Source organism: Novosphingobium sp. (assembly GCF_030699305.1).
Taxonomy (GTDB): Bacteria; Pseudomonadota; Alphaproteobacteria; order Sphingomonadales; family Sphingomonadaceae; genus Novosphingobium.
This window is the reverse complement of sequence record NZ_JAUYNB010000012.1, coordinates 1-54,212: the sequence shown is the minus strand read 5'-3', so window position 1 is coordinate 54,212 and position 54,212 is coordinate 1. Positions and strand designations below refer to the sequence as shown.

63 protein-coding genes and 1 tRNA gene (1 of these 64 running past the window's edge) are annotated in these 54,212 nt (G+C 65.0%); 38 read left to right on the top strand and 26 right to left on the bottom strand.

Features of this window, described 5'->3' with window-relative positions:
• Nucleotides 1–118, bottom strand: the 5' portion of a protein-coding gene (gene nrtS / locus Q8Q53_RS05910) for a nitrate/nitrite transporter NrtS (protein WP_305700833.1). It extends 101 nt beyond the left edge of the window; only the first 118 of its 219 coding nucleotides appear in the window; the start codon lies at nt 116–118; its stop codon lies beyond the left edge, outside the window.
• A gap of 7 nt (nt 119–125) precedes the next feature.
• A complete protein-coding gene (locus tag Q8Q53_RS05905; RefSeq protein WP_305700832.1) occupies nt 126–1,247 on the bottom strand; it encodes an FAD-dependent oxidoreductase in 1,122 nt (373 codons plus the stop codon).
• Nucleotides 1,248–1,368: 121 nt separating this feature from the next.
• Between Q8Q53_RS05905 and Q8Q53_RS05900 the strand changes: the two genes are divergently transcribed.
• On the top strand, nt 1,369–1,518 hold the full coding sequence (locus Q8Q53_RS05900; RefSeq protein WP_305700831.1) for a DUF1499 domain-containing protein: 150 nt from the start codon (nt 1,369–1,371) through the stop codon (nt 1,516–1,518).
• A 19-nt stretch (nt 1,519–1,537) separates the two neighbouring features.
• Here Q8Q53_RS05900 and Q8Q53_RS05895 read toward each other — a convergent pair whose 3' ends face one another.
• Genes Q8Q53_RS05895 through Q8Q53_RS05870 form a run of 6 tightly spaced genes read right to left on the bottom strand, consistent with a single transcriptional unit; the run spans nt 1,538 to nt 5,201 of the window.
• Complete coding sequence (locus Q8Q53_RS05895; RefSeq protein WP_305700830.1) at nt 1,538–2,194, bottom strand: DUF1109 domain-containing protein; 657 nt, start codon at nt 2,192–2,194, stop codon at nt 1,538–1,540.
• 5 nt (nt 2,195–2,199) lie between these two features.
• Nucleotides 2,200–2,724, bottom strand: a complete 525-nt coding sequence (locus Q8Q53_RS05890; protein ID WP_305700829.1) for a sigma-70 family RNA polymerase sigma factor — start codon at nt 2,722–2,724, stop codon at nt 2,200–2,202.
• On the bottom strand, nt 2,721–3,179 hold the full coding sequence (locus Q8Q53_RS05885) for a DoxX family protein (RefSeq protein ID WP_305700828.1): 459 nt from the start codon (nt 3,177–3,179) through the stop codon (nt 2,721–2,723). Before Q8Q53_RS05885 ends, Q8Q53_RS05890 begins: the two co-directional genes overlap by 4 nt.
• Nucleotides 3,179–3,940 (bottom strand): putative DNA-binding domain-containing protein, encoded by a 762-nt coding sequence (locus Q8Q53_RS05880; RefSeq protein WP_305700827.1) that lies wholly within the window; start codon nt 3,938–3,940, stop codon nt 3,179–3,181. Before Q8Q53_RS05880 ends, Q8Q53_RS05885 begins: the two co-directional genes overlap by 1 nt.
• Complete coding sequence (locus Q8Q53_RS05875; protein ID WP_305700877.1) at nt 3,927–4,841, bottom strand: DUF692 domain-containing protein; 915 nt, start codon at nt 4,839–4,841, stop codon at nt 3,927–3,929. The genes Q8Q53_RS05880 and Q8Q53_RS05875 overlap by 14 nt, the downstream gene beginning before the upstream one ends.
• A 60-nt stretch (nt 4,842–4,901) precedes the next feature.
• Nucleotides 4,902–5,201, bottom strand: coding sequence for a DUF2282 domain-containing protein (locus tag Q8Q53_RS05870; protein WP_305700826.1), 300 nt, complete (start codon nt 5,199–5,201; stop codon nt 4,902–4,904).
• A 264-nt stretch (nt 5,202–5,465) separates the two neighbouring features.
• Here Q8Q53_RS05870 and Q8Q53_RS05865 point away from each other — a divergent pair, with 264 nt between their 5' ends.
• Genes Q8Q53_RS05865 through Q8Q53_RS05845 form a run of 5 tightly spaced genes read left to right on the top strand, consistent with a single transcriptional unit; the run spans nt 5,466 to nt 8,247 of the window.
• Nucleotides 5,466–6,242, top strand: coding sequence for a cysteine hydrolase (locus Q8Q53_RS05865; protein WP_305700825.1), 777 nt, complete (start codon nt 5,466–5,468; stop codon nt 6,240–6,242).
• A 56-nt stretch (nt 6,243–6,298) separates the two neighbouring features.
• The gene (locus tag Q8Q53_RS05860) at nt 6,299–6,763 is read left to right on the top strand and encodes a nuclear transport factor 2 family protein (RefSeq protein ID WP_305700824.1); all 465 of its coding nucleotides are present in this window, start codon (nt 6,299–6,301) and stop codon (nt 6,761–6,763) included.
• A gap of 32 nt (nt 6,764–6,795) precedes the next feature.
• A complete protein-coding gene (locus Q8Q53_RS05855; protein WP_305700823.1) occupies nt 6,796–7,506 on the top strand; it encodes a crotonase/enoyl-CoA hydratase family protein in 711 nt (236 codons plus the stop codon).
• Between the two features lie 40 nt (nt 7,507–7,546).
• Entirely contained in the window at nt 7,547–8,098 is a 552-nt protein-coding gene (locus tag Q8Q53_RS05850; RefSeq protein ID WP_305700822.1) for a MarR family transcriptional regulator, read from the top strand.
• Nucleotides 8,095–8,247: a hypothetical protein gene (locus Q8Q53_RS05845; RefSeq protein WP_305700821.1), complete on the top strand. Its 153-nt coding sequence runs from the start codon at nt 8,095–8,097 to the stop codon at nt 8,245–8,247. Before Q8Q53_RS05850 ends, Q8Q53_RS05845 begins: the two co-directional genes overlap by 4 nt.
• A 148-nt stretch (nt 8,248–8,395) precedes the next feature.
• Here the strand turns inward: Q8Q53_RS05845 and Q8Q53_RS05840 are convergent, their stop codons facing one another.
• From Q8Q53_RS05840 to Q8Q53_RS05830, 3 genes are all read right to left on the bottom strand, one after another.
• Entirely contained in the window at nt 8,396–9,169 is a 774-nt protein-coding gene (locus Q8Q53_RS05840) for a cupin domain-containing protein (RefSeq protein WP_305700820.1), read from the bottom strand.
• Nucleotides 9,170–9,446: 277 nt separating this feature from the next.
• Nucleotides 9,447–9,803 (bottom strand): hypothetical protein, encoded by a 357-nt coding sequence (locus Q8Q53_RS05835; RefSeq protein WP_305700819.1) that lies wholly within the window; start codon nt 9,801–9,803, stop codon nt 9,447–9,449.
• Nucleotides 9,804–9,983: 180 nt separating this feature from the next.
• Nucleotides 9,984–10,880, bottom strand: a complete 897-nt coding sequence (locus Q8Q53_RS05830; RefSeq protein WP_305700818.1) for a LysR family transcriptional regulator — start codon at nt 10,878–10,880, stop codon at nt 9,984–9,986.
• A gap of 184 nt (nt 10,881–11,064) precedes the next feature.
• Here Q8Q53_RS05830 and Q8Q53_RS05825 point away from each other — a divergent pair, with 184 nt between their 5' ends.
• The 4 genes from Q8Q53_RS05825 to Q8Q53_RS05810 are packed head-to-tail and all read left to right on the top strand — an operon-like array spanning nt 11,065 to nt 15,039.
• On the top strand, nt 11,065–11,676 hold the full coding sequence (locus Q8Q53_RS05825) for a glutathione S-transferase family protein (RefSeq protein ID WP_305700817.1): 612 nt from the start codon (nt 11,065–11,067) through the stop codon (nt 11,674–11,676).
• Between the two features lie 58 nt (nt 11,677–11,734).
• A complete protein-coding gene (locus Q8Q53_RS05820) occupies nt 11,735–13,795 on the top strand; it encodes a pyridoxamine 5'-phosphate oxidase family protein (protein WP_305700816.1) in 2,061 nt (686 codons plus the stop codon).
• Nucleotides 13,796–13,813: 18 nt separating this feature from the next.
• Nucleotides 13,814–14,446 carry a DJ-1/PfpI family protein gene (locus tag Q8Q53_RS05815; protein WP_305700815.1) on the top strand — a complete coding sequence of 211 codons (633 nt, stop codon included), beginning with the start codon at nt 13,814–13,816 and terminating at the stop codon, nt 14,444–14,446.
• On the top strand, nt 14,443–15,039 hold the full coding sequence (locus Q8Q53_RS05810) for a pyridoxamine 5'-phosphate oxidase family protein (RefSeq protein ID WP_305700814.1): 597 nt from the start codon (nt 14,443–14,445) through the stop codon (nt 15,037–15,039). Before Q8Q53_RS05815 ends, Q8Q53_RS05810 begins: the two co-directional genes overlap by 4 nt.
• Nucleotides 15,040–15,335: 296 nt before the next feature.
• On the opposite strand, the gene Q8Q53_RS05805 is transcribed toward Q8Q53_RS05810, so the two are convergent.
• A complete protein-coding gene (locus Q8Q53_RS05805) occupies nt 15,336–15,680 on the bottom strand; it encodes a hypothetical protein (protein ID WP_305700813.1) in 345 nt (114 codons plus the stop codon).
• Between the two features lie 599 nt (nt 15,681–16,279).
• Nucleotides 16,280–16,354: transfer RNA gene (locus Q8Q53_RS05800), tRNA-Gly, on the bottom strand.
• Nucleotides 16,355–16,546: 192 nt separating this feature from the next.
• On the opposite strand from Q8Q53_RS05800, the gene Q8Q53_RS05795 reads away from it, so the two are divergent.
• Together Q8Q53_RS05795 and Q8Q53_RS05790 are read left to right on the top strand one after the other, a co-directional pair.
• On the top strand, nt 16,547–17,449 hold the full coding sequence (locus tag Q8Q53_RS05795) for a tetratricopeptide repeat protein (protein ID WP_305700876.1): 903 nt from the start codon (nt 16,547–16,549) through the stop codon (nt 17,447–17,449).
• A 13-nt stretch (nt 17,450–17,462) separates the two neighbouring features.
• Nucleotides 17,463–18,068, top strand: a complete 606-nt coding sequence (locus Q8Q53_RS05790; protein WP_305700812.1) for an LON peptidase substrate-binding domain-containing protein — start codon at nt 17,463–17,465, stop codon at nt 18,066–18,068.
• Nucleotides 18,069–18,101: 33 nt separating this feature from the next.
• Here Q8Q53_RS05790 and Q8Q53_RS05785 read toward each other — a convergent pair whose 3' ends face one another.
• The 6 genes from Q8Q53_RS05785 to Q8Q53_RS05760 form a co-directional block, all read right to left on the bottom strand.
• Nucleotides 18,102–18,722 carry a MarC family protein gene (locus tag Q8Q53_RS05785; protein ID WP_305700811.1) on the bottom strand — a complete coding sequence of 207 codons (621 nt, stop codon included), beginning with the start codon at nt 18,720–18,722 and terminating at the stop codon, nt 18,102–18,104.
• Nucleotides 18,723–18,726: 4 nt separating this feature from the next.
• Nucleotides 18,727–19,395 (bottom strand): hypothetical protein, encoded by a 669-nt coding sequence (locus tag Q8Q53_RS05780; RefSeq protein ID WP_305700810.1) that lies wholly within the window; start codon nt 19,393–19,395, stop codon nt 18,727–18,729.
• A 10-nt stretch (nt 19,396–19,405) separates the two neighbouring features.
• Nucleotides 19,406–20,302, bottom strand: a complete 897-nt coding sequence (gene folD, locus Q8Q53_RS05775; RefSeq protein WP_305700809.1) for a bifunctional methylenetetrahydrofolate dehydrogenase/methenyltetrahydrofolate cyclohydrolase FolD — start codon at nt 20,300–20,302, stop codon at nt 19,406–19,408.
• Nucleotides 20,299–20,655 carry a YggT family protein gene (locus Q8Q53_RS05770; RefSeq protein ID WP_371136519.1) on the bottom strand — a complete coding sequence of 119 codons (357 nt, stop codon included), beginning with the start codon at nt 20,653–20,655 and terminating at the stop codon, nt 20,299–20,301. Before Q8Q53_RS05770 ends, folD begins: the two co-directional genes overlap by 4 nt.
• A gap of 221 nt (nt 20,656–20,876) precedes the next feature.
• A complete protein-coding gene (gene argB, locus Q8Q53_RS05765; RefSeq protein WP_305700808.1) occupies nt 20,877–21,785 on the bottom strand; it encodes an acetylglutamate kinase in 909 nt (302 codons plus the stop codon).
• 49 nt (nt 21,786–21,834) lie between these two features.
• Nucleotides 21,835–22,461 carry a queuosine precursor transporter gene (locus Q8Q53_RS05760; protein WP_305700807.1) on the bottom strand — a complete coding sequence of 209 codons (627 nt, stop codon included), beginning with the start codon at nt 22,459–22,461 and terminating at the stop codon, nt 21,835–21,837.
• Between the two features lie 109 nt (nt 22,462–22,570).
• Here Q8Q53_RS05760 and Q8Q53_RS05755 point away from each other — a divergent pair, with 109 nt between their 5' ends.
• The 4 genes from Q8Q53_RS05755 to Q8Q53_RS05740 all read left to right on the top strand — a co-directional run bounded on the left by Q8Q53_RS05755 (nt 22,571) and on the right by Q8Q53_RS05740 (nt 25,206).
• Complete coding sequence (locus Q8Q53_RS05755; protein ID WP_305700806.1) at nt 22,571–23,803, top strand: NupC/NupG family nucleoside CNT transporter; 1,233 nt, start codon at nt 22,571–22,573, stop codon at nt 23,801–23,803.
• 94 nt (nt 23,804–23,897) lie between these two features.
• Nucleotides 23,898–24,293: a thermonuclease family protein gene (locus Q8Q53_RS05750; RefSeq protein WP_305700805.1), complete on the top strand. Its 396-nt coding sequence runs from the start codon at nt 23,898–23,900 to the stop codon at nt 24,291–24,293.
• Between the two features lie 11 nt (nt 24,294–24,304).
• Nucleotides 24,305–24,871: a thermonuclease family protein gene (locus tag Q8Q53_RS05745; RefSeq protein ID WP_305700804.1), complete on the top strand. Its 567-nt coding sequence runs from the start codon at nt 24,305–24,307 to the stop codon at nt 24,869–24,871.
• A gap of 32 nt (nt 24,872–24,903) precedes the next feature.
• Nucleotides 24,904–25,206, top strand: coding sequence for a putative quinol monooxygenase (locus tag Q8Q53_RS05740; protein ID WP_305700803.1), 303 nt, complete (start codon nt 24,904–24,906; stop codon nt 25,204–25,206).
• 17 nt (nt 25,207–25,223) lie between these two features.
• Here Q8Q53_RS05740 and Q8Q53_RS05735 read toward each other — a convergent pair whose 3' ends face one another.
• A complete protein-coding gene (locus tag Q8Q53_RS05735) occupies nt 25,224–26,123 on the bottom strand; it encodes a LysR family transcriptional regulator (protein ID WP_305700802.1) in 900 nt (299 codons plus the stop codon).
• A 92-nt stretch (nt 26,124–26,215) separates the two neighbouring features.
• Here Q8Q53_RS05735 and Q8Q53_RS05730 point away from each other — a divergent pair, with 92 nt between their 5' ends.
• The 9 genes from Q8Q53_RS05730 to Q8Q53_RS05690 all read left to right on the top strand — a co-directional run bounded on the left by Q8Q53_RS05730 (nt 26,216) and on the right by Q8Q53_RS05690 (nt 37,517).
• A complete protein-coding gene (locus tag Q8Q53_RS05730) occupies nt 26,216–27,715 on the top strand; it encodes a CoA-acylating methylmalonate-semialdehyde dehydrogenase (protein WP_305700801.1) in 1,500 nt (499 codons plus the stop codon).
• 14 nt (nt 27,716–27,729) lie between these two features.
• A complete protein-coding gene (locus Q8Q53_RS05725) occupies nt 27,730–28,875 on the top strand; it encodes an acyl-CoA dehydrogenase family protein (protein ID WP_305700800.1) in 1,146 nt (381 codons plus the stop codon).
• On the top strand, nt 28,872–29,915 hold the full coding sequence (locus Q8Q53_RS05720) for an enoyl-CoA hydratase/isomerase family protein (RefSeq protein WP_305700799.1): 1,044 nt from the start codon (nt 28,872–28,874) through the stop codon (nt 29,913–29,915). The genes Q8Q53_RS05725 and Q8Q53_RS05720 overlap by 4 nt, the downstream gene beginning before the upstream one ends.
• A complete protein-coding gene (locus Q8Q53_RS05715) occupies nt 29,912–30,694 on the top strand; it encodes an enoyl-CoA hydratase-related protein (protein WP_305700798.1) in 783 nt (260 codons plus the stop codon). The genes Q8Q53_RS05720 and Q8Q53_RS05715 overlap by 4 nt, the downstream gene beginning before the upstream one ends.
• 92 nt (nt 30,695–30,786) lie before the next feature.
• Complete coding sequence (mmsB, locus tag Q8Q53_RS05710) at nt 30,787–31,659, top strand: 3-hydroxyisobutyrate dehydrogenase (RefSeq protein WP_305700797.1); 873 nt, start codon at nt 30,787–30,789, stop codon at nt 31,657–31,659.
• A 193-nt stretch (nt 31,660–31,852) separates the two neighbouring features.
• Nucleotides 31,853–32,761: a DMT family transporter gene (locus Q8Q53_RS05705; RefSeq protein WP_305700796.1), complete on the top strand. Its 909-nt coding sequence runs from the start codon at nt 31,853–31,855 to the stop codon at nt 32,759–32,761.
• A 130-nt stretch (nt 32,762–32,891) separates the two neighbouring features.
• Entirely contained in the window at nt 32,892–35,567 is a 2,676-nt protein-coding gene (acnA, locus tag Q8Q53_RS05700) for an aconitate hydratase AcnA (RefSeq protein ID WP_305700795.1), read from the top strand.
• Entirely contained in the window at nt 35,567–36,103 is a 537-nt protein-coding gene (locus Q8Q53_RS05695) for a hypothetical protein (RefSeq protein WP_305700794.1), read from the top strand. Before acnA ends, Q8Q53_RS05695 begins: the two co-directional genes overlap by 1 nt.
• 79 nt (nt 36,104–36,182) lie before the next feature.
• On the top strand, nt 36,183–37,517 hold the full coding sequence (locus Q8Q53_RS05690) for a hypothetical protein (RefSeq protein WP_305700793.1): 1,335 nt from the start codon (nt 36,183–36,185) through the stop codon (nt 37,515–37,517).
• A gap of 158 nt (nt 37,518–37,675) precedes the next feature.
• Here the strand turns inward: Q8Q53_RS05690 and ruvB are convergent, their stop codons facing one another.
• Nucleotides 37,676–38,728: a Holliday junction branch migration DNA helicase RuvB gene (gene ruvB / locus Q8Q53_RS05685; RefSeq protein ID WP_305700792.1), complete on the bottom strand. Its 1,053-nt coding sequence runs from the start codon at nt 38,726–38,728 to the stop codon at nt 37,676–37,678.
• A 277-nt stretch (nt 38,729–39,005) separates the two neighbouring features.
• Between ruvB and Q8Q53_RS05680 the strand changes: the two genes are divergently transcribed.
• Nucleotides 39,006–39,341: a GIY-YIG nuclease family protein gene (locus Q8Q53_RS05680; RefSeq protein WP_305700791.1), complete on the top strand. Its 336-nt coding sequence runs from the start codon at nt 39,006–39,008 to the stop codon at nt 39,339–39,341.
• Between the two features lie 38 nt (nt 39,342–39,379).
• Here the strand turns inward: Q8Q53_RS05680 and ruvA are convergent, their stop codons facing one another.
• Complete coding sequence (ruvA, locus tag Q8Q53_RS05675) at nt 39,380–39,982, bottom strand: Holliday junction branch migration protein RuvA (protein ID WP_305700790.1); 603 nt, start codon at nt 39,980–39,982, stop codon at nt 39,380–39,382.
• A 143-nt stretch (nt 39,983–40,125) separates the two neighbouring features.
• Between ruvA and Q8Q53_RS05670 the strand changes: the two genes are divergently transcribed.
• On the top strand, nt 40,126–41,559 hold the full coding sequence (locus Q8Q53_RS05670; RefSeq protein ID WP_305700789.1) for a hypothetical protein: 1,434 nt from the start codon (nt 40,126–40,128) through the stop codon (nt 41,557–41,559).
• 15 nt (nt 41,560–41,574) lie between these two features.
• On the opposite strand, the gene Q8Q53_RS05665 is transcribed toward Q8Q53_RS05670, so the two are convergent.
• A complete protein-coding gene (locus Q8Q53_RS05665; RefSeq protein WP_305700788.1) occupies nt 41,575–43,083 on the bottom strand; it encodes a YifB family Mg chelatase-like AAA ATPase in 1,509 nt (502 codons plus the stop codon).
• 155 nt (nt 43,084–43,238) lie between these two features.
• Here Q8Q53_RS05665 and Q8Q53_RS05660 point away from each other — a divergent pair, with 155 nt between their 5' ends.
• The 7 genes from Q8Q53_RS05660 to Q8Q53_RS16280 all read left to right on the top strand — a co-directional run bounded on the left by Q8Q53_RS05660 (nt 43,239) and on the right by Q8Q53_RS16280 (nt 47,940).
• Nucleotides 43,239–43,910: an alpha/beta hydrolase gene (locus Q8Q53_RS05660; protein WP_305700787.1), complete on the top strand. Its 672-nt coding sequence runs from the start codon at nt 43,239–43,241 to the stop codon at nt 43,908–43,910.
• 102 nt (nt 43,911–44,012) lie between these two features.
• Nucleotides 44,013–44,147 (top strand): 50S ribosomal protein L34, encoded by a 135-nt coding sequence (rpmH, locus tag Q8Q53_RS05655; RefSeq protein ID WP_305700786.1) that lies wholly within the window; start codon nt 44,013–44,015, stop codon nt 44,145–44,147.
• An 8-nt stretch (nt 44,148–44,155) separates the two neighbouring features.
• Nucleotides 44,156–44,530, top strand: coding sequence for a ribonuclease P protein component (gene rnpA, locus Q8Q53_RS05650; RefSeq protein ID WP_371136518.1), 375 nt, complete (start codon nt 44,156–44,158; stop codon nt 44,528–44,530).
• On the top strand, nt 44,527–44,739 hold the full coding sequence (yidD, locus tag Q8Q53_RS05645) for a membrane protein insertion efficiency factor YidD (protein WP_305700785.1): 213 nt from the start codon (nt 44,527–44,529) through the stop codon (nt 44,737–44,739). Before rnpA ends, yidD begins: the two co-directional genes overlap by 4 nt.
• Nucleotides 44,740–44,794: 55 nt before the next feature.
• Nucleotides 44,795–46,564 carry a membrane protein insertase YidC gene (yidC, locus tag Q8Q53_RS05640; RefSeq protein WP_305700784.1) on the top strand — a complete coding sequence of 590 codons (1,770 nt, stop codon included), beginning with the start codon at nt 44,795–44,797 and terminating at the stop codon, nt 46,562–46,564.
• Nucleotides 46,561–47,217 (top strand): ribosome biogenesis GTP-binding protein YihA/YsxC, encoded by a 657-nt coding sequence (gene yihA, locus Q8Q53_RS05635; protein ID WP_305700783.1) that lies wholly within the window; start codon nt 46,561–46,563, stop codon nt 47,215–47,217. Before yidC ends, yihA begins: the two co-directional genes overlap by 4 nt.
• A 78-nt stretch (nt 47,218–47,295) precedes the next feature.
• Nucleotides 47,296–47,940, top strand: a complete 645-nt coding sequence (locus tag Q8Q53_RS16280; protein ID WP_371136517.1) for a DUF1971 domain-containing protein — start codon at nt 47,296–47,298, stop codon at nt 47,938–47,940.
• Nucleotides 47,941–47,947: 7 nt separating this feature from the next.
• Here the strand turns inward: Q8Q53_RS16280 and Q8Q53_RS05620 are convergent, their stop codons facing one another.
• Nucleotides 47,948–48,370, bottom strand: coding sequence for a VOC family protein (locus Q8Q53_RS05620; protein WP_305700782.1), 423 nt, complete (start codon nt 48,368–48,370; stop codon nt 47,948–47,950).
• 75 nt (nt 48,371–48,445) lie between these two features.
• On the opposite strand from Q8Q53_RS05620, the gene Q8Q53_RS05615 reads away from it, so the two are divergent.
• The 4 genes from Q8Q53_RS05615 (at nt 48,446) to Q8Q53_RS05600 (ending at nt 52,585) form a co-directional block, all read left to right on the top strand.
• Nucleotides 48,446–49,114, top strand: a complete 669-nt coding sequence (locus Q8Q53_RS05615; protein WP_305700781.1) for a glutathione S-transferase family protein — start codon at nt 48,446–48,448, stop codon at nt 49,112–49,114.
• Nucleotides 49,111–49,983 carry a S1/P1 nuclease gene (locus Q8Q53_RS05610; protein ID WP_305700780.1) on the top strand — a complete coding sequence of 291 codons (873 nt, stop codon included), beginning with the start codon at nt 49,111–49,113 and terminating at the stop codon, nt 49,981–49,983. Before Q8Q53_RS05615 ends, Q8Q53_RS05610 begins: the two co-directional genes overlap by 4 nt.
• A 39-nt stretch (nt 49,984–50,022) precedes the next feature.
• Nucleotides 50,023–51,153, top strand: a complete 1,131-nt coding sequence (gene dapE / locus Q8Q53_RS05605) for a succinyl-diaminopimelate desuccinylase (RefSeq protein ID WP_305700779.1) — start codon at nt 50,023–50,025, stop codon at nt 51,151–51,153.
• 106 nt (nt 51,154–51,259) lie between these two features.
• Nucleotides 51,260–52,585: a dicarboxylate/amino acid:cation symporter gene (locus Q8Q53_RS05600; RefSeq protein WP_305700872.1), complete on the top strand. Its 1,326-nt coding sequence runs from the start codon at nt 51,260–51,262 to the stop codon at nt 52,583–52,585.
• A 3-nt stretch (nt 52,586–52,588) separates the two neighbouring features.
• Here Q8Q53_RS05600 and nth read toward each other — a convergent pair whose 3' ends face one another.
• Together nth and dapB are read right to left on the bottom strand one after the other, a co-directional pair.
• A complete protein-coding gene (gene nth, locus Q8Q53_RS05595) occupies nt 52,589–53,248 on the bottom strand; it encodes an endonuclease III (RefSeq protein ID WP_305700778.1) in 660 nt (219 codons plus the stop codon).
• Complete coding sequence (gene dapB / locus Q8Q53_RS05590) at nt 53,245–53,973, bottom strand: 4-hydroxy-tetrahydrodipicolinate reductase (RefSeq protein ID WP_305700871.1); 729 nt, start codon at nt 53,971–53,973, stop codon at nt 53,245–53,247. The genes nth and dapB overlap by 4 nt, the downstream gene beginning before the upstream one ends.
• Nucleotides 53,974–54,212: the final 239 nt, after the last annotated feature.

Genomic DNA, 54,212 nt, shown 5'->3' with positions numbered 1-54,212 from the left:
CGTGCCAGAGGGCCGAGCCCTGGTTGATCGCGTTGAGGCAGGTTCCGACAAACAGGGACACCTTGATTGCCCCCGTCATGACCGGCCGGGACAGAATGTGGCTCAGTAATCCTGCCATGGTCCCCTCATCGTCCCGCCTGGGCAGGCTGGGTGTAACGAGCGACAAAGCTGCGGTCGATCCAATCCTTGATGCGCCAGGCCCAATTGCCGATGGCAACAAACCGGCCCCACGAGACAATTGCACGCTTGTCGCCCAAAGCGAGGAGGTAGAGCGTGCGGTTTCGGGGCTGGTACCGCGCAGGGGCGGTACCGTCGATCGCGGCGCGCAGGTTGGCGGCCAGCACCGGCCCAGCTTTCACGGCATGAACCCCGGATCGCTCGAGGTTCCGGTCGACCCGATCGACGATGTCTCCGGCCGCGAAAATGGAGGGATGGGATATGCTGCGCATGTCTCCACTGACGGCGATAAAACCCGCTGCGCTGCAGGTGAGGCCCGATCGCGCCAGCCAGCGCGGCGCCCGGCTGCCGGTCGCCGCGATTGCGCAGTCCACGGAAAGGTGGAGGCCGTTGGACAGCAGAAAACCCTCTTCCGTCCCCGCGGCTTGCGCGAAGTGCACGTCGATCCTTCGCTTCGCCAGTTCCTCAAGCGCTCGTGTGAGAACTTGTGGCGCGTGGCCCACGAGGAATCCTTCACCCGGGGTTACAAGCGCCACACGGGCATTCCTGAACAAGCCGCGGATCGCGCTTTCCACCCCCATGGCCAGTTCCACGCCTGCCGCGCCGCCGCCAACGACCGCCACGTTGACCGTTGAGGCCAGCGCAGCCCGCTCAAGAAACGCGGACCACCTTTCCATGAACAGGCCAACCGGTCTTACCGGCAGAAGCCTGTCGCCCAGCGTCGCCAGGCTCGAGATGTCCGTCTCGCCACCCGTCGCCAGTGAAAGAAGATCGAACTCCAGTTCCTCACCCGACGACAGGGTGAGCATCTTGCGGGCTGTATTGAGCCCGATGACATCGGCCAGATGCAGCCTGGCACCGGCGCGTTCGGCCAGCGGCTTGAGGTCGATCAGCAGATCGTTGGCCCGGTAGTTGCCGGCCAGCCAGCCCGGCAGCATACCGGAATAGGCCGTATGCCGCGACGACGTGACGAGCCATCGCTCTGTATTTCGCAACGGTCGTTTGGCCCAGTCCCCAAGGACTGCCAGATGGGCATGGCCGCCGCCTGCCAGAATGATACGTCGCTTCATGCCATGCCGATCAATCGAAGTTTGCCCGCAATGGTCGCGCGAGCACCGCAAACCTTACAACGGTTTCTAACGGAATTTGCAGTGATTGACCTTCGCCCACATTCCTGCTGACTTCGCCCCCATGGCCGCGCCGGATACAAGGATTGCGCCCAGCGCTGATAGCCGTCAGTCGCGCATCGACATGCGTTCGGTCAGCCGGGTCGGTATTAGCGATTTTGGCGTGAACGCGCGTCGCATCCGCGATTTCCTGGAGGCGCTGGCCGCCACCTGAGCTATTTCGGCTGACCGGTCTACCAACGGATCATCGGCGGCACCGCAACCCTGCCGATGGCAGCACACACCACTACGACGGCACTGTGCCACAGGCCGATATGGACGATGTCGCTGTAGATGCAGTGGAACGAAAAGGCGAAGATACCGAAGCTGCCCGCAGCCACGCCGGTAAGGAGACCAGCGCGTTCGGTCGAGGTCGGCGCTCCTCTTCGAAGCCACCAGACAAGTACAGCAAACGTCATGAACGCAAGTCCGCTGCCGATCACCAGGCAATCGAGGCCATGCTCCACGGCGGTCGCCGAAATGGCGCTCGTACCTTTCCCCAAGCCGATGATGGCGGCGGCGACGGGCAATAGTCCCGTCATGGCAGCGGCCCACAACCATCCGCCATGATCGCTGCCCACGCGCGGCTGGCTCATGACGATGACCGTGACGGCGGATGCTAGCCCAAGCACTAGGAACAGACCCGTCGCCAGCAGGAACACGGGATCGAACCGCCCGGCGAGCACGTCCGGGCGGACGCCGAACATGAGGGCCACGGTGGCGAGGGTCACGCCAAGTCCGGCCAGCGCGAATCCCATCCCGCTTGATAAGCGCAGCGGCCGCACCGGCTCGAGGCCATCGACCAGCTGGGCAATCAGGGCGCCGGTGGAGTTTGGGGTATCACGGGACATCGGTTTCACGCCTTCTCGATCATCGCGGTGAGCTTTTTCAGCCCGCGGTGAATGTTGACCTTTATCAGGCTCTCGCTCTGTCCGCAGGCTCTGGACGCCTCGGACACCGAAAGGCCTTCGATCTTGACCAGTTCGATCGCCCTGACTTGCGGCTGCGGCAGCTGGGCGAACAATCGCTCGAGGCTGATCCGGGCAGCAATGGCGGGTTCTTCGTCCGCGCCCGCCAGTTCGTCGGCAAGCTCCGTTTCGTCGGCACGGTAGATCCGGCGCAAGTGATCGACCCAGCGGTAACGAGCGATCGCCGCCAGCCAGGGCAGGAACGCGCGCGTTGCATCCCAGGTGGCTAACTTGTGATGCAATGCCAGCAAGGTTTCCTGAACCAGATCATCCAGCTGCGAAGGCGCAATCCGTCGTCCGAAATAGAACCGCAGCCAGCGCTGGCATTCGCCCAGTAGGACCGCGTAGGCCTGCTTGTCGCCAGCCTGCGCTTGTCCCATCAGACGGGCGAGCGTTGGCTCGTCGGCCCTCATGCTGTCCGGCGACGTCCCAGCGGCGCGTCAAGGCTGATGCTGCCACCGCCGCGCACAATCAGCACCAGCGCCAATGCCGCCCACAGTGAATGCACCTGCCACCAGGCCTCAGGATAGACGAAGATCTGGATCACCAGCGTCATGCCCAGCAGGGCTCCCGCGGAAAGGCGTGTAAACAGGCCGAGCACCAGCAGGATCGGGAACAGGTGCTCCGAGACCGTCGCCAAGACCGCAGCGAGATCGCTCGGCAGGGGCATGCCTTTGTATTCCTCCTGGAAGAGGAAGTAGGTGTTGTCGCTGATCGAAAACCAGCTCCCTTCATCGACCTTGGTGCGGCCCGACCGCCAGAACACACCGGCGAGCGCGATGCGTGTAAAGAGCAAGGTCAAGTTTTGCAGTCTGCAATTGCTGACCAAAGCAACCATCCGGTCGTAGAATCTGAGTATCCGGTCCATCATTCCACCTGTCGTCTTTCCGCCCGGATCAGGGCGCCCGCTTCGAGCAGCGCGATCAGCGCCGCCATAAAGTCGTCGGACGACAGTCGATCCTTACAGTCAGGTTCGTCGAAGTGGCCCAGAAGGTTACCGATGACCTGAATATCTTTGAGCGTTGCGAAGATCGCCCGCATGGCCGCGCTTGCCGGCGAAACGAGAACATCGGCCTCGGGCCTGACGACCAGAATTGCCGGCGCTTCGACAAGACCGGCCACTTCCACGCCGATTGCCTCATGCACGCTGCGATCGAATGTCCCGATCGATGCGGAAGGATGCGCCGCGATGGCCAGGTCGAGAAGCGCCTGTTCACCTAGCCCGGCAAGATCGGCAAGGCGCAACGGAACGGCATCTCGGGCATGATAGGCTTCCAGCCAGAGCCACTCGAACCGCGCCAGATCAACTGCTGCGCCTGCTTCGTCAGACGTGGCCAACCAGCCCGGGAAAGCCTCCCCGATGCCTGCCAGGGTCTTTGCCGTCACTCCCGGTTGATGGATATACAACCGGGAGTGTTCATTGAAGCGCGCTTGGCCCAGCAGGGCGAGCACGCGCGGAAACGTGTCCTCCAGCGCGACAAGCCGGGCGTGACTGATCGTATTGGCATGAACTTTCATGCCCGCCAGCACGCGCGCATGGGCTCCTGCAAAAAGCCGATCCGGCAGAAACTCGGGGCCATGATCGAGCGCCTGCATCATGGCCGCCTGGACCTGATCAAGCGCAAGCATGAACCTGATCCAGCGGAAGTGCGTCCAGCGACGCGAAACGCGTCTGTCCCTGCATGATCGCCTCGGCCTTGGCCGCTTCTCCCAGCAGTACGGCGTAATCGGGGACATCGGTATCCCATTCGATCAGGACCGGCTTTCGGCCAGCGCGGGCGGCGAAGCGGGCGAAGAGCGCCCAGGTCACTTCGGAGATGGCCGAACCGTGGTCATCGATCAGAAGGACGCCATCCGGGTGCTCCTCCCGGGCATGGCCCGCCAGATGAACTTCGCCCACGAGGCTCGGATCGATCGAATCGATCATCGCTTGCGCGTCGAGGCCGAGATTGGTGGCGGAAACCTCGATGTTGTTGATGTCGAGGAGAATGCCGCAACCGGTTTGGTGGCAGAGCAAGTGAAGGAACTGCGCCTCGCTCATGTCGTCGCGGGCGAAGGCGAGATAGCGCGAGGGGTTTTCGATCAGAATGCGGCGCTTGAGCCGGTCCTGCACGCGGTCGATCTGCCGGGCGAAATGCCCGAGGGCTTCCTCGGTATAGGGCACCGGCAGGAGATCGGGATAGCGATTGTTGGCGCTTCCGCTCCAGCTGAGATGATCCGACACCGAAGCCGGCTCGTAGCGCTTGCACAGCGCCGCAAGCTGCTCGAGCTCGGCCACGTCAACTCCGCCTGCGCTGCCGAGCGACAGACCGACCGAGTGGAAGCTCAAGGGGAAGCGCTCCGCGATGGCAGTCAGCCAGCGATGTGGCGGACCGCCCGCGCCAGAGTAATTCTGCGGATGAACTTCAAACCAGGCCGGAACCGGCGCTGGCGGCAAAATGCTGGCTGACACGGGCTGAAGCACCGCAGAGTAGTGCTGCGGCTTCAATCCGATTCCCGGCAAGGGGGGCAGATCTGACGGGAGGTTCATGTCAGCCAGCATCCATGCGACCCGAGGGCTTCAGCCCTTCTGGGAGGCGGGTGGAGAGTTTCAGCCGCGCCGCGGCACCGGCTTGGCGCTGCCGGCGTGCGCTTCGAGCGTCCCGCCCTGTTGCAAGCAGGTTCCGGCGGGCACCAACTTCCAGGCGTTGCCCTGGTAGTCGACGGTCGAGGTTCCTGCGCAGGAGGTGCCGGGGCCGGCGGCGCAGTCATTCTTGGCCTTCAGTGCGACGCCGTAGCACTTTTCCTTGGCGCCAGCACCTTCGCCCGCAGCCGCAGCAGGCGATGCAGCCAGGAGGGCGGCAGCGGCGAGCGTCGCAGCGGCGGCGGCGATTCCAGTCGTATTCTTCATGAGCAAGCCTTTCGAATCTGACGTGGGGGTCGTTCCCCTCACACCCCCCAGTTCGGTCGATCTGCAGCAGAGGTTACAGCGAGCCCGCATTTTTTTGCTCACTCGGCTCGATCACCGCCTGACCTGGGGGCAATTCTGACCATTATTACGATCAGCGGAATTCTGACTTCAAGCTGATGCAACTTCTTCCGCTCAGCGATCTGACGCACACCGGAACTCCCGGGAATTTGTCGCCCCCGACCGAAAGCATTGAAAGGATTTTCCATGAAGTTTTCTGCCGCCGCCCGTGTTCGTCGGGCCCTGTTTGTTGGTGCCGCTGCTGTATTGGCCAGCCTTGCGCCCATCGCCACTGCCCAGGCCGATGGGCTGCCGGACCCCGGCTTCGAGATTGTCCAGGGCCAGACCGCGCTGCTCGTCACTGACCCGCAGAACGACTTCCTCAGCCCCAAGGGCGTCGCCTGGGGCGTGGTCGGCAAGAATGTCGAAGCCAACGGCACGATCGCTCACATCGACCAGCTGTTCGCGGCAGCCAAGACGGCAGGCATGCCGGTGTTCGTCTCGCCGCACTACTATTACCCGACCGATCATGGCTGGCGCTTCGAAGGCGCGCTTGAAGCCCTGATGCACCAGATCGGCATGTTCGACCGCAAGGGACCGCTGATGACCGAAGGCTTCGAAGGTTCGGGCGCAGACTGGCTCGCCCAGTACAAGCGTTACATCAATGATGGTCAGACCATCGTCACCAGCCCGCACAAGGTCTTCGGTCCGGAGACCAACGATCTCGTGCTCCAACTGCGCAAGCGTGGCATTTCCAAGGTCATCATCGCCGGCATGTCGGCCAATCTGTGCACCGAGGCGCACATGCGCGAACTGATCGAGCAGGGCTTCGAGGTCATGGTTGTTTCGGATGCGACGGCCGCCGCCCAGCTGCCCGGGATGGACGGCTACGCTGCCGCCATGGCCAATTTCCGGATGATCGCAAACCATGTCGCCGACACCGGAACCGTCGTGACCGCCATCCGCGCCAACCACCACAAGTAAGCACAACCCCGGGGTGCTGGTCGATGACCGGCACCCCTTTGCCGGGAGACTAGCGCATGACCGATACCCCCGAGTTCGCATTCACCGCCGAAACCGCACGCGCCAAGGTCCGGGCGGCCGAGGATGCCTGGAACACTCGGCAGCCTGGGCGCATCGCGCTGGCCTACTCACCTGAAAGCCAGTGGCGCAACCGCTCCGAATTCGTGAACGGACGCCCAGAGATCGAGGCCTTTCTGACCCGCAAATGGATCCGCGAACTCGATTATCGCCTGATCAAGGAAATCTGGGCGTTTGCTGGTAATCGCATTGCGGTCCGGTTCGCATACGAATGGCACGATGATTCCGGTAACTGGTTCCGCTCCTACGGGAACGAGAACTGGGAGTTTGATACCGAAGGCCTGATGCAGCGACGCTTTGCCTGCATCAATGATCTCCCGATCGCTGAATCCGAACGCAAGTTTCACTGGCCGCTCGGACCGAGGCCGCTGGACCATCCCGGCCTGAGTGAGCTCGGCTTGTAACCAGGCCGCGAGCCAGCGCGAAAGTAAGCGGGATGGACGAACTGGTCACATACGATATCGCCGAGGGGATCGCTCGGATCGTAATCGACGATGGCAAGCGCAACGCGATGAGCGCGGACCTACTCGCATTGCTCCACCGCGCTTTCGAGCGCGCGGAGGGAGAAGCACGAGCGGTTACTCTCATTGGGCGCCCCGGCGTCTTTTCGGCGGGCTTTGACCTCCAGGTTTTTGCGCGCCGCGATCCGTTGGAAATTCACGACATGGTCAGGCTGGGTGCCGAACTGGCGCTCCGCCTCTTTGCCTTTCCCTTGCCGGTTGTGGTGGGGTGCACGGGACACGCCTATCCGATGGGTGCCTTCCTCATGCTCGCGTCCGATTTCTGTATCGGAACGGAGGGACCCTACTTGATTGGCCTCAACGAGGTTGCGATCGGGCTGGCGATACCCCGCTTCGCCGTCGAGCTGTCGCGCGCCATGCTGACGCCGCCCTACTTCAACCGGATCGTCACAGCGCAGATGCTTGATCCGGGCGAAGCCCGGGATGCCGGATTCGTCGCGAGCCTGGTCGACGCTGACGCGCTCGATGGCGCGGTTCGCGCCAAGGCCCATGAACTTGCCGCGCTCGATCCCATTGCCTTTCGCATGACCAAGTCGCGCGTTCGCAGCGTGGCTGCGGCCGCGATCCGCCGGGCGATCGACGAGGAGATCACGCTCGATCACTACCGGCGAGCCGCAGTCAACTAGCTCAAGCCGAGCATTTTTTCGGGCGAAATGTGGGGGTAAAATGATGATCGGAAAGGTGCTTGGGCAGATTTCCCGTCTGCGCGCTGCGGCTATGCAAGTGTTGCGCATCTCGGTCGAACTCGAAGCCAGTGTCATGTCGAGTTCGGCGGGCGGTGACAGCTTGCGCGTGCGGCCGACACGGCAGGCCTGGCGCGAACTTGACGCAGCGATAATCCACGAAAAGGTCGTGGAGACCTACCGCGCACGTCGCCGCCGTGACCGCTTCCTGCCGACCGAACTGTTCGGCGAACCCGGTTGGGACCTGCTCCTCGATCTGTTTGCGGCGCGCTTGCATGGCCGGCTGATCTCGGTCACGAGCGCCTGCTATGCAGCAGGCGTTCCGCCCACTACGGCGCTGCGCTGGTTGCGTTTGCTCGAGGAGCAAGGGCTGGTCGAGCGCATCAAGGCCGAGACCGACAACCGGGTCAGCTGGATCAGGCTCAGCGATTCCGCCCTGCGGCAAATGTGCGCCTATTTCGAGGACCTCCTCGCGGGCGCGGAATTCGAAGGCTGGCGACACCTCGGCACGGGCCCCGAGGCCGGCGAGTCATGAGTTTTCCGAGGCGGCGAAACCCGTTCGGCCTGCTCGGCCGACTTGTTGCTGCGATCGGCCGGCTGTCTCCCGAGGGCTGGGCAATCGCCCTGATCTATCTTGCAGCAATCATCAATGGCCTGCGCATTGCCCTTGCACTCACCTGGTGAGCCAGGGGATCGGCAATAACTAGCAGGTTGTCTTGCCTCTGGTCCCATGGCGATGGGGTTGACGGCAGATCGCTGCGTTCCTTGTCGTCTGGCTTCACAACCGCACGGAAGATGTCATGTTTGTGTGCTGCCGCAGATCGCCGGAAACTCAAATCTGTTGCTTACGTCGCTGGTCGTCCTTCCCGATCAATTCGGAAAGATGTCCGGATTTGACCAGCATGCGCACACCGCTTTTCCCAGCACGCGAGACAAACGGTTCGGACGGCGGGAGACGCAACCAGGAATGCCGCGTGTAACTGTCTCCGGCTTCGATGAACTCGCCATCGAGTACGAGGATTTCGAGTCCACCGTGTCCCCAATGGTCGATAGCGACATCGGCTTGCCAGACCTCGATCCGGACACTTTCCTTCCCATGACAATGAAGGGCAAGACTTGCCACAGCCGGTGCGTCGTCTCCGAGTGAGGATCGAAACTGGCTCGTGTCCACCACCACAGCTGACCTGTCATCGGTGGCGAACTGGTTGAGCTTGACAAAGATCAGCGCTCCATCGGGTGCCGAGGGGCTGTGGCGTGACCACGGCGGGTTGCGCACATAGGTGCCCGCCTTGTGTGAGCCTTCCTCGTCGACAAAATCGCCTTCGAGCACGAAATACTCCTCGCCGCCGCCATGCACATGATCGGCAAAGGTGCTCCCCGGCGCAAAGCGCACAATCGTGGTGGCCCGTGCCACTTCGTCGCCGATCCGGTCCAGCATGCGCCGCTCCACACCCTTGCTGGGCGAAGCAGACCACGACGCGTCTTCGTCATGGCTCGACGCGCGCCGCGAAAAATCCGCGTTGATTCTCACCGAAAGTCCTTCTCGATCATGGCTGCATAAGCGCCAGTTGCTGGCTGGGTGGCCGGCCAGACCGATGAGGGTCAATCTGGCCGGCCGGCGCAGGCTCGCCGGGTCGTAGTGACGGGGCCTGCGCAAACGGGGTTACAGTGGAGATCTTTGTCTGCACCTCTTCGTTCGGGACCAGGATGCGGTTACAGGATCCGGGCCAGCGTCTCGGGATCAACAGCCGTGAGGCGATCCGAATGGAGGAGTGCTGCGAACCAGTCGTCCGACCCACCCCCGAAGGGTCGGAACGCCCTTGCCGCGGTGATCCTGCGAAACAATCGCCACCGGCCCGATCTGGACTTGTCAGGCGCAGACATCACGCGGCCCTGCTTGCCAGGATCGCCGTGACCTCAGCCTCGACAGTGGCGAGATCGGCATCCGAAGTGCCGACGCGAGCGGCGTGTTCTCGTGCAAGCGCGATCTGCGCCTGGTCGCCGCTCTTGATCGCGCAGGCAAAAACGAGCGCGGCGGCAGTCCGGGCTTCGAAACTCCGCCCAGCCAACGCTGCGTCTATTTCCGCACCAGTCAGGCCTGCCTGGCGGGCGCCGAGGTCAAGCGCAGCAAGTGTTCTTTCACAGCCGCAATCGGCCAGAACGGCAAGCCGCAGCTGCGCCAGAACACGGCGCGAGAATCGATCGGTTTTCACCGTTCGCCGCTCGTCAGGTTCCGCCAAGTCAGCCTGCCAGGTTCGGCCGAGGCCGGGTTTGGACGTGGTTTCCAGCGATTTGATTGGGACTCATGATCTTTGCTCCTGCCACGCCAGCATCGCTGGCAGCCAAGAGATAGATCACCACGGATCATGCGATAATCGGCCAACCGGGAAATGGATTGTTGCCGAGAATGAAACGTCGCGTCAGTTGATGAAACGGTTGGCCCGTAGCCTGCTGACGGCAAAATCGACAAAGGCCCTGACTTTGGCCGACGCATTACGCCCCTCTGGATGCACGATGTGAATGGGCAAGGCCTCTTCCTCGAAGTCTTCCAGGGTCGTCTGCAGCCGGCCATTGAGCAGGTCCGGCCCGATCTGATAAGACAAGACGCGCGTCAGGCCCCAGCCGGATCGGGCCGCGCTGATCGCCGCTTCGTTGGAGTTGCAGAACAGCGCCGGTTTGACATGCGTCGTGATCTTGCCACCAGCACCAAATCGCCAGTCCAGCGAAGTCCAGGCGCTGGTCGCGGCGATAATCCTGTGCCGTGCCAGGTCCGAGGGATGCTTCGGTATGGCGTGACGTTCGAAATAATCGGGCGCGCCGCAGATCACGCGGCGCACCGAACCGACCTTGATGGCGCTGTAACTGGAGTCGGGCAGCTGACCGATCCGGATTGCCACGTCTATGCCTTCGTCGACCAGGTTGGTAACCCGGTCAAGAAACAACAGTCGGCCCGAGACATCGGGGTAAGTGTCGAGGAACTCGGTGATGAGCGGCATCACATAGATCTGCCCGAACAGCACTGAAGCGGTTACCGTGAGAAGTCCGGTGGGCTTCGCAAATGACCCGGCGGCCGATGCTTCGGACTCTTCGATGTCTGCCAGGATGCGCCGGCAGTCCTCGACATAGCGCTGGCCAGCTTCGGTCAGCTTCACCGAGCGGGTCGTCCGCGTCAGCAACCTCGCTCCGATAAGGTCTTCGAGCGCCGCGACTGCCCGTGTTACCGCGGGCGGACTGAGGTGCAGTTGCCGGGCAGCCTCCGCAAAGCCGCCCGTGTCGGCAATGCGGACGAAAACGCGCATGGCATGAAAGCGATCCATCCTGCCCTCCGATCTTTGTCAAACTGTCGCAGGAATAGCCGCTTCGAAGACCAAAGGAACCTGCAAATTATTCCATCCTGCGGAATAATGACTTCAAGGCGATGCAGCTTCTTTCACCTCGCGGCCTGCTCCATTGCCTATGGGCCGGACGAGTGCCGGGCCCCATCCACGCAGGAGCAGACCAATGAAACTCTACTACCACCCGATTTCCGGGCACGCGCACCGCGCCCAGCTCTTCCTCTCGCTGATCGGCGCTGAAGTTGAACTCGTCGAGGTCAATCTCGCCAAGGGCGAGCACAAGTCTCCTGAATACCTCAAGCTCGATCGCTTCGGCCAGGTGCCGCTGCTCGACGACGAAGGCACGATCGTCGCCGATTCCAACGCGATCATGGTCTATGCCGCCAAGAAGTTCGGACGCACCGACTGGTTGCCCGAAGACGCGCTGGGCGCGGCTCGCGTTCAGCGCTGGCTCTCGGTGGCCGCCGGCCTGATTGCCTTCGGACCGGCCGCCGCCCGCCTGATCACGATCTTCAACGCCGGCTTCAACCCGGAAGAGGTGATCGCCCGTGCGCACACCGTACTCAAGCTGATCGAAGCCGAACTCGACGGCGGCGAATGGATCGTCGGTGATCACCCGACCGTCGCTGACGTCGCGCTCTACAGCTATATCGCGCGGGCGAACGAAGGGAACGTCGATCTCGCCGATTACGGCAACGTCAACGCCTGGCTCCGACGGGTCGAAGCGCTGCCGGGCTTTGTCGAATTCGGCAAGACTCCAGTCGGCCTCGCTGCCTGAACCCAAATGCGCGGGGCGTCGATCTGGCGCCCCGCGCCACCACTGACGGGACCAGGCCATGAACGAGCGCACGATGTCTGGCGGATCGCCGTTCCATCCGGGCGAGGTTCGAATCCAGCAATCGCTCGGCGTTGCCGAGCGGATGGAACAATTCGGGCGCCGCGTTATTCGCGATCACATGCCCGACCAGCACCGCGACTTCTTCGCGCAGTTGCCTTTCGTGGTTCTGGGGTCGGTCGATCCATCCGGCGATGCCTGGGTCACGCTGCTGACAGGCCGTCCGGGCTTTATGCAGAGCCCCGATCCGAAGACGCTCTCGTTCGCCCTGCCGCTCGATCCGGCAGATCCCGTTACCCCGCTGCTCGACAACGGAGCAGCCGTGGGACTGCTCGGCATCGAACTGCATAGCCGGCGACGCAACCGGATGAACGGAAGCGTCACGATGCGCCCCGGCAACCGCTTCGATGTGACGGTCGAGCACTCCTTCGGGAACTGCCCGCAGTACATTCAGTTGCGCGACTCCGAATTCGTCAGGGATCCGGGCTTCTTCGGCTCCGCGCTCGTTACCCGGTCCGAGGCCCTGCATTGGCAGGCACGGGCAATGATCAAGCGCGCAGATACCTTTTTTGTTACGTCCTATCTCGATGATGCCGACGGCCGCCACGTCGATGCCTCTCACCGCGGCGGCAAACCCGGCTTCGTCCGGATCAACCCCGATGGATCGCTGACGATACCGGACTTTGCCGGTAACCTGCACTTCAATACCCTCGGCAACTTCCTGCTCAACCCAAAGGCCGGACTGGTCTTCCCCGACTTCGAGACCGGCGACATGCTGCATCTCAGCGGTGATGCCGAAGTCGAGCTCGAGTCCGCCGAGGCCGCGGCATTTCAGGGAGCGGAGCGACTCTGGACTTTTCGTCCGCGCCAAGTGGTGCTTCGGCCTGCCGCGCTGCCGCTGCGCTGGAAATTTCGCAACGACGGCTGGTCTCCCAACAGCCTGATGACCGGCGACTGGGGCCAGGCCCGCGAGCGGCTCGATGCGGCGGCGCTCGCTTCGTCCTGGCGCCCCTTCAAGGTGGCACGGATCGTCGATGAGAGCAGTGTCATCCGCTCGTTCCATCTCGAGCCGGCGGACGGCAAGGGGATCATCGCGCACGAAGCCGGTCAGCATCTGCCGATCCGGGTACAGCCGGAGAATGCCGAAGCGCCGCTGGTTCGAACCTACACTTTGTCGATCGCGCCATCGGACGGTCACTACCGGATCAGCGTCAAGCGCGATGGCGTCGTCTCGAGTCACCTCCACGACCGGCTCAAGGTCGGCGACCTGATCGAGACCCGCTCGCCGGCCGGCCAGTTCACGATCGATCCTGCCGAGACCCGCCCGGCGGTGCTCATGGCGGCAGGCGTCGGGATCACGCCGCTCCTCGCTATGCTCCGGCATCTCGTTTACGAAGGCGAGCGCAAGCGTCGCCAGCGTCCCGCCTGGCTGTTCGTTGCCGCGCGGACCCTGCCTGAGCGGGCCTTCGACATGGAGATCGAGCAACTGGTCGAGCGGGCCCGCGGCGCGGTCCGCGTGGTGCGGGTGCTCGACGATACGACCGGGGCAGAAGAGGGCCGAGACTTCGAGGCGACCGGGCGGATCGACATGGCTCTGCTAAGTTCAGCGCTGCCCTTCGACAGCTACGATTTTTACATGTGCGGCCCGCCGCCATTCATGCAGGGCATCTATGACCAACTGCGCGGCATGGGAACACCCGACGAGCGCATCCACGCCGAAGCCTTCGGTCCGGCATCACTCAAGCGTACGCGAGACGACACCGCGCCCGACTTGCCGGCCATTGCCGACAGACCGGTTCCGGTGGCCTTCACCCGGTCGGGCAAGGAGGCACGCTGGGAGCCAGGCAGCGGTACCCTGCTTGAGCTCGCCGAAGCGCGCGGGCTGACACCGGAATTCGGGTGCCGCTCGGGGTCCTGCGGCAGCTGCGCAACGCGCATCATCGCGGGTGAGGTGAGCTATGCCACCCGCCCGCAGGCCAAGGTCGATGCCAACCAGGCGCTGCTTTGCTGCGCCATGCCGAGCACCGCCGGCGGCGCAGACCGCCTGATCCTCGATCTCTGACCCTGAAGAAAGATCGCAATGACCAAGAGAGTCCTCCTCCTGCTGGCTGACGGCTTCGAGCCACTCGAGGCCGCGGGCTTCACCGATGTCTTCGGCTGGGCCGCAATCGATGGCTCGGAGCCGGTCGAACTGGTCACGGCCGGCCTGCGCTCACCGCTGCGCGCGACCTTCGGTTTTTCCGTCATCCCGCAGGCGATCATCTCCAATCTCGATCTGTCGACCTTCGACGCGCTAGCCATTCCGGGTGGATTTGAGGGTGCGGGCTTCTACGGCGATGCTCTTTCCGAGCCCTTCCTGGACGTGGTGCGCAGCTTCGACAGCGCCGGAAAGCCGGTGGCATCGGTGTGCGTCGCCTCGCTTTCGCTCGGCGCAGCAGGGATCATGCGCGGGCGCAGGGCAACCACCTACCACCAGTTCGGCGGAAAGCGGAAGGCCGAGCTCGAGAGCCACGGAGTCCGGTTTGTCGATCAGCCGGTCGTCGAAGATGGCGGCGTGATCAGTTCGACCGGGCCGGGCACGGCTATCGAGGTCGCCTTGCGCCTTCTCGCAAACCTGACGTCCCCGGCCAACGCCGCTCACATCAGGCAGTTGATGCGCGTTCCCGAACCCGATCCAGCCTGGCTGGTGCGACCCCAGGTGGTGGTCGAATGAGCCAGCGTCCCGTCGACATTGCCTTCACCCGCGCAGTCCGGGCAGCACAGCAGCGCAAGGGATCCCGGCAGATTTACGCTTCCATGGAAATGGGCCGAGAGATCGACCCCCGGCTGGGTGCCTTCATTGCACAGGTTCGAAGCTTCTATCTCGCGACCTCCAGCAGCAATGGCCAGCCGTACATCCAGCACCGCGGCGGGCCACCCGGGTTTTTGCACGTCATCGGCCCGACCACGCTGGCTTTCGCCGACTTCAAGGGCAATCGCCAGTTCATCACCACCGGCAATCTCTCTGAAAATCCGAAGGCCTTCATCTTCCTGATGGACTACGCTGGCCGGCAGAGGGTCAAGATTTGGGGGGCGGCAACGGTCGTCGAAAACGATGTCGCGCTCGCCGCGAGGCTGATGCCCGGTAACTATCGCGCCGCGCTTGAGCAGGTCATCCTGTTCGAGGTTGAGGCATGGGACTCCAATTGCCCGCAGCACATCCCCCAACTCGTCTTCGCTGAAGACGTCACAAAGGTCCTGGCGGCGCGCGATGACCGGATCGCCCGACTCGAAGCAGAACTCGCTGCATTACGATCCGGGAAATAATCCATTCCCGATTTCGGTCATTCATCTTGGATGTCGGTCCAATTAAAAGGCATCCAGCACAAGGCGCCCACCGCCCTCCGGGGCCTTCTGCTGGCAATCACGCGTTCCGCGCGTCTGCCATCGACCGGGCGGAACGCCTCCACCCCCCGCTTGTTCCGCCCGGTCGTTCATTGGCAGGCGCTTGGATCCGCTCTTTCGTTCCGGCAATGCGCTTGCGGGCCGGACGAACTAAAGCACTTGCCCTGCTCGACTGGCTCTGGCTGGCTCCCCAAGCGATTTGAAGGGCTTCTGCTGTCTCAGCGAACTCCAAGCCAGGCGAGACTATCGATCACCTCAAAGCGCGAAAGGACCAACACCGCGCCTGTATAAGCCAATGGCAAGAATGTGCCCCAACCCAACGGCTTCAGCCACGTGGCCCTTTCGGCACCACTAAAGGCGAGCGCAAACGCCGTCGCACAGAACGCGATGGCGAGTGCGGCGAGCAGAGCGAGGATCAGCAAGGGCGCCTTGTCGTTGCCCGAGGCGTTGGCCGTGATGATCGAAATAGCAAGTCCAACAGATGGAGCCAGCCACAAAGTGAATCGATGCTGTGATCGTGTGTCCCGTTGAGCCATCACTGGCTGCCAAAAATGTTGACGCATCGGGACCTCTCTCGGGAACCGTATAAGGAAACTAACAAGCGTTCGCGCATAGGCGTCCCTTACCTGGTTTCACAGCAGTTCAATATAGTGGTCGCTGGTGATCGTCCGTTCGCTGGCGCTGGGAGCGACCAGCTATTCCGACCTGTTGCGGCAACCTGAGCGGATCACCACAAATATCCTCGCAGACAGGCTCACAGGAAAGGGAGCGCGGCTCCTGCCAACAATCCAGGCCTTGGCGCGATGCGGGGGAAGCTGAATTGCCCGACCGCCGGCAACCACCGGAGCGGTTCTACACGATTACTCCGGAGGAGCTGCTGGTTGTGCTGTAGCCGGTTGCCGCTGCATCTGCCGCCCTGCCATGAAACAAGAACCTGTGTTCCCCCAAGTCGAGATGGGCTCCAAGGGCATACCCGCAACATTTTCTCGGACGCAGAATACGCTCAACCGTTCGATCCCTGTCGATGGTCTGCCATTCGACGCAGCTCGGACACAGCGAAGAACCGCTTACTTTCTGCTTACATTCACCTCATTTTCGACAATGTAAGCAAAATTTGCTTACATTGTCGAGGTGCTAAATCGTTGGTTTTCCGAGAGAAAACTGGAGCGGGCGAAGGGATTCGAACCCTCGACCCCAACCTTGGCAAGGTTGTGCTCTACCCCTGAGCTACGCCCGCTCTGACGTTTGCGGCCCGTTGCTTTGCAGCGGTTGGGCCGGGGTGAGGCGCGCAGTTAGCAGTGGGGTCGCGGCTTGCCAAGCGGAAAAATGCCTTTGCATGGATTGCGCGGTTTATCCCTTCACAAATCGCCGCGAAGGCCCACATTGGCTGCCGAAGTTTCCCGTTACATGGAGCGTTCCCTTGGCAAGCATGGGCCTGAGCATCGACGAACAGAAGGCCGTGGACCGGTTCCGCAAGGACGTGGTCGAACCGTCGATGACCAATCTGGTGATCCTCGATTTCTGGGCCGAATGGTGCGGGCCGTGCAAGGCGCTGACGCCGGTGCTGGAAAAGGTCGCCGCCGACTACGCCGACAAGGGCGTGGTGCTGGCCAAGTGCAATGTCGATGAGGAACAGTTCATCGCCGCGCAGTTTCAGGTGCGCTCGATCCCCACGGTCTATGCGATGTTTCAGGGCCAGCCGGTGGCCGACCTGACCAATGCGCGCGGCGAATCGCAGCTCAAGGGCATGATCGACCAGTTGCTGGCCAAGCTGCCGATCCAGCCCGGCGGCGGTGCGCCCGCGCCGGACATCGCGCCGCTGCTGGCGATGGGGGAGGATGTGCTGGCGGGCGGCGATGCCGAGCGCGCGGCGAGCATCTTTGCCCAGATCCTGGAGATGGCGCCCGAAAACGCCCCGGCCCACGCCGGCCTGATCCGTGCCATGCTGGCCGTGGGCGAGGTCGAATCGGCGCAGCAGCTGCTGGATGCCCTGCCCCCGGAACTGGCGGGCGATGCGGAAATCGTCCGGGCCAAGGCCGCATTGGAACTCGCCAAGGACAAACCGGAAGACAGCGTACTGGCCGCGCTGCGGCTGGCGGCGGAGGCTGATCCGGCCGACATGGCGGCGCAGCTGGCTTATTCCGCGGCGGCGTTCGCAGCCGGCAACCGCGATGCCGCGGCGGAAACGCTGCTGGCGATGATCGCGGCGGACCGGGCATGGAACGAGGGCGCAGCGCGGGCCAAGCTGCTCCAGATCTTCGAAGCGGTCGGGCTGGAAGACCCGTGGGTGGCGGCAATGCGCCGACGCCTGTCGATCATCCTGTTCGGATAGGGGCAAACGGCGCGTGCGCATCTCGATCTTCCCGCTGACCGGCGCGATCCTGTTTCCCGGAATGCAGTTGCCGCTGCACATCTTTGAGCCGCGCTACCGGGCGATGGTGCAGGATGCACTGGCGCGCGACCGGCGGATCGGGATGATGCAGCCGCAGCGCGCAGAGGATGGCGCGCCGCTGTTCCAGATCGGCTGCCTGGGCAAGATTGCCGAGGTCGAGGCGCTGGACGATGGCCGCTTCAATCTGGTGCTGGAAGGCGAAGCGCGGTTCCGGGTGCTGCGGGAACTGGATGCGATCACCCCGTTCCGGCAGATCGAGGCGGAGCTGCTGGACGAAGAACTGCACCCCGCCCTGGCCGCGATCGAACGCGCCAGTTTTGAGCGCGAGGCGCGCCGCTTTGCCGATGCGCAGGGCTATGTCGTCGACTGGGACGCGGTGACCCGGCTGGACGATGTATCGCTGATCGACGGCGTATCGCAGATCGCCCCGTTCGATGCGGCCGCCAAGCAGGCGCTGCTCGAAGCCGATACCCTGGCCCAGCGGTGCGAGTTGCTGGTGCAGCTGATGCAGTTCTTTGGCCGCCGTGACAGCGACGACGGGCGGGTTACGTTGCAGTAGCCGCGCGGGCCGCGCCGCAGAACGACCGCCGCGTCAGGCCAGCACCGCCTTCAACCCGTCGATCACGTATTGTGCGGCCAGCGCGGCCAACAGCACGCCCAGCAGCCGGGTAATCACCGCTTCGACCCGGTCACCCAGCAGCGCCATCAGCGGACGCGCAGCGACGAGTGCGAACAGGGTCAGCAGCAACACCGCCGCCAGCGCGCCCAGGATCACCAGCGTCTGGTCCGTCCCTTGCGCGCGGGACATCAGCAGCATGATCGTGGCGATCGAGCCCGGCCCGGCGATCATCGGCATGGCCATCGGGAAGACGGAGACGTCCTCTACCTCCGGGGTTGCCTTGATCTTTTCGGCGCGCTCTTCCCGCCGCTGGGTGCGCTTTTCGAACACCATGTCGAGCGCGATCAGGAACAGCATGATCCCGCCCGCGATGCGAAAGCTGTTGAGTTCAATGTGCAGCGCGCCCAGCAGCGCTTCGCCAAACAGCGCGAAGATCAGCAGAATGATCGCGGCGATAAAGCTGGCGCGGACCGCCATGGCGGTCGCCTGTTTCTGGGTCGCCTTGCTGACCAGCCCGGCATAGATCGGCGCGCAGCCGGGCGGATCGATCACCACGAACAGCGTGATAAAGGCCGACAAAAACAGCTCCAACACTGCTTTAGCTCCCCGCTGTGACCGTTTCCTGAAGCACCACGTCATGCGCGGTGCCGTTCCACAGCCGCACGGTGATCGTGCGCGCGCCATCAGGCATGACGACTGATGACCAGACCAGCGTCTGATCGCGCGAGACGCCCTGCTTCATATCCACCCCGACATCGGGCGCGCTGATCGGCACGCCTGCCTTGCCGCTGCATTCGGCAACTTTGGATGCGATCATGTCCGGTTCGGGCAAGGCCACGCCCAGCCGGTCACCGTGATCGAGCACCCATTTCAGATCGCCGTTCTGGCCGCGCGCCCAGACGGTGGTGAAGTATCCGGTTGAATCCGGGCGCTGCCACGCGCCGTGGGTGACCGCGACCGAACCGTCGCAGCTGGACCACACCAGATGCGGCTGCCACTTCACCAGATGCTCCGGGTCAGGCTTGCCCCTGAGGTATTCGAGCGCCTTCACACGCTGCGGCACGAACATTTCCGCCTCTGCCGCCGCAGTGGTGCGAAACGCAGTCCACTGGCCCTTTTCCTGCGCCAGCTTGCTGAAGCCGATTTCCGCCGCGATCACCGCGCCGGGATTGGCCACCGGGCGCAGCGGCGGGCCGGATGGACCGCGCTGGCCACTGCACGCGGCAAGGACAAGACTGAGCGAGAGAACAGTGAGAGTGCGCTTCATGGGACGCAGTCTAGAGCGCCCCGTCAGCCAGCGCCACCCCTGCGTTGCGATGCGCCGCAACCAGCGCATTGCGCAGCAGCACCGCGATCGTCATCGGCCCGACGCCGCCGGGAACCGGGGTGACGGCACCCGCGACTTCCAGCGCCTGCGCATAATCGACATCGCCGACCAGCCGTCCCTTGGCCTTGCCTTCGGCGGGCGGCAGGCGGTTGATGCCCACATCGATCACGGTCGCGCCAGGCTTCAGCCAGCTGCCCTTGACCATTTCCGGACGGCCCACTGCCGCCACGACGATGTCGGCGCGGCGGACGACGTCCTCAAGGTTTTTCGTGCGGCTGTGCGCGATGGTGACGGTGCAGCTTTCGGCCAGCAGCAGCTGTGCCATCGGCTTGCCGACCAGGATCGAGCGGCCGATCACGACCGCATCAAGGCCGGAAAGATTGCCCAGCCGGTCCTTCAGCAGCATCAGGCTGCCAAGCGGGGTGCACGGCACCAGCCCCGGCAGGCCCAGCGCAAGGCGGCCCGTGCTGATGGGGGTCAGGCCATCGACGTCCTTGGCCGGGCTGATCCGTTCGACCACGGCCTGTTCGTCGAGATGCTTCGGCAGCGGCAGCTGAACCAGGATGCCATCGACCAGCGGATCGGCGTTCAGCCGGTCAACCATGGCAATCAGCGCCTCCTGCGTGGTATCGGCAGGCAGCTTGTGTTCAAAGCTGCTCATCCCGCATTCGACTGTGGCCTTGCCCTTGGACGCGACATAAACCTGGCTGGCCGGGTCTTCCCCCACCAGCACCACGGCCAGACCGGCCTTGCGGCCAGCGGCCTGTTCGAACGCTGCGGCATAGTCCGCCACTTTGCCGCGCAGCCCGGCTGCGAAGGCTTTCCCGTCGATAATCGATGCTGTCATTGCAAACTCGTCATGGCGAATCCGTAAAGGATCTTCTGAAGGATGGTCAGCCCGATGATCAGCACCATCGGCGAAAAGTCGATGGCCCCGGTGTTGGGCATGATCCGGCGCACAGGGGTCAGGATCGGGTCGAGCAGGGCATTTACCGACCGCCAGATCGCCGCCACGAAATCGTTTTGCGTGCTGATCACGTTGAACTGCAGCAGCAGCGACATGATGAACTGCACGATCACCAGCGTGACCACGATCGAGATGAGGTAACCGACGATGTCGATCAACGTATACAGCAGCACAAGCCTATCCTCGTTCCAGTTGGCGCAGCGCTGATAGCCCAAGGGCTTGGCATGCGGCAACCGGTACTCCCGGAGAGATTTAGTAAGCGTTACTTACTAAATTGGCAAGAGGAGTTTGCTTGCGTGTGGCCAGGCCCACTTCCCTTGATAGCCCTTACCCGGTGGGGAAGGGTTGGGATGGGGGTTCGATGGGGGGCGATGGGGTTCTACCCGCGTGAGGTAAGTAACCCCTCCCCGGCGGGGAGGGGCTATTTCTTCTGCCACTGGGCTGAGCCAGCCCCCTACTTGCGGATCAGCGTGCCCGCCCCGCGTGAGGTGAAGATTTCCAGCAGCATTGCGTGCGGCACCCGGCCATCCAGCACGACGGCGGCTTCGCACCCGGCTTCGACCGCGTGGACGCAGGTTTCGAGTTTGGGGATCATGCCGCCGCTGATCGTGCCGTCCTGTTGCAGCACCTCAATGTCGGCGGGGCGCAAGTCGGTCAGCAGGTTGCCCTGCTTGTCGAGCACGCCGGTCACGTCGGTCAACAGGAACAGCCGCGCCGCGCCAAGGGCTGCGGCGATGGCACCGGCCATCGTATCGGCGTTGATGTTATAGGTTTCGCCGTCCTCACCCACCGCGATCGGGGCGATCACCGGGATCATCCCCGCGTCGGAGATCGTCTTGAGCACGCTGGTATCGACCTTGCTGGGTTCACCCACGAACCCCAGGTCCACCACCTGTTCGATCTGGCTGCCCGGATCGCGAGTGGTGCGCGTCACCTTGCGCGCGGTGACGAGGCCGCCGTCCTTGCCGGAAATGCCGATCGCCTTGCCCCCGGCCCCGGCGATCCAGCGGACGATTTCCTTGTTGATGCCGCCCGACAGGACCATTTCGGCGACTTCGGCGGTCGCCTTGTCGGTCACGCGCAGGCCGTCGACGAAGCGCGATTCGACGCCCAGCTTCTTGAGCATGTTGCCAATCTGCGGCCCGCCGCCGTGGACCACGACCGGATTGATCCCGACCGCCTTGAGCAGCACGACGTCTTCGGCAAAGTCATGCGCCAGATCGGGATCGCCCATCGCATGGCCGCCGTATTTGACGACGAACGTGCGCCCGGCATAGCGCTGGAGATAAGGCAGCGCCTCGACCAGGGTTTCGGCCTTGGCCAGCATGGCGGACATCTGGGCGGAATCGTGGGAACCAGTCATACCCGCGCCTTTACGCCGGTTGATCCGGATTTGAAGTAAAAAGCGCCCATCAGGCGTCCAGCTTGCGCCCGATCCGCACCACCAGCGCGATAATCACCGGCACCATGATGGCCGACAGCACCACTTTGGCCAGCGCCTGTCCGATCATCAGGTCCATGATCGGCCGGACGCCATAGAACGAGAAGGTGATGAAAATCAGCGTATCGACAATCTGCGACAGCGCCGCCGCAATGAACCCGCGCAGGCCTGCATACTTGCCCACCGCGCCGCGCAGCCGGTCAAAAATCCAGATGTTGAGCGTCACCGAGACGCCGTACGCCACGATCCCCGCCGCCATCAGCCGCCAGCCCTGCCCCAGAATGATCGGGAAGGCTTCCTTTGCCGGTTCATACATCCCGTCGTCGGTCGGCAGTTGCAGCACCAGCACCGTCAGCACGATGGCCAGCAGCAGCGGGATGAACCCGAACCGCACCAGCCGGTTGGCCACATCCCGCCCATGCAGTTCGGCAATCCCGCTGGACAGCGCAACCAGGGTCAGAAACGGGAAAATCCCCGCTTCCACGGCCAGCGGGCCGATGCCCACCTGCTTGGCCCCCAGCACCCCGCCCAGCGGGACCATGCCGCCATACAGGACAGCGAAAACGAACAGCGAGCGGGGGATTGAATTGCCTTGCATGACAGCCGTGTAACGATGATTGCGCGATTGCGAAAGATCGTGATTTGACTGGTGCGCCCCGCCCGGCTTAGGTCACGCGCTTTGGCGTCACGGGGGACAAGGGCCGCACATGCAACATCTTTACAGCCTGCTGGGCATGGCGCTGATTCTTGCGGTCGCGTTTCTGCTGTCGTCCAACCGCAAGGCGATCCGCCTGCGCGTGGTCGGCGCGGCGTTTGCGCTGCAGGCCGGACTTGCCGCGCTGGTGCTGTATGTGCCGTGGGGCAATGCCGCGTTGCAAGGGGCCGCGCGCGGGGTTGAAGGCCTGCTGGGCTATGCCCGCGCCGGGGTGGTGTTCCTGTTCGGCCCGCTCGCCGATCCGGAAATCGGCGGCAACAGCTTTGCCATCGCTGCGCTGCCGGTAATCATCTTCTTCGCCGCGCTGATTTCGATCCTGTATTATGTCGGCATCATGCAGCTGGTGATCCGCTGGATCGGCGGCGGGTTGGAAAAGCTGACCGGGATCAGCCGGGTGGAAAGCCTGTCGGCGGCATCGAACATCTTTGTCGGCCAGTCGGAAAGCCCGCTGGTGATCCGGCCCTATCTGGCCGCGCTCACCCCGTCGCAGCTGTTCTGCCTGATGACCGTGGGCATGGCCGGGGTCGCGGGCACGATCCTGGCAGCTTATGCCAGCATGGGCATCCGGATCGACTTTCTGGTCGCCGCCGCGTTCATGTCGGCCCCCGGCGGGATCCTGATGGCGAAGATCATGATGCCCGATCCGCTGGGTGAAAAGCTGCCCGAACCCGATGACGTGCCGGTGCAGAGCCTGGACGAGGAACGCCCCGCCAACATCATCATGGCTGCCGCGCAAGGTGCGCAGACCGGCGTGAAACTGGCCGTTGCGGTGGGCGCGATGGTGCTGGCGTTCGTGGCGCTGGTCGCGCTGGCCAACGGCATCGTCGGCGGGATCGGCGGCTGGTTCGGCCAGCCGGACCTGTCGTTCCAGATGATCCTTGGCTATTTCTTCGCCCCGATCTTCCGCCTGCTGGGCGCGCCTGACTGGAACGAAGCGCTGATTGCGGGCAGCTTTTTCGGCACCAAAGTGGTGCTGAACGAATTCGTGGCCTTCATCGATCTGGGCGCGGCCAAGCAGTTGTCCGAACAGACCGTGGGCATCGTGACGTTCGCGCTGTGCGGGTTTGCCAACTTCAGCTCGATCGCGATCCAGATGGCGGTAACCGGCGGGCTGGCCCCCAACCAGCGCCCGGTGATCGCCAAGCTGGGGATCAAGGCGCTGGTCGCGGGCAGCCTGTCCAACCTGATGAGCGCAGCGCTGGCGGGCCTGTTTTTGAGCCTGTAAACGGCAGAAAACGGCGGGTTGTTCCTCCACTTCGGAGGGAACCCGCGTATTTGCCCGGATAGTGCGGCGCAGCCAAATGCCGTGTGGGGTGGGGATGGCCCTCCTCACCCTTACCGCCGCCGCCTTCGCGCTCTGTGCCCAAGGTCCCCGCACCACTTGCGTCGTCGATGGCGACACCTTCTGGCTGAACGGCGAGAAAGTGCGGATCGCCGATATCAACGCGCCTGAAACCAGCCGCGCCGCCTGCCCGGCGGAGGCCGCGCACGGCGAAGCGGCCAAGCGCCGACTGCTGATCCTGCTCAACGCCGGACCGTTCGACCTCACCGTGCAGGGCCGCGCGCAGGACCGCTATGGCCGGTTGCTGCGCACCGTCACGCGCGGCGGGCGCAGTCTGGGCGGCGTGCTGGTCGCAGAAGGGCTGGCCGAACCATGGCAGGGCAAGCGCGGCGATTGGTGCGCGATGCTTGCCGGGCCGCGCGCCAGCCGGTAGCGCGGCGGGCGATGCTGTGGTCCCGTCGCAAGCCCCATAACTATGGCCGCGTCCTGCCAACCCATCGCTGGCAGGGGCTGACGCTGCGCCAGCGGGTGTGGCGCGTGATGAAGCCGTGGCTGGCGCTGGCCGGGCTGCTCCTGCTCTGGCCGCTGCTCGACGCCGCGCTGGTGGAGCCGCCCGCCGTGCTGTCCGGCGCGCCGGAACGGGTGACCGCGCCGTTTACCCGCTGCGGCGCGGGCCGGGCGGAAAACTGCGTGGTCGATGGCGATACGCTGCGGATCGGCCAGCGGCGCATCCGCCTGATCGGGATCGACGCGCCGGAACTGCGCTCGCCCGCCTGCTCCGCCGAAGCCGCGCAGGCCGAAGCCGCGACCGAGGCGCTGCTGGCGCTGGTTAGCCAAGGCCCGTTCGATATGGCCGGGCCGCTGGGCGATCCGCGCGACAAGTATGGCCGCGAACTGCGCGTGCTGACGCGGGTGCAGCGCGACGGGACGGTGCAATCGCTCGGCGCGGACCTGCTGGCCAGCGGCACGGTGCGCCGCTACCTCGGCGGCCTGCGCGGCGGCTGGTGCTGATTCGCGCTGCAACAACACGGATGGAGAGAAATATGCTGCTCATTCAGGGCTGGCTGAAGCTGGCGACCGGCGAATTTGACAAGATTCTGGAGCAAGCCGCCGCAATGGTCGCCGCGACCAATGCCGAAGACGGCTGCATCCACTATGCCTTTGCGCGCGACATCAACGATCCGGACCTGATCCACATTTCCGAACGCTGGGCCAGCGAAGCGGCGCTGGGCGCTCATTCCGCCAGCGCGCACATGACCGCGTTCCAGCAGGCGATGGGCACGGTGAAAACCGAAGGTGCCGATCTGTGGCTCTATTCGGCGGAAGGGCTGAAGAAGCTGATGTAAGGGATTCCCGGCGCGGGTCAGGCGGGCGGCAACAGCCGTTCGCGCCCGTGCTGGGCCACTTCGGCCAGCCAGTCCTTGCCCGCGCGGACGCGCGCCAGGTTGTGCGTGTCCTTGTGGGTGACGATCCAGAAGCTGCGCAGGATGCGCCGGTCCGGCAGGACCGGGACCAGCGCTGGATCGGCATCGCCGATAAAGCACGGCAGCACCCCCATCCCCGCACCTGCCGCGACCAGCCGGTGCTGGGCGTTGATGCTGGATGACCGCAGCGTCGCGGCCAGACCGGGGTGCAATTCATCCAGATAGCGCAGTTCCGGGGCATAAAGCAGATCGGGGATATACCCGACCAGCCGGTGCCCCTGCCCCAGATCGGCCGCGCGCGCCGGAACCCCGGCATCCGCCAGATAGGCCGGGCTGGCATAGAGCCGCAGCGCATAGTCCGACAGCTTGCGCGCGATTACCGGCCCGGCCTTTGGGCGTGACAGGGTGACCGCAATATCCGCCTCGCGCTTCGACGGGCTGAGGAACCCGCTGCTGGCGACCAGATCGAGCGTCAGCGCGGGATGGGCGCGGACGAAACCGGGCAGCAGCGGCGGCAGGAACCACGTGCCGAACCCTTCGGACACGCTGATCCGCAAGGTGCCGGACAGCCCGCCGCTGGCCTGCGCCCCTTCGCCGATTCCGGTCGCGGCCTGCGCCATTGCTTCGACTTGCGAGAGCAGCGCCTCGCCCGTTTCGGTCAGCACCTGCCCCTCGCGGGTCTGCTCGAACAAGGTGGCCCCAAGCCGCGCTTCCAGCCGGCGCAGGCGGCGGCCCATCGTGGTCGCGTCCACGCCCATGACTTGCGCCGCGCGCGCCAGCTGGCCCGCGCGGGCAATCGCCAGAAAGGCCTGATAATCGCTCCAGTCCGTTACCTGCATAAATGCAGGCCATAGCCGCAAAAATGCCACTTGTCTGCATGGCAGTGCCGGTGCAGGGCTATGCGCAATCAAGGATTCGAGAGGAACCGCCCATGCGCTTTATCGACCATTTCATCGCCGGTGGCACCGGCGGCCTGACCGCCGCTCGCAAGGGCGACGTGTTCGATCCCAATAACGGCGGCGTGCAGGCGCAAGTCGCGCTGGGCGATGCCGCCGTGCTGGAACGCGCCGTGCAGGCCGCCGCCGCCGCGCAGCCCGCCTGGGCCATGACCAACCCGCAGCGCCGCGCCCGCGTGATGTTCAACTTCAAGGCGCTGGTCGAAGCCAACATGGACGAGCTGGCGCTGATGCTCTCCACCGAACACGGCAAAGTGATTGCCGATGCCAAGGGCGACATCCAGCGCGGGCTGGAAGTGATCGAATTCTGCTGCGGCATCCCGCACGTCCTGAAGGGCGAATACACGCAGGGCGCCGGTCCCGGCATTGACGTCTATTCGATGCGCCAGCCGATCGGCATCGGGGCGGGCATCACCCCGTTCAACTTCCCGGCGATGATCCCCCTGTGGATGAGCGGCGTGGCGATCGCCACCGGCAACGCCTTCATCATCAAGCCGAGCGAGCGTGATCCGTCCGTGCCGGTGCGACTGGCCGAACTGTTCCTTGAGGCCGGTCTGCCCGAAGGCATCTGCCAGGTCGTCCACGGCGACAAGGAAATGGTCGATGCGATCCTCGATCACCCGTTGATTGGCGCGGTCAGCTTCGTCGGCTCGTCCGACATCGCGCACTATGTCTACAATCGCGGCGTCGCGGCGGGCAAGCGCGTGCAGGCGATGGGCGGGGCCAAGAACCACGGCATCGTGATGCCGGACGCGGACCTTGATCAGGTGGTGAACGATCTGGCCGGGGCCGCTTTCGGCTCGGCGGGCGAACGCTGCATGGCGCTGCCGGTGGTCGTGCCGGTCGGCGCGGATACGGCTGAGCGCCTGCGCGCCAAGCTGATCCCCGCGATCGAGGCACTGAGAGTCGGCATCTCGACCGATGCCGATGCGCATTACGGCCCGGTCGTGACGCAGGCGCACAAGGAAAAGGTCGAAGCGTGGATCGCCAGGTGCGCTGATGAAGGCGCCGAACTGGTGATCGACGGGCGCGGGTTCACCCTGCAGGGCCACGAAAACGGCTTCTTCGTCGGCCCGACGCTGTTCGATCATGTCACGCCCGACATGGACAGCTATCACAACGAAATCTTCGGCCCGGTCCTCCAGATCGTCCGCGCCGCCGATTTTGAGGAAGCGCTCAGCCTCGCCAGCCGCCACCAGTATGGCAACGGCGTGGCGATCTTCACCCGCAACGGCCACGCCGCGCGCGAATTTGCCGCGCGCGTGAATGTCGGGATGGTCGGTATCAACGTGCCGATCCCGGTGCCGGTCGCCTATCACACGTTCGGCGGGTGGAAGCGCAGCGCGTTTGGCGACACCAACCAGCACGGCATGGAAGGGGTGAAGTTCTGGACCAAGGTCAAGACCGTCACCGCCCGTTGGCCCGACGGTTCGCCCGACGGCGGAAATGCATTTGTCATCCCGACAATGGGGTGAGATAGGCAAGACCCATGATGAACCAGTTTGCCCTGACCGAAGACCAGCTCGCCATTCAGGACATGGCGCGCAAGTTCACCGCTGACCGGATCACGCCCTTTGCTGCGCAGTGGGACGAGGATCACCATTACCCCGTCGACGTCTGGAAAGCGGCCGGGGAACTGGGGTTCGGCGCGATCTATGTGTCCGAGGAATCGGGCGGGATCGGCCTTGGGCGGCTGGAAGCGGCGCTGATCATGGAGGCCATGTCCTATGGCTGCCCGGCCACCAGCGCCTATATCTCGATCCACAACATGGCGGCGTGGATGATCGACACGTTTGGCGGCGATGACCTGAAAGAGCGTTACCTGCCGGACCTTGTGTCGATGGACAAAATCGCCAGCTATTGCCTGACCGAACCGGGCAGCGGGTCCGACGCGGCAGCACTGAAGACCACTGCGCGGCTCGACGGGGACCATTACGTCCTCAACGGCACCAAGCAGTTCATTTCGGGCAGCGGCGTGAACGACGTCTATGTCGTGATGGTCCGCACCGGCGATCACAAGTCCAAGGGCGTGTCCTGCGTCGTGGTGGACAAGGACACGCCGGGCCTGTCGTTCGGCGCGCCGGAAAAGAAACTGGGCTGGAATGCCTCGCCCACCGCGCAAGTGATCTTCGAGGATTGCCGCGTACCGGTGGCCAACCGCGTCGGCGCGGAAGGGGACGGGTTCCGCTTTGCCATGGCCGGGCTGGACGGCGGGCGGCTCAACATCGGGGCCTGCTCGCTCGGCGGAGCGCAGCGCTGTCTGGATGAGGCGATTGCCTATACCAAGGACCGCCAGCAGTTCGGGCAGCCGATTGCCGATTTCCAGAACACCCAGTTCATGCTGGCCGACATGGCGACCGACCTCGAAGCCGCCCGCGCGCTGCTTTACATGGCAGCCTGCAAGGTGTCCGCCAACGCGCCGGACAAGTCGCGCTTTTCGGCGATGGCCAAGCGGCTGGCGACCGACAACGGCAGTAGAATCGTCAACGATGCGCTGCAACTGTTCGGCGGCTATGGCTACCTCAAGGACTATCCGATCGAACGCTTCTGGCGTGACCTTCGGGTTCATTCGATCCTGGAGGGCACCAATCAGGTGATGCGGATGATCGTGGGCCGGGACTTGCTGCGGCCATGACAGATGAAGTGATCGTTCGCCGCGAAGGGGCCGCCGGGTTCCTCTCGCTCAATCGCCCCAAGGCGATCCATGCGCTGACCCTCCCGATGGTCCACGCGATGACCGCCGCGCTGCTGGAATGGCAGGGTGATCCCGAAGTGCGCGCCGTGATCATCGATCATGCCGAAGGGCGCGGCTTCTGCTCCGGCGGGGACATCGCGTTCCTGCGCAATTCGGCGCTGAATGACGGCGGCGTTTCAGGGCGGAAGTTCTTCCACGACGAATACCAGCTCAACCACCTGATCTTCACCTATGACAAGCCCGTGGTGGCCTTCATGGACGGGATCACCATGGGCGGCGGCGTGGGCATTTCGCAGCCCGCGCGGTTTCACGTGGCGACCGAGAACACCCGCTATGCCATGCCCGAAACCGGGATCGGCCTGTTCCCCGATGTCGGCGGCGGCTGGTATCTGTCGCGGCTGCCGGGGCGGATCGGGCAATTCCTGGCGCTGACCGGCGCGCGCTTTGACGGGGCGGAATGCAAGTGGGCGGGCCTTGCCACGCACTACCTGCCGCACGATGCGCTGGCCGAGGCGAAGGCCCGGATCGCGCAGGGGCATGAACCGGGGCAGGTGCTGGCCGCGCTGTCCGCCACCCCGCCCGAAGCGCGGATCGAAGATAACTCGGCACGCATTGCCAAGCATTTCGCGTCGGACCGGTATGAGGACATTCTGGCCAGTCTGGCCGCCGATGATAGCGAATGGGCCGCGAAGGAACTCGCCACCCTGCACACCAAGTCGCCCCAGACCTGCAAGGTCGCGCTGCGTCAATTGGCAGAAAGCCTGACTTGCACCGATTTCGCCGCGAACATGGCGATGGAATACCGCATCGCCAGCCGCGTGCTGACCCTGCCCGACTTTGCCGAAGGCGTCCGCGCGGTGATCGTCGACAAGGACAACGCGCCGCAATGGAACCCGGCCACGCCCGAAGGTGTGACCGATGACCTGATCGACAACATTTTCGCAGCCCTGCCCGCTGCCGAGGAGTGGAAAACCCTATGAGCTTCGAAAACATTCTGGTCGAACATCGCGGCGCGGTCACGCTGATCACGCTCAACCGCCCGCAGGCCTTGAACGCGCTGAACAGTCTGGTGCTGGAAGACCTGATCGCCGCTTTCGCCGCGTTCGAGGCTGATCCGGCGCAGCGCTGCGCGGTGCTGACCGGGGCGGGCGAAAAAGCCTTTGCCGCCGGGGCCGACATCAAGGAAATGGCCGACAAGCCCGCTGCGGACTTCTATAGCCAGGACTTCTTCAGCCGCTGGACCAGTCATTTGGTCAAGACCACGCGCAAGCCCTGGATCGCTGCCGTGAACGGTTTTGCGCTGGGCGGCGGGTGCGAACTGGCCATGATGGCGGACTTCATCATCGCGGCGGATACCGCCCGCTTTGGCCAGCCGGAAATCAAGCTGGGCGTCGCCCCCGGCATGGGCGGGAGTCAGCGCCTGACCCGCGCCGTGGGCAAGGCCAAGGCGATGGAAATGTGCCTGACCGGCCGGATGATGGGCGCCGAGGAAGCGGAACGCAGCGGCCTCGTCGCGCGCGTGGTGCCGCTCGCCAGCCTGCTGGACGAGGCGCTGAAAACCGCCACTGAAATCGCCGCGATGCCGCCGCTGGCCGCGATTGCGAACAAGGAAATGGTCAACGCCGCGTTCGAAACCACGCTGGAACAGGGCGTGCTGCTGGAACGCCGCATCTTCCAGGTCCTCACCGCGACCGAGGACAAGGCCGAAGGCATGGCCGCGTTCATCGAAAAGCGTCCGGGCGTCTGGCAGGGGCGCTAAACCCACCACACCGTTCGTGTCGAGCGAAGTCGAGACACGCGCGCATGGCATCTCGACTTCGCTTGATGCGAACGGGTCTGGAGTGAATTGAAATGAGCAAGATCGCCTTCATCGGCCTTGGCAACATGGGCGGCGGGATGGCCGCGAACCTGGTGAAGGCGGGGCATGATGTCCACGCTTTCGACCTGTCGGCAGACGCCCTCGCCCGCGCGGCCGAAAACGGCTGCACCACTTACACCACGGTGCAGGATGCCGTGCAGGGAGCCGATGTGGTCGTCTCGATGCTGCCCAACGGGGCGATCGTCGACAGCGTCTATTCCGCCGACGTGATCGGCCACGCCCCCGCAGGCGCGCTGCTGCTCGATTGCTCGACCATCGACGTCGATACGGCACGCAAGGTTGGCGCGGCGGCAGCGGATGCAGGCTATCCGATGGTCGATGCCCCCGTTTCCGGCGGGATCGCGGCGGCCAATGGCGGCACGCTGACCTTCATGGTCGGCGGCACGGCTGAGGCCTTTGCCCGCGCCGAGCCGATCCTGTCGGCGATGGGCAAGGCGGTGATCCACGCCGGTGACAGTGGCGCGGGGCAAGCGGCCAAGATCTGCAACAACATGATCCTGGGCGCGACGATGATCGCCACGTGCGAGGCGTTTGCGCTGGCGGAAAAGCTGGGGCTCGACCTCCAGACCTTTTATGACATTTCCAGCAAGGCATCGGGCCAGTCATGGTCGATGACCAGCTATTGCCCGGTCCCCGGCGTCGGCCCGGCCAGCCCGGCGGACAACGGTTACCAAGGCGGCTTCGCCGCCGCGCTGATGCTGAAGGATTTGAAGCTGGCGATGGAAGCCGCGCGCTCCGCCGGATCGCAAGTGCCGATGGGCAGCCGCGCCGAAGAACTCTACGCCGCGTTCAACGCCGCCGGGAACGGCGGGCAGGACTTTTCCGCAATCATCAGGACGCTTTAGTTCAGAGCCTTAACCACCCTCCAACCCCGTCCGTGCCGAGCTTGTCGAGGCATTGTTCTGCTTTTCCAGCGATGCGCTCGGCCGCCCGAAGTGAAGGGCAGTCCTTCGACAAGCTCAGGACGAGCGGGTTGGGGGGGATAGGGGCGGACGGAATGGGATTCCCATGGCGGGGCGGCTGGCCTAAGGGTGACCGGTGTCTGCCCCCCGCCCCGCCCGTCACCACGAACACCACGCCGCGCCGTTCATCGCGGTGACGGTCGGCATTGCGCTGTTCAGCGTGATGGACGGACTGATGAAGAACGCCTCGATCGCAGCGGGGGCGTATAACGCCATGCTGTTCCGCTCGTTGATCGGCACCGCGCTGATGTTCCCGTTGTGGAAGCTGCGCGGCGGGGTCTGGCCGGATTCCGCGGCAATGAAACTTCACGCGCTGCGCGGTGCGATCAGCGGGGCGATGGCGACCACGTTCTTCTGGGGGCTGGTGCGCGTGCCGATGGCCGAAGGGATCGCGCTGTCGTTCATCGCGCCGCTGATCGCGCTCTATCTGGCGGCCGTGCTGCTGGGCGAAACCATCGGCAAGCGCGCGATTCTGGCGTCGCTGCTGGGGTTGGCGGGCGTGCTGGTGATCGCCGCCGCCCGGCTGGGCGAACAGGCGATGAGCGCAGATGCGGCCTGGGGGATCGGTGCGATCCTGATTTCCGCCGTGCTCTATGCCTTCAACCTGATCCTTCAGCGCAAGCAGGCCCTGCTGGCGGGGCCAGCCGAAGTGGCGCTGTTCCAGACCGTGTTCGTCGCGCTGTTCCTGGGGCTGGCCGCGCCGTGGCTGGCCGCCGTGCCGGGCACCCGCGCGCTGCTCGACATTGGCGCGGGCGCGGTGCTGGCGATGATTTCGCTGATGATCATTTCATGGGGCTATGGCCGCGCCGAAACGCAGGTGCTGCTGCCGATCGAATATACCGCGTTCATCTGGGCCGCGATCATCGGCTGGTTCATGTTCGCCGAACCGGTGACCTTGCCGACGATCATCGGTGTGGTGCTGATCGTGATCGGCTGCTGGATTGCCGCCCCGCGCAAAGATCATATCGAGCAGACCGCACTTTAGTCTAATATCCCCACCGGCCCTTGACGCGCCGCCGATTCCCGCGCATCGGCAGCGCCGAAGAACCGACCTTGCTGCACATGCGAATGCAGGCGTAGCTGGCCCGGTGCCACATTCAAGGAGAACATGCGGGATGACCCAGGTCGGACAGGATTCACTCGGCACGCGCAGCACGCTGAACGTCGGTGGCAAGGACTTTGCCTATTACTCGCTGAAGAAAGCCGCTGCCAAGCTGGGCGACATCAGCCGCCTGCCGTTCAGCATGAAAGTGCTGCTCGAAAACCTGCTGCGCTTCGAAGACGGCGGCTTCACCGTTTCGACCGCCGATGCGCAGGCGCTGGTCGACTGGCAGAAGAACCCGACCGAATCCCAGAACGAAATCCAGTATCGCCCCGCCCGCGTGCTGCTGCAGGATTTCACCGGCGTGCCCTGCGTGGTCGATCTGGCCGCGATGCGCGATGCGATCGCGACGCTGGGCGGTGATACCAGCAAGATCAACCCGCTGGTCCCCGTGAACCTGGTGATCGACCACTCGGTCATGGTCGATGAATTCGGCCATCCCAAGGCGTTCGAACAGAACGTGGAAATCGAATACCACCGCAACATGGAACGCTATGACTTCCTGAAGTGGGGTTCCAAGTCGCTCAACAACTTCTACGCCGTGCCCCCCGGCACCGGCATCTGCCATCAGGTGAACCTGGAAAACATCGCCCAGACGGTGTGGACCAGCACCGACCAGAACGGCACCACCGTGGCCTATCCCGACACCTGCGTCGGCACTGACAGCCACACCACGATGATCAACGGACTGGGCGTGCTCGGCTGGGGCGTCGGCGGGATCGAGGCTGAGGCCGCGATGCTCGGCCAGCCCGTTTCGATGCTGATCCCCGAAGTCGTCGGCTTCAGGCTGACCGGCGCGCTGCGCGAAGGCGTGACCGCGACCGATCTGGTGCTGACCGCCACCAACATGCTGCGCAAGCACGGCGTGGTCGGCCGCTTCGTCGAATACTTTGGCCCCGGCCTCGCCTCGCTCAGCCTCGCTGACCGCGCGACGCTGGCCAACATGGCACCGGAATACGGCGCGACCTGCGGCTTCTTCGGGATCGACGACAAGACGCTCGATTACCTGCGCCTGACGGGCCGCGAAGAAAGCCAGATCGCGCTGGTCGAAGCTTATGCCAAGGAACAGGGCTTCTGGATCGACCCGGCCGCGCCGGACGCCGTGTTCTCCAGCACGCTGGAACTCGACATGGGCACCGTCGTGCCGTCGCTCGCCGGGCCGAAGCGCCCGCAGGACCGCGTCGACCTTGAAGACGTCGATGACGTGTTCAACAAGGACATGGTCGACACCTACAAGAAGGCACAGACCCGCGTTCCGGTCGAAGGCAAGGACTTCACCATCGGCGACGGTGATGTGATGATCGCGGCGATCACCAGCTGCACCAACACGTCGAACCCCGGCGTGCTGGTTGCTGCCGGCCTGGTCGCCAAGAAGGCTGACGAGCTGGGCCTGAAGCCCAAGCCGTGGGTCAAGACCAGCCTCGCCCCCGGCAGCCAGGTCGTAACCGACTATCTGGTGAAGGCTGGCCTCCAGTCGCACCTCGACAACATCGGCTTCAACCTGGTCGGCTATGGCTGCACCACCTGCATCGGCAACTCCGGCCCGCTGGCTGAACCGATCAGCAAGGCGATCAACGAAAACGGCCTCGTCGCCGCCGCCGTGATTTCTGGCAACCGCAACTTCGAAGGCCGCGTCTCGCCGGATGTGCGCGCCAACTTCCTCGCCTCGCCGCCGCTGGTGGTCGCTTATGCGCTGAAGGGCACCGTGATCGAAGACTTCGTCACCACCCCGATCGGCGTTGGCAGCAACGGGCAGGACGTGTTCCTCAAGGACATCTGGCCGACCAACCTTGAAGTCGCCGAAACGATGGCTTCGTGCGTCACGCGCGAGATGTTCCAGGCCCGCTATGCCGACGTCTACAAGGGCGATGAACACTGGCAGGCGATCAACGTCACCGGCAGCGAAACCTACCAGTGGCGCGCCGGTTCGACCTATGTCGCCAACCCGCCGTACTTTGAAGGCATGTCGATGACCCCGGCCCCGGTGCAGGACATCATCGATGCCAAGCCGCTGGCGATCCTGGGTGATTCGATCACCACCGATCACATCAGCCCGGCCGGCAACATCAAGGCTGACAGCCCGGCGGGCCAGTGGCTGATGGAGCATCAGGTCGCCAAGGCCGACTTCAACAGCTATGGCGCGCGCCGCGGCCACCACGAAGTGATGATGCGCGGCACCTTTGCCAACATCCGCATCAAGAACGAAATGGTCCCCGGCGTCGAAGGCGGCATGAGCCGGTACGGCGATGCGGTCCTGCCGATCTATGACGTGGCGATGAAGAACAAGGCCGATGGCACGCCGATGGTCGTGGTTGCGGGCAAGGAATACGGCACCGGCTCCAGCCGTGACTGGGCGGCCAAGGGCACCAACCTGCTGGGCGTGCGCGCGGTGATCGTCGAAAGCTTCGAACGCATCCACCGTTCCAACCTGGTCGGCATGGGCGTGCTGCCGTTGCAGTTCAAGGACGGCCAGACCCGCGAAACGCTGGGCCTGACCGGTGACGACACCTTCACCATTACCGGTGTCGCCAGCCTGCAACCGCGCCAGGACGTGGAAGTGACCGTCACCCGTCAGGATGGCACCAGCTTCAGCTTCACCGCGCTGTGCCGGATCGATACCGCCAACGAAATCGAATACTTCAACAACGGCGGCATCCTGCACTACGTCCTGCGCAAGCTGGCGGCCTGATGCTGGATACCCCGGTCCAGTGCGCGCTGGACGAGGTGCTTGCGCCTCGTCTGGTGGCGCTTGGCTGGAAGCGGCGCGGTTCGCGCGGCTTCCTCCAGCGCCACGGCTCCACGGCCTGGGTGATCCGCATCCAGCATGGCGACTATTACAAGAAGCATGGCGCGTGTCGGCTGACGGTGCGCGTCATGCGGATCAAGTTCCTGCCGTTTGCCTCGCGCAAGGGGATCGAACCCTGTCTGCGTTCCCCGCAACTGTGGCGTGACCGCAGCTGGGAAGACCCGATCCTGCTGCGCCTCGCCCGGCGCACGATGCGCCCGCTGGGTGAACTGACCGAAGTCCGGGAACTGTTCTGGTACAGCTATGACGCCGACAACCCGGCTGACTGTCTGCGCGTGGCCGGCGAAGTCACGGATGACATCGAAACCTATGCGATGCCGTGGTTCACCAGGTTGTTCTGGCGCGCGCCGCGCCGGGTAAAAGGCCGCAAGGCAAGCGAACAGGCCCGCTACGACACGCTGCGGGCCGAACGCGGCTGAACCCCGTCCCGCGCTGCCCGACGGGGCAACGCACCGACTGCACAAACAAACAGGGCGGCCCGCAAGGACCGCCCTGTTAATGTATCAGGCCTGTTTTATATCAGGCGCTGCGCCGGGAGTTCAGGCCGTGCGCCGGGCCAGCCGCCGCCGCCCGACCAGCGCCGCCGCAGCGGCCCCGAACAGCAGCATCATCGGCGGAGCGGGAACGTCTGTCCCGCTCGAGGTATTGCCGGATGAGGTATTGCCCGACGTGGTGTTGCCCGAACTGGTCGAGGTCGAAGTGGACGTCGACGAACCCGTGCTGGTCGAAGTCGAGGAACTGGTGCTGCTCGCGACATTGCCGGACGAGCTGGTGCTGGACGACGTGCTGGTGCTGACGTTGCCCGAAGTCGAGGAGCTGGTCGAAACGTTGCCCGACGAGGACGTCGAACTGGACGTCGAGACGTTGCCCGATGACGACGTGGTCGAATTGTTGCCCGACGACGTGCTGACGTTGCCCGAACTGGTCGAGCTGGAGCTGGAACCAGTGCTGGTCACGCCGCCGGTCGAGGTCGAAACGTTGCCTGAACTGGTCGAGGTTGAACTGCTGCTGGTGACACCGCCGGTCGAGGTCGAGACACCACCGGTGGAAGACGTCACGCCGCCGGTTGAGGTCGAAACACCCCCGGTCGAAGTCGAAACACCGCCGGTGGAGGACGTAACCCCGCCCGTCGAGGTCGAGACACCGCCGGTGGAGGTCGAGACACCGCCGGTCGAGGTGGTGCTGGAACTGGTGATCCCGCCGGTCGTGGTCGTGCTGGTCAGCCCGCCGGTCGAGGTCGAGGTTGATCCGCCGGTCGACGTGAGGCCGCCGGTCGAGGAGGAAGTCGATCCGCCCGAAGTGGAGCTGGAGGTCGAACCGCCCGACGTCGTGGTCGAAACCACCACGCTGCCGCCGCCGCCGCCGCTGCCGCCGAAGAACCCGCCGAAGAAGCCGCCGCCAAAGCCGAAGCCGCCCGATCCGCCGATCACCATCGCCCCGCCGTCACCGCCGCCCGAAGGCATCGGCATCTGCGGCAGCTGCGGCAGGACGGGCATGGCCATCGCCATCATTGGCGGATCGGCCGCAGGCGCACAGCTGACCGACCTGGTCACAACGCGGCGGATGCGCTTCATCTTGCGCGGGTCGGCGGCTGCCGTGCGCACGATCTTGCGCTTGGCGATGCGCGCGGGCGCCGCCTTGGCCTGCTTGACGTATTGCACCTGGGCGGCCGGAGCCTCTGCCACGTGCACTGCCCCACCACCGACGACTGCCCCGCCAGCCGCCAGGGCCGACAATTTCACAAGCGCCATCCGAACCGACATAAGCTCTGCTTTCTATTGCCCAACGGAGCCAAACAAACTCGCAGTCAATGCTGCCAGCACGCCCCCGTAGGTCCAAAAGCACAGAGGAAGGTTAAAGCCTCAACGCCGTTAACCGTGATTCCGCCGTCCCGCTGCGGGAATCCAATCATTTACCCGGCGGTGCAGGGCCAAGTGTCTCATTCTGATACCGAATTGCGGTAAAGTGCGACCGTCGCAGCGCGAACAGGGTTAAGCCTCACCCGCTTCTGTCGAATCGAACAGGCCGCCGATCTGCCCCCCATTGTCGCCACTGGGCGGGGCAATTCCCAGGTGCTGCCAGCCCCGGTCGTTGAGGCAGCGCCCGCGCGCGGTGCGGGCGATCAGGCCCAGCTGGATGAGGTAAGGCTCGACCACATCCTCGATCGTGTCGCGCGGTTCGGACAGCCCCGCCGCCAGCGTTTCCACGCCGACCGGCCCGCCTTTGTAGATGTCCGCGATCATGTGCAGATAGCGCCGGTCCTGCGCATCCAGCCCCAGCGAATCCACTTCCAGCCGGGTCAGCGCATCGTCCGCCACCGCGTGGGTCACCGTGCCGTTGCCCGCCACGTGCGCGAAATCGCGCACCCGCCGCAACAGCCGTCCGGCCACGCGCGGCGTGCCGCGCGCGCGCCGCGCGATTTCGCGCGCGCCGGCCGGGTCCATCCCGATCCCCAGCAGCCCTGCCCCGCGCGTCACCACCCGTTCCAGTTCGGGCACGGTGTAGAAATTGAGCCGCACCGGAATGCCGAAGCGGTCGCGCAGCGGCGTGGACAGCAGCCCCTGCCGCGTCGTCGCGCCGACCAGCGTGAACGGCGGCAGATCGATCCGCACCGAGCGCGCGGACGGCCCCTCCCCGATCATCAGGTCGAGCGCGCGGTCCTCCATCGCGGGGTACAGCACTTCCTCGACCACCGGGCTCATCCGGTGAATCTCATCGATGAACAGGACGTCGCCCGCTTCCAGATTGGTCAACAGCGCAGCCAGATCGCCCGACTTGGCAATCACCGGGCCGCTGGTGGCCCGGAACCCCACCCCCAGCTCGCGCGCGACGATCTGCGCCAGCGTGGTCTTGCCCAGCCCCGGCGGACCATAGAACAGCACATGATCCATCGCCTCACCACGCGATTTCGCGCTTTCGATGAACACGCTGAGGTTATCCTTCGCCGCCGCCTGCCCGACGAACTCGGCCAGCGTCTTGGGCCGCAGCGCCGCATCGGCGTCCTCGATCTGGCGATGCGCGGAAAGGAGGGGGTTATCGGTCATTGGAATTCGCAATCCTGCCGGTCATAGTTCCAGCGCCCGCCGCGGTCGAGGCAGGTGTCAACGTCCAGCCAGTCATCCAGCCACAGACCTGCGACTACGCCACCTGCGAATGAGACAACGCAAAGCCCAAGGCACCACTGGCGCTTCATTGCCCCCGCCGCTCCGGCTGCACGATGGATGCTGAAACAAGTTCAGCATGACGGGGGATGGGAGAGCTTATCAAATATCCGTCACCCTGAACTTGTTTCAGGGTCCAATTATCCGCAAGCTCAGGTGCATGCGGCCAGAGCGCGTCCCTTGCGTCTATATCCTTGCCAGCGATCGCCACGGCACGCTGTATATCGGCGTCACATCCGACCTGATCCAGCGCCTGGCCCAGCATCGCAGCCCCGCCTTGCCCGGCTTTACCACGCGGCATGGCATCTATCGGCTGGTGCGATTTGAAATCTTCGGGGACATGACCGCCGCGATCACCCGTGAAAAGCAGCTCAAGCGGTGGCATCGGCAATGGAAAATCAACCTCATCGAGAGCGAAAATCTGGATTGGCATGATCTTGCACCGGGGTTGGGCCTGCCCCCGCTGGCGCCGCGCGAACCGCGCGATGGACCCTGAAACAAGTTCAGGGTGACGAGTGGGGTGAGGTATCACGCTCATCCCGCCACCCGCTTCAGCGCCGCGCGGACCAGATCGTTCAACCCCGCCCCGTCACCCAGTTCGTCGAGCGCCCGCGCCACGGCGTCCGTTGCCACGTTGGGCTTGAAACCGAGGTTCTGAAGCGCCGACGCCGCGTCCGCGCTGACCGATCCTGCAGGCGCGGCGGCAATACCCGGTGCGCCGGGGACGGACGGCAACCCGCCGGCCTTGTCCTTCAATTCGTTGACGATCCGGGTCGCAATCTTGGTCCCCACGCCTTGCGCGCGGGATACCATCGCGACGTCCCCGCCCGCGCAGGCGCGTTGCAGTTCCTCGGTGCTGAGCGCGGAGAGCACGGCCAGCGCCATCTTGCTGCCCACGCCCTGCACCCCGGTCAGCAGCCGGAACCATTCGCGTTCGCCCGCGCTGCCAAAGCCGATCAGGCGCATGTCGTTTTCCGACACCTGCAATTCGGTGTGGAGCGTCACCCGGTCCCCCCGCACGCCCAGCGCGGCAAGCGTCTTGACCGAGCAGTGAACGAGGTAGCCCACCCCGTTCACGTCGATCACCGCCCAGTCGGGGCCGAAATCATCCAGCAGGCCTGTCAGCTTTGCGATCATGCTTTGTTCTATTGCACAGGGTGAAATCGCGGGGAAGGGAAAAGGTGTGCGCGCGCCGCCGCTGTGCTGGAACCGTGACAGGCCGCCGCTGCCCCGCTATGCGCTTGATCATGCAGGGGCAAACCGGATCGTCGCGGGGCTGGATGCTGGCCATTACCGCCGTGGTGCTGGCCGGACTGGTGCTGCGCTGGCAGGCGTTTTCCCCGTTCGACATCAGCCACGCCGATGAGATCATGCAATATCTGGAGCAGGCCAAGCGGCTCGCCACCGGGCACGGCATTATCCCGTGGGAATACCGCTATGGCGCGCGCAATGGCGGCATCGCGCAGCTGCTGAGCGTGCCGTGGTGGCTGGGTGAGCGGTTTGCCCCCGGCACGCTGGGGTCGATGCTGCTGGCGCGGTGGAGCTTTGTGCTGCTGACCCTGCTGGCCCTGCCCGCCGCGTGGAAGTTGGGCGCGCTGACCGGCCGCGCGCAGGCGCTGATCGCGCTGCTGGTGGCGGCAGTATGGTATGAAAGCGTGCTGTTTTCCGCGCTGCTGCTGTCTGAAGTGCTGGCGACCGGGCTGATCGCTTGCGCGGTGCCGTTGTTGCTGGCGGACGAGCGCCGCGCGGGCGCGCTGCGCTGGGCCGGGCTGCTGCTGGGGCTGGGCGTGGTGGTGCGGTTGCAGTTCGCACCGTTCGCCGCGGTGCTGGCGCTGCTGACCTTGCGGACCGACTGGAAGGCCTGGGGCCAGCTGGTGCTGGGCGGGCTGGGCGCGGGCGTGATCGGGGGGCTTAGCGATCTGGGCATGGGGCGCTGGCCGTTCGAGTGGGTCTGGGTCAATTTCAGCTACAACATCGGCGAAAGCCGCGCCGCGCGCTTTGGCGAGAACGGACCGTTCGATTACCTCAAATGGCTGGCCATCCACCTTGGCCCCGGCGCGCCCCTGATCGTGGCGGCGGCGCTGATGGTGCCGCGCCGATACCGCCCGGTGCTGTGGGCGCTGGCGGCGAACGTGGCGTTCCACAGCCTGATTGCGCACAAGGAATACCGGTTCATCTGGCTGTCCACCTTCCTGCTGCTGGTGCTGGCGGCGATTGGCAGCGTCAGCCTGCTGGAACGGCTGCGCGCCGCGCGCGGCAAGACGGTGGGGCCGGTGCAACTGGCGCTGCTGGGGGCGGGCTGGATCGTGCTGTCGCTGACGGCAGAGCAGATGTCCGGCGGCGCAGGCGCAATGCGCGGCGGCGGGCCGATCCCGCGCGTGGTGCAGGATCATGTCCGCGCCGGGTCCGCCTGCGGCATCGCCCTGCCCGATCAGTGGCGCGCGCATCTGGTGCCCGCGCTGCTGCCGCGTCAGGCCCCGCTTTACGTTGCGCCCGAAGGCGTGGTCGCGCGCGGTGAACGGCTCCCGCCCGCACTGGCCGCCGCCGCCAACACGCTGGTGTTTGAGGACCGCCCCGTCGGCGCGGGCGAATACCGGCAGGTGCGCTGCGAGACCAACGGCGCGATTCGGGCGTGCCTCTATGTCCGGCAGGGCAGCTGCACCCCGGCGCCGACGTGGACCTATCAGGCCGCGCTGGAGCGCGAGGACCTCTAAGGCCGTCCCGGCCGCCTAGGCCCGCACCCCGATCCGCCGATAACTCAGCGCTTCGGCCACATGCAGGCGGCTGATCTGCTCTGCCCCGGCCAGATCGGCAATCGTCCGCGCCACCCGCAGGATCCGGGTATAGCCGCGCGCGGACAGGCGCATCGCCTCGGCCGCCTGCAGCAGCAGCTTGCGCCCGGCCTCATCCGGGGTGGCGTGGATTTCAAGCAGGTCGCCATCAAGTTCGGCGTTGGTGCGGCGGCGGGTGCCGGCCAGCCGTTCGGTCTGCACGGCGCGCGCGGCGGCGACGCGGGCGGCGACTTCGGCGCTGCCTTCGGCCGGAGGCGGCAGGGCCAGATCGGCCGCGCTGACCGGATCAACCTCAACGTGCAGGTCGATCCGGTCGAGCAGCGGCCCGGACACCTTGCCTTGATAATCGGCGGCGCAGCGCGGGGCGCGGCTGCACGCCAGCGCGGGATCGCCCAGATAGCCGCAGCGGCACGGGTTCATCGCCGCAATCAGCTGCACCCGCGCCGGGAACGTCACGTGGGCATTGGCCCGCGCGACGGTCACTTCGCCGGTTTCCAGCGGCTGGCGCAGCGAATCGAGCACCACGCGCTGGAATTCCGGCAGTTCATCCAGGAACAAGACGCCCAGATGCGCCAGGCTGACTTCACCCGGTTTGACCTTCAGCCCGCCGCCGGTCAGCGCCGCCATCGACGCGGAATGGTGGGGCGCGCGGAACGGGCGGGCGCGGCTGATCCGCCCATCCTCCAGCAGCCCCGCGACCGAGGCGACCATGGATGTTTCGAGCGCCTCAGCCGGGGTCAGTTCCGGCAGGATCCCCGGCAGGCAGCTGGCGAGCAGCGACTTGCCCGCCCCCGGCGGTCCGCTCATCAGCAGGTTGTGCCCCCCCGCCGCCGCGATTTCGAGCGCGCGCCGGGCGGTTTCCTGCCCCTTCACCTGCTTGAGGTCAGGCCCCCTGGCGGGCGGATCGGCCACGCCGGGCTCAGGCACGGGCAGAGTCTGCACGCCTTTCAGGTGGTTGAGCAGGCTGACCAGATCGGGCGCGGCCAGCACCGGAATGCCGCTGGCCCAGCGCGCCTCGCTCCCTTGAGCGGCGGGGCAGATCAGACCCAGTTCCGCGCTGCTGGCGTGGAGCGCGGCCAGCAACACGCCGGGCGAGGCCACCACCCGGCCATCGAGCGCCAATTCCCCCACCGCGATGAAATCGGCCAGTTGCTCCGCATCGGTCACGCCCATTGCGGCCAGCAGCGCCAGCGCGATCGGCAGGTCATAGTGCGACCCTTCCTTGGGCAGATCAGCGGGCGACAGGTTGATCGTGATCCGCTTGGGCGGGAGCGACAGGCCCATCGCGGCGAGCGCGGCGTTCACCCGTTCGCGGCTTTCATTCACCGCCTTGTCCGGCAGGCCGACCAGATTGAAGCGCGGCAGGCCCGGCGCAATCTGACACTGCACCTCAACGCTGCGCGCCTCCAGCCCGAGATAGGCAACCGTCCGAACCAGCGCTACCAAGTGAAACCCCCGTCAAAACCCCTAAGTGGTTGATGGCGCAGCCTTGCCCCGCTGTCGAGGGGCTGTCGAGGGGGGCCGCTCCGTTCTGGCGGTAACTCCGGCTTAACCTTTGGCGTTGGCGATGCGGTAAAGCGCGCGGGCGCATACCGCTGGGCATGAACCGCTTTGCCGCCCTGCTGCTGCCCCTCCTTGCACTGTGCTCCAGTCCGGCGCTGGCGGATACGGTCGTGACGACGGTGGAAGTGACCGAAACGGTCAGCACCGGCGGCTCGGAACGCTTTGTTGCCAGCGCCCCCGCGCTCGTGCCGCAGGGGATTGCCCGGTTCGGCCCGTTCCGCGTGCTGGACGGCAGCCGCGCCGCGCTGGTCGATGTGACCGACGCGCGCAGCCCGGCGCAGTTCGACGCAATGCTGCGCGCCTTTCCCGGCATCTCGCTGATCGAAATGATCGACTGCCCCGGCACCGAGGACGACCGCGCGAACCTGAAGCTGGGCCGGATGATCCACGCCCGCCAGATCACGACTTATGTCCCGCACGGCGGCTCGGTCCGCTCCGGCGGGGTGGAACTGTTTCTGGCAGGCGCGCAGCGGATCGCCGATCCGGGCGCGGAGTTCGCGGTCCATTCGTGGGCGGACGAGGACGGGCGCGAGGCGAAGGACTATCCCGCCGATGCCCCGGAAAACCGCGCCTATCTTGATTATTATGCCGAAATGGGCATGACCACCGGACAGGCACGGGCGTTCTATGCCATGACCAATTCCGTGCCGTTCGACGATGCCCGCTGGCTGACCGCGAACGATATGGGCAAGTGGGTCGCGTTGAACTGACCCGAATCCCTTGACTCATAACCGGGCCTCCGTTAACGGCCCGATCCCTGTATTCCGGCCGTTCCATCGGGCGGCCCTGTCTGATTTGAATCCGAGGTTATCATGAAGCGCACCTTCCAGCCCAGCAATCTCGTGCGTGCCCGTCGCCACGGTTTCCGCACCCGCTCTGCCACTGTCGGCGGCCGCAAGGTGCTGGCAGCGCGTCGCGCCCGCGGCCGCAAGAAGCTGTCGGCCTGATCCATCCTGTGAAACTTCCCGTCCTTTCGCGGCGGGCAGATTTCCTAGCCGCAAACCGGGGATTGCGCGTGGCGCGCCCCGGTTTTGTGCTGCTTGCACGCCCCAATGATGCGGGCGCGATGCGATTCGGCATCACCGTCACCAAGAAGATCGGCAACGCGGTGGTCCGCAACCGGATGAAGCGGCGGCTGCGTGCGCTGATCCGCGATGTGCTGCCGACCGAAGGCCTGCCCGGCCACGATCATGTCGTGATCGGCCGCGACGGCGGGGTGGAGCGGGACTTTGCCCTGCTCCGGACCGAATTGCAGGCCGCCCTGGCCCGCGCCGCCGCCGGCAAGAGCGATCCGCCGCGCAAACACCGCTCACCTGGCCCGCGAAAGTGATGAAGCGCGCGCTTATCCTGCTGTCGCGCGCCTGGCAGATCGGCCCGTCGCGGGTGCTGCCGCCCAGTTGCCGTTATGCCCCGTCATGCTCGCAATACATGATCGAGGCCGTTGAAAAACACGGTGCGATTAAGGGTGGCTGGCTGGGCATCAAACGTATATTGCGCTGCCATCCTTGGGGAGGACACGGGTATGACCCGGTGCCTTGATTGCACGCGCCGCCTTCCCATCTGACCAAGACTTCAAGAGAACAGGGACGCCTTCGTGGAGAACCATAATCAGCGCAACCTGATCCTGGCGGTGGTGCTTACAGCACTGATCCTGTTCGGGTGGGACGCGGCACTTCGTTACATTTACCCCAATGCGGACAAGGCCCAGCCCGTGGCTGAAGCACCCGCCGGGGCCGCCCCCGCTGAGGCTGCAAAGCCGACACGCGAAGGCGGGCTGACCAATGCCGCCGACATCGCGACTGAAGCAAAGGACCTGCAGACCGCGCTGAACCCTGCCGCGCGCGTGGCGATTGCCGCGCCGGGGCTGACCGGCTCGATCAATCTGGCTGGCGGCGTGCTGGACGACCTGACCACCAACCGCCACACCGCCGCACTGGACCCCAAGGATGGGCCGCAGCGGATCTTTTCCCCCGCAGGCACCCCGGCGCAGCACTATGCCCAGTTCGGCTGGGTCGGTGAGAACGTGGCGCTGCCCAACGCGGCGACCGTGTGGACCGCCCCGGCGGGTGCCAGGCTGACCCCGCAGACCCCGGTCACGCTGACCTGGAACAACGGCGCGGGCCTGACCTTTGCGCTGAGCTATGCGATCGACGCGGATTACATGGTGACCGTCAAACAGACGGTCGCCAACGCCGGCACCGGCGCGATTGTGGTCAAGCCGTTCGCGCTGATCAACCGCACCGACAAGACCGCGAGCCTCGATAGCTTCAACGTCCATTCCGGGCCGTTCGGCGCGTTCGACGGCACGGTTTCATTCGGCCCGGATTATGACGACGTGACCGCAGCGGGTCAGGTTACCAACGCGGGCAAGACCGACTGGATCGGCTTTACCGACGTCTACTGGATGACCACGCTGATCCCGGATCGGGCCGGCGCCAGCAGTGATTTCCGCGCGCTGGGGGGCGGCATTTTCCGGGCCGATCTGGTCTACGGCGCAGTCAACGTCGGGGCCGGTCAGCAGACCGAGCGCACCACGCGGTTGTTCGCCGGGGCCAAGGAAAGCCATGTGCTGGACCGCTATGAAGCCACCGGTATCGTCAATTTCGGCCTCGCGATTGACTGGGGCTGGTTCCGCTGGTTCGAAAAGCCGATTTTCCTGCTGCTGACCAAGCTGTTTGAAATGGCCGGAAACTTTGGCGTGGCGATCATCCTGCTGACGCTGATCGTGCGCGGCGTGATGTTCCCGATTGCGCAGAAGCAGTTCGCCAGCATGGCCGCGATGCGCGCCATCCAGCCGAAAATGAAGGCCCTTCAGGACCGCTACAAGGACGACAAGCCCAAGCAGCAGGAAGAGATCATGGCGCTCTACAAGAAGGAAGGCGTCAACCCGCTGGCGGGCTGTCTGCCGATCTTCCTGCAGATCCCGATCTTCTTCGCGCTGTACAAAACACTGATCGTCGCGGTTGAAATGCGCCACCAGCCGTTCGCGCTGTGGATCAAGGATTTGTCCGCGCCCGATCCGCTGCACGTGCTGAACCTGTTCGGCCTGCTGCCGTTCACCGTTCCGGCGTTCCTGGGCATCGGCATCCTGGCGATCCTGCTGGGGATCACGATGTGGCTGCAGTTCAAGCTGCAGCCCGCACAGATGGACCCGATCCAGCAGCAGGTCTTCGCGATCATGCCGTGGATGATGATGTTCATCATGGCCCCGTTCGCAGCCGGCCTGCTGATCTACTGGATCACCTCCAACGTGCTGACCATCGGCCAGCAGAAGTATCTTTACAGCAAGCACCCGCAGTTGAAGGCGCAGGCTGAAAAGGACGCGGGCGATGCGGCGCGGGCCAAGGAACGGGAAAAATCGTGAGCCAGGAAAGCGAACCGCAGGATGATGGCGAACGGACCGAACGGGCGCGCCGCCTGTTTTCCGGCCCGATCGCGTTCCTGAAAAGCGCGCCCGCGCTGCAATTCCTGCCGGATCCGGAATATCCGGAAGTGGCGTTTGCGGGCCGGTCGAACGTGGGCAAAAGCTCGTTGCTCAACGCGCTGACCAACCGCAAGTCGCTGGCGCGCACCTCGGTCACGCCGGGCCGGACGCAGGAGCTGAACTTCTTCGACGTGGGTGAACCGGTCTGTCTGCGGCTGGTCGACATGCCGGGCTACGGCTTTGCCAAGGCCCCGCTGAAAGTGGTGGAGCAGTGGAAGCGGCTGGTCCGCGATTTCCTGCGCGGGCGCGTCTCGCTCAAGCGCGCGCTGGTGCTGATCGATGCCCGCCACGGGGTGAAGACGGTCGACATCGAGATGATGAAGATGCTGGATGAGGCAGCAGTCGGCTATCGGCTGGTGCTGACCAAGGCCGACAAGATCAAGGCGAGCGAACTGGCCGCCGTGCTGGCCTCGACCCAGATCGAAGCGCGCAAGCATTCTGCCGCTTTCCCGGACGTGCTGGTCACCTCATCGGAAAAAGGGCTGGGCATCGCCGAACTGCGCGCCGCCGTGCTGGCTGACGCCGAGGGGTGAGTGTATAGGCGGGGCCACGCCCCGGCTTGACCGGCTGCCATGTCCCGGCGCCGGACTGCCCAGCAGGAAGCCCCGCCCATGCCCGCGCAAGTCACCGAAGCCGACCTCGAAGCGCTGGTTCCGGCCTTCTACGCCCGCGTCCGGCAGGACGACCTGATCGGGCCGGTGTTCAACACCGCGATCCATGACTGGGACCATCATCTGGTCCAGCTGGTCGCGTTCTGGTCATCGGTGATGCGCAGCACGGGGCGTTACAAGGGCAGCCCGATGGTCGCCCACTTGCGCCACAAGGCCGTGATCACGCCAGAAATGTTCGACCGCTGGCTGAACCTGTGGGGCGAAGTGACCGCTGAGTTGCTGCCCGCCGACAAGGCCGCCGCGATGCAGGCCAAGGCCGCGACCATCGGCGAAAGCCTCAAGCTGGCGCTGTTCTTCCGTCTGCCCAAAGGTGCCCCGACCCAGCCTTACAAGGTGACGGCGGAATGGGACGAAGTGACCCTGCCCGCCGCGATCCGGGGGCGGCACAACACCAAGGCCGGGGTCTGGGGCCTGCTGCGCGTGCTGGAAGGCCGCGCGGCGCTGGTGTTCGAAGACCCGGCGCGCACGGTGGAGGTGACGCCGGATCGTCCAGCGGAGATTCCACCCGAACAGTGGCACCATGTGGAACTGGGCGGTCGGGCGAGGATGAAAGTGGAATTCTATCGCGAGAAGCCGCTGAGCTGACGCCCCCCTACTTCGCGAACAACTGCTCCAGACTGGCAAAAGCCTTCATTTCGATCGCATTGCCCGACGGGTCACGGAAGAACATCGTCGCCTGTTCACCCGGCTGGCCCTTGAACCGCACATAGGGCTCGATTTCGAACTGCACCCCCGCCGCTTTCAACCGCGCGGCCAGCGCGTCCCAGTCCTCCAGCGTCAGCACGATCCCGAAATGCGGGACCGGCACGCCGTGGCCGTCGACCGGGTTTGACCCGGCATCGCTGACGGCCCGTGGCCCCACGCAGTGCGCGACGATCTGGTGGCCGTAAAAATCGAAGTCGATCCAGTCATCCGAACTGCGCCCCTCTGCGCAGCCCATCACCCCGCCCCAGAATGCCCGCGCCTCCGCCAGATCGCGGACGGGGAAAGCCAGGTGGAACGGGCGCAGGGACATAGGGGCTGACTCCTTTGCGCGGGGCTTATCCGTTCACGCTCGACACCGTCAAGCTGAACGGATAGGTCGCAGCGCATGAAACTCATCATCGGCAACAAGAACTATTCCAGCTGGTCGCTGCGCGGTTGGCTGGCGGCCAAGCAATCGGGCCTGGCGTTCGAGGAAATCACCGTTCCGCTGTTCGGCGATGACTGGGACCAGCGCAAGCGGCACGATGACGATATCGCGCCCTCATCCGGCAAAGTGCCGGTGCTGTGGGACGGCGATGCGGTGGTGTGGGACAGTCTGGCGATCATCGAATACCTCGCCGACAAGGTCGGGCGCGACCGGTTCTGGCCCAAGCCCGACGATGCCCGCGCGATGGCCCGGTCGATGGTCGCGGAAATGCATTCGTCCTATCAGGCGCTGCGGGCCGAATGCCCGATGAACATGCGCCGCCAGGTCGAGCCCGCCGAATTGACCGATGCCGCCCGCGCCGATGTCGTCCGCATCCTGACGCTGTGGGCCGAAGCGCGCGCCCGGTTCGGCAGGGGCGGGCCGTTCCTGTTCGGCACTTACAGCGCCGCCGACATCATTTACGCGCCCGTCGTCAGCCGGTTCATGACCTATGGGATAGGTGTTCCGGGCTTTGCGCTGGCCTATATGGAAGCGGTCTGGGATCACGAATGGCTCCAGTCCTGGCTGGCCGCGGCCGAGACGGAAGACTGGGTGATCGAGCAATACGAAGTGCCGAGGGCAAAATGATCCGCAGACTGACCGCGATTTGCGCCGCGCTGCTGGCGCTGCTGTCCACCCCCGCACTGGCGTGGGGCGGGTTCGGCCACGAAACGACCGCGCAGATCGCGCTGGCCAACGTCTCGCCCAAGACCCGCGCCGAAATCGCCCGGCTGCTGCGGGCAGAGGCCGCACTGGGCACGCCCATTTGCCGGATGCGCAGCCTGGAGGAAGCATCGACCTGGCCCGATTGCCTGCGCCGTGAAAGCTGGCGCTGGGCCTATACCTTCGCCTGGCACTACCAGACCGAGAACATCTGCAAGCCCTATGACGTCAAGGCCAACTGTTCGGGCGGCAACTGCGTGACCGCGCAGATCGTGCGCAGCCGCCGGGTGCTGGCCGACAAGACCCTGCCCGCCGCCCAGCGGCTGGAGGCGCTGTCATGGCTGGCGCATTTCATCGGCGATCTGCACATGCCGCTGCATTCCGGCGACAACGCCGATCTGGGCGGCAATGCGGTGACATCGACCTATGGCATCGCGCCGGGGCGCAACCTGCATTCCGTGTGGGACGGGCCGATGGCCGAACGCGGCATCACTTCGGCTGAGCCGCCGCTGATCCGCCGCTACAGCGCCGAGGAACGCGCCGCACTGGCCACGGGCGACGTCGCCGACTGGGGCCGTGAAAGCTGGCAGATCGCGCGCGATCTGGTCTATGCCCGCGCGTTTGACCGCGATCCCTGCGCGGGCGGCGCAGCGCCCAAGGACGTGGTCTGGAGCAACGAGGATATCGAGGCCAGCCTGCCCAGCCTGCGCCAGCGGATCACTCAGGCGGGCCTTCGCCTGGCGCGCGATCTGGACGCGGCGCTGGACGGCGCGGCGCGCCAGGTTGCCCGCTAACTTGCCCGGCGGCGCGGTTGGCAATATGCAGCGGCTGACATGACCGCCTCCCCCGTTCTCCCCCTCGCCGAGGCGCTGATCGCCTGCCCCAGCGTCACGCCTGCCGCTGGCCTCGTGTTCGATAGCCTGGAAGGGATGCTGACCCCGCTGGGCTTTGCCGTCCACCGCTTCAGCGCGGGCGAAGCGCCGGACGGACCGGTCGAAAACCTGTTCGCGATCCGGGCGGGACCGGCCGGCAGCCGCCACTTCGCCTATGCCGGACACGTCGATGTCGTGCCCCCCGGCGAAGGCTGGGCCAGCGCGCCGTTTGCGCCGGAAGTGCGCGGGGAACTGCTCTATGGGCGCGGCGCGGTCGACATGAAGGGCTCGATCGCGGCGATGGTCCACGCCGCCGCAGCGATCCCGCAGGACGCCGGAACGCTCAGCTTCATCATCACCGGGGACGAGGAAGGCCCGGCCCGGTTCGGCACGGTCGCGCTGATCGAACATATCCGCGCGATCGGCGCGATCCCGGACTTGTGTCTGGTAGGGGAACCGACCTCGGTCCACCGGCTCGGCGACATGATGAAGATCGGGCGGCGCGGGTCGGTCAACATCTGGCTGGAAGTTGCCGGAACGCAGGGCCACGTGGCCTATCCGCATCTGGCCGACAACCCGATCCCCCGGCTGGTCGCCATGCTGGCCGAACTCGACGCGCTGGTGCTGGATGACGGGACCGACTGGTTTCAGCCGTCCAATCTGGAAGTGACCGACATCACCGTCGGCAATCCCGCCACGAACGTCATTCCGGCCAAGGCCTCGGCGCGCATCTCGATCCGGTTCAACGATCTGCACACCGGACAGGAACTGGCCGGGCGGGTCACCGCGATTGCCCAGCGCCACGGCGGCAGCGCACGACCGGTGATTTCGGGCGAAGCGTTCCTGACCCCGCCCGGCGCGTTTTCCGCGATGATCGCCCGCGCGGTGGAGGGGGAGACCGGCGTGATCCCGGAAGCATCGACCACCGGCGGCACCAGTGACGCGCGGTTCCTGAAAGACCTCTGCCCGGTGATCGAGTTCGGCCTGTGCAACGCCACGATGCACAAGCGCGACGAAGCGGTTGCGATTGCCGATCTGGATACGCTTGCGCGGATCTATGCGCGCGTGGCTGTGGACGCGCTGACCGGCTGATTGCCGTCCCCGCATCAGCCTGTTAGGCTGCCCCGCAAGATTGTTTCAAACGGGGATGCACCAGATGATCGAACGCCGTTCGCGGTTCCGCGGCCTGACTGAACGAATCAGCCGGAACCTCACCGCGTGGATCCTGATCGGCATGGTGCTGGGCGTGATCGTGGGGCAGCTGCTCCACACCCAGCTGGCGGCAGATGTGATCAAGGAATCAATCGCGCCCTGGCTGAAACTGCTGTCCGACATCTTCCTGCACCTGATCAAGCTGCTGGTCGCGCCGCTGGTCCTGTCCACCATCGTCGTCGGCATCGCCCACATGGGCGATGGCGCGGCGCTGGGCCGGATCGGGACGCGGGCGATTGCCTGGTTCATCACTGCCAGCCTGATCTCGATCGGGCTGGGGCTGCTGATGGTCAACCTGTTCGAGCCGGGGATCGGCGCACCGATTCCCGATGTTGCAGCGGCCAAGGCGGCGGTCGGTGCGGTGCCGGAAACCAGCGCAACCGGCTTCATCCTGTCGATCTTCCCCAAGAATGCGTTCGAAGCGCTGGCCACCAACAACATCCTGCAAATCCTGGTGTTCTCGATCTTCGCGGGCGTGGCGCTGGCGGCGATCGGCGAGAAAGGCGCGCCGCTGGTGCGCGGGGCCGATGCGCTGGCGGAAATGATGCTCCAGATCACCGGCTACGTGATGCGCTATGCGCCGATTGCGGTGTTCGGCGCGATTGCCAACGTGGTGGCCGCCAGCGGGCTGGGCATCCTGAAAACCTACCTGGAACTGCTGGTCGAATTCTATCTCAGCCTGCTTCTGCTGTGGTCGGTGCTGATTGGGATCGGCGCGGCGTTCCTGGGGCGGCGGATCATCACGCTGATGCGCTATATCCGCCAGCCGCTGATGATCGCGTTTTCAACCGCCAGCAGCGAAGCCGCGCTGCCCAAGATGTTCGAGCAGCTGGACCGGTTCGGCGTGCCGCGCCGGATTTCGGGCTTCATGCTGCCGCTGGGCTACAGCTTCAACCTTGACGGTTCGATGATGTACATGAGCTTTGCGACGATCTTCATCGCGCAGGCTTACGGCATCGACCTGTCGATCAGCACGCAGATCATGATCCTGCTGACGCTGATGATCAGTTCCAAGGGCATCGCCGCCGTCCCGCGCGCCAGCCTCGTGGTCATCACCGGCACGCTGGCGATGTTTGGCCTGCCAGTCGAAGGCGTGGCGATCATTCTGGCGATCGACCAGTTCCTCGACATGGGCCGCACCGCCACCAACGTGGTCGGCAACGCGGTGGCAACCTCGGTCATCACCAAGTGGGAAGGCATGCTGGAAGTGGAAGAGCCGGAGTATGTGGAGCATCCCCACATCGCCGCCCACACGGCCGCCGATGGCCGCGCCGGGCTGGACCTCGACGAATCGAACTTCAAGCAGGGTTGAGGGTCAGGCCAGGGCCGTCCATCCCTTCGGCGCAGCGCTCTTCGGCTTGAAGCCGCACAAGTCCGCCACCGGGCAGCGCCAGCATTCGGGCGTGCGCGCCTTGCAGATATAGCGACCGTGCAGGATCATCCAGTGGTGCGATCCCACCCGGAACGGCTGCGGCACCCGTTTGTCGAGCAGCTTTTCCACGGCCAGCGGGGTCTTGCCCCTGGCCATGCCGGTGCGGTTGCTGACGCGGAAGATGTGCGTGTCGACCGCAAAGGTTTCCGCCCCGAACGCGCAGTTCATCACCACGTTGGCGGTCTTGCGCCCGACGCCGGGCAGCGTGGTCAGCACATCGCGGTCAGCCGGCACTTCCCCGCCGTGATCGCGCACCAGAATCTCTGACAGGGCGATCACGTTCTTCGCCTTGGCGTTGAACAGGCCGATGGTCTTGATGTGCTCTTTCAGGCCGTCCTCGCCCAGTGCAACCATCTCGGCCGGGGTCTTCACCGCTTCGAACAAGGCCCGCGTCGCCTTGTTGACGCCCACGTCGGTCGACTGCGCAGAGAGCACGACCGCCACCAGCAACTGAAAGGTATTGCCGAATGCCAGTTCCGTTTCCGGCGCGGGATTATCCTCGGCCAGACGGCGGAAGAATTCGAAGATTTCGTCCTTCTTCAAAGGTTCAGCACTTGCGGCATGGTATAGCGCCCCGCCCCCTTGCCGATCAGCCACTGCGCGGCGCGGACCGCGCCCCTGGCGAAGATCGCGCGGTTTTCGGCGAGGTGCGACAGGCTGATCCGTTCGTTGTCGGCCAGGAAATGCACCGTGTGATCGCCCGCCACGCTGCCCCCGCGCAAGCTTGCAAAGCCGATGCTGCCCGCCACCCGCGCGCCGGTGATCCCGTCACGCCCGCGCGCGCTATTCGCCGCCAGATCAATCCCGCGCCCGGTTGCCGCCGCTTCGCCCAGCAGCAGCGCGGTGCCCGACGGCGCATCCACTTTCATCCGGTGATGGGTTTCGGTGATCTCGATATCCCAGTCCTCGCCCAGCCGCTGCGCCGCCTCGCGCACCAGATGCGCCAGCAGCGTCACCCCCAGCGAGGTGTTCCCGGTTTGCAGCACGGCGGTATGTTCGGCGGCATGATCGCACAGGAAGTGGTGGCGTTCCTCCAGCCCGGTCGTGCCGACGACGATGCCCACCCCCGCTGCAACCGCCGCATCCAGGTTGGCTTCCAGCGCGTGCGGGCTGGAAAAATCGAGCAGCACGTCGCTGACCCGCGCCAGCGCGAGCGGATCGCCGCCCTTGTCGATCCCGCCCGACAGCGTATCGCCCGCTGCCGCGATGGCCTCTGCCAGCGCCTGCCCCATGCGCCCCGCGCTGCCGATGATCCCGATTCTTGCCACGTGCATTCGTTCCCGTTCGTCATGCTGAACTTGTTTCAGCATCCATCGTGCCCCAAAACCCGGACCTGCGCATGGGGCACAATGGACCCTGAAACAAGTTGGTGTTTATCCCGTTTACATACGTTCCCACCACATGCGTCACCCTGAACTTGTTTCAGGGTCCATCTCTCCTCCTGCACGGACAGTGCGGGCCGAGAAATGGATGCTGAAACAAGTTCAGCATGACGGTTTAGACTTTA

Coding starts and splice junctions, on each gene's coding strand:
- Q8Q53_RS05795 (WP_305700876.1), top strand. CDS start 16,547: ATGGGCCTGAGCATCGACGAACAGAAGGCCGTGGACCGGTTCCGCAAG.
- Q8Q53_RS05610 (WP_305700780.1), top strand. CDS start 49,111: ATGATCCGCAGACTGACCGCGATTTGCGCCGCGCTGCTGGCGCTGCTG.
- Q8Q53_RS05660 (WP_305700787.1), top strand. CDS start 43,239: ATGAACCGCTTTGCCGCCCTGCTGCTGCCCCTCCTTGCACTGTGCTCC.
- Q8Q53_RS05680 (WP_305700791.1), top strand. CDS start 39,006: ATGCGGCCAGAGCGCGTCCCTTGCGTCTATATCCTTGCCAGCGATCGC.
- Q8Q53_RS05890 (WP_305700829.1), bottom strand. CDS start 2,724: ATGAGGGCCGACGAGCCAACGCTCGCCCGTCTGATGGGACAAGCGCAG.
- Q8Q53_RS05880 (WP_305700827.1), bottom strand. CDS start 3,940: ATGCTTGCGCTTGATCAGGTCCAGGCGGCCATGATGCAGGCGCTCGAT.
- Q8Q53_RS05845 (WP_305700821.1), top strand. CDS start 8,095: ATGAGTTTTCCGAGGCGGCGAAACCCGTTCGGCCTGCTCGGCCGACTT.
- Q8Q53_RS05760 (WP_305700807.1), bottom strand. CDS start 22,461: ATGCAAGGCAATTCAATCCCCCGCTCGCTGTTCGTTTTCGCTGTCCTG.
- Q8Q53_RS05885 (WP_305700828.1), bottom strand. CDS start 3,179: ATGGACCGGATACTCAGATTCTACGACCGGATGGTTGCTTTGGTCAGC.
- mmsB (WP_305700797.1), top strand. CDS start 30,787: ATGAGCAAGATCGCCTTCATCGGCCTTGGCAACATGGGCGGCGGGATG.
- Q8Q53_RS05620 (WP_305700782.1), bottom strand. CDS start 48,370: ATGTCCCTGCGCCCGTTCCACCTGGCTTTCCCCGTCCGCGATCTGGCG.
- Q8Q53_RS05735 (WP_305700802.1), bottom strand. CDS start 26,123: ATGCAGGTAACGGACTGGAGCGATTATCAGGCCTTTCTGGCGATTGCC.
- Q8Q53_RS05875 (WP_305700877.1), bottom strand. CDS start 4,841: ATGAACCTCCCGTCAGATCTGCCCCCCTTGCCGGGAATCGGATTGAAG.
- Q8Q53_RS05895 (WP_305700830.1), bottom strand. CDS start 2,194: ATGTCCCGTGATACCCCAAACTCCACCGGCGCCCTGATTGCCCAGCTG.
- Q8Q53_RS05855 (WP_305700823.1), top strand. CDS start 6,796: ATGGACGAACTGGTCACATACGATATCGCCGAGGGGATCGCTCGGATC.
- Q8Q53_RS05905 (WP_305700832.1), bottom strand. CDS start 1,247: ATGAAGCGACGTATCATTCTGGCAGGCGGCGGCCATGCCCATCTGGCA.
- Q8Q53_RS05810 (WP_305700814.1), top strand. CDS start 14,443: ATGAGCCAGCGTCCCGTCGACATTGCCTTCACCCGCGCAGTCCGGGCA.
- dapE (WP_305700779.1), top strand. CDS start 50,023: ATGACCGCCTCCCCCGTTCTCCCCCTCGCCGAGGCGCTGATCGCCTGC.
- acnA (WP_305700795.1), top strand. CDS start 32,892: ATGACCCAGGTCGGACAGGATTCACTCGGCACGCGCAGCACGCTGAAC.
- Q8Q53_RS05865 (WP_305700825.1), top strand. CDS start 5,466: ATGAAGTTTTCTGCCGCCGCCCGTGTTCGTCGGGCCCTGTTTGTTGGT.
- Q8Q53_RS05815 (WP_305700815.1), top strand. CDS start 13,814: ATGACCAAGAGAGTCCTCCTCCTGCTGGCTGACGGCTTCGAGCCACTC.
- Q8Q53_RS05860 (WP_305700824.1), top strand. CDS start 6,299: ATGACCGATACCCCCGAGTTCGCATTCACCGCCGAAACCGCACGCGCC.
- Q8Q53_RS05695 (WP_305700794.1), top strand. CDS start 35,567: ATGCTGGATACCCCGGTCCAGTGCGCGCTGGACGAGGTGCTTGCGCCT.
- ruvB (WP_305700792.1), bottom strand. CDS start 38,728: ATGACCGATAACCCCCTCCTTTCCGCGCATCGCCAGATCGAGGACGCC.
- Q8Q53_RS05755 (WP_305700806.1), top strand. CDS start 22,571: ATGCAACATCTTTACAGCCTGCTGGGCATGGCGCTGATTCTTGCGGTC.
- Q8Q53_RS05900 (WP_305700831.1), top strand. CDS start 1,369: ATGGCCGCGCCGGATACAAGGATTGCGCCCAGCGCTGATAGCCGTCAG.
- ruvA (WP_305700790.1), bottom strand. CDS start 39,982: ATGATCGCAAAGCTGACAGGCCTGCTGGATGATTTCGGCCCCGACTGG.
- Q8Q53_RS05780 (WP_305700810.1), bottom strand. CDS start 19,395: ATGAAGCGCACTCTCACTGTTCTCTCGCTCAGTCTTGTCCTTGCCGCG.
- Q8Q53_RS05850 (WP_305700822.1), top strand. CDS start 7,547: ATGATGATCGGAAAGGTGCTTGGGCAGATTTCCCGTCTGCGCGCTGCG.
- argB (WP_305700808.1), bottom strand. CDS start 21,785: ATGACTGGTTCCCACGATTCCGCCCAGATGTCCGCCATGCTGGCCAAG.
- Q8Q53_RS05830 (WP_305700818.1), bottom strand. CDS start 10,880: ATGGATCGCTTTCATGCCATGCGCGTTTTCGTCCGCATTGCCGACACG.
- Q8Q53_RS05740 (WP_305700803.1), top strand. CDS start 24,904: ATGCTGCTCATTCAGGGCTGGCTGAAGCTGGCGACCGGCGAATTTGAC.
- folD (WP_305700809.1), bottom strand. CDS start 20,302: ATGACAGCATCGATTATCGACGGGAAAGCCTTCGCAGCCGGGCTGCGC.
- Q8Q53_RS05720 (WP_305700799.1), top strand. CDS start 28,872: ATGACAGATGAAGTGATCGTTCGCCGCGAAGGGGCCGCCGGGTTCCTC.
- Q8Q53_RS05745 (WP_305700804.1), top strand. CDS start 24,305: ATGCTGTGGTCCCGTCGCAAGCCCCATAACTATGGCCGCGTCCTGCCA.
- Q8Q53_RS05715 (WP_305700798.1), top strand. CDS start 29,912: ATGAGCTTCGAAAACATTCTGGTCGAACATCGCGGCGCGGTCACGCTG.
- Q8Q53_RS05825 (WP_305700817.1), top strand. CDS start 11,065: ATGAAACTCTACTACCACCCGATTTCCGGGCACGCGCACCGCGCCCAG.
- rpmH (WP_305700786.1), top strand. CDS start 44,013: ATGAAGCGCACCTTCCAGCCCAGCAATCTCGTGCGTGCCCGTCGCCAC.
- Q8Q53_RS05730 (WP_305700801.1), top strand. CDS start 26,216: ATGCGCTTTATCGACCATTTCATCGCCGGTGGCACCGGCGGCCTGACC.
- Q8Q53_RS05615 (WP_305700781.1), top strand. CDS start 48,446: ATGAAACTCATCATCGGCAACAAGAACTATTCCAGCTGGTCGCTGCGC.
- Q8Q53_RS05725 (WP_305700800.1), top strand. CDS start 27,730: ATGATGAACCAGTTTGCCCTGACCGAAGACCAGCTCGCCATTCAGGAC.
- Q8Q53_RS05750 (WP_305700805.1), top strand. CDS start 23,898: ATGGCCCTCCTCACCCTTACCGCCGCCGCCTTCGCGCTCTGTGCCCAA.
- Q8Q53_RS05690 (WP_305700793.1), top strand. CDS start 36,183: ATGTATCAGGCCTGTTTTATATCAGGCGCTGCGCCGGGAGTTCAGGCC.
- Q8Q53_RS16280 (WP_371136517.1), top strand. CDS start 47,296: ATGCCCGCGCAAGTCACCGAAGCCGACCTCGAAGCGCTGGTTCCGGCC.
- Q8Q53_RS05805 (WP_305700813.1), bottom strand. CDS start 15,680: ATGCGTCAACATTTTTGGCAGCCAGTGATGGCTCAACGGGACACACGA.
- Q8Q53_RS05820 (WP_305700816.1), top strand. CDS start 11,735: ATGAACGAGCGCACGATGTCTGGCGGATCGCCGTTCCATCCGGGCGAG.
- Q8Q53_RS05870 (WP_305700826.1), bottom strand. CDS start 5,201: ATGAAGAATACGACTGGAATCGCCGCCGCCGCTGCGACGCTCGCCGCT.
- Q8Q53_RS05670 (WP_305700789.1), top strand. CDS start 40,126: ATGCTGGCCATTACCGCCGTGGTGCTGGCCGGACTGGTGCTGCGCTGG.